The sequence below is a fragment of the Bradyrhizobium sp. LM2.9 genome (assembly GCF_054056555.1).
In genome coordinates this window covers 2168591-2224918 of sequence record NZ_JBSRYJ010000002.1, presented here as the reverse complement: position 1 = coordinate 2224918, position 56328 = coordinate 2168591, and the positions used below count along the sequence as shown (strand labels likewise).

The window sequence follows — 56328 nt, the reverse complement described above, 5'->3', positions numbered from 1 at the left end:
CTCGACGAGCCGAAAAAGCAGCGCGGCGGCATGATGACGGTCGCGGCGATCCTGGCGCTTGCCGTGGTCGGGACCGGCGCTGCCTTCGCCTACAAGACCTATGTGGGCTCGCCCCGCAGCGGGGAGCCGCCGATCATCAGGGCCGACAACACGCCGACCAAGGTCGTGCCGGCGCCGTCGGATTCTTCGGCGAAAGTGCCGGACCGCATGGTCACCGGCGATGGCACCGAGAAGATCGTGCCGCGCGAGGAAGCGCCTGTTGACGTCAACGCCAAGGCGGGAGGTCCCCGTGTGGTGTTCCCGCCGCTGAACCAGAACGCGAACCCGCCTCCGGTCGCGAGCGTGTCGCCGTCTAGTATTCCGCCGTCGAGTGCGGGTCCGAACCCGAGCAACGGGACGCTGCCGAACAATTCGCCGCGCCCGATCAGGACTGTGGCCGTGAAGGGCGATCAGAACGATAGCGCGGCGCCGCAATCGGCTGCGGCCAGGACGGCAACTGCGCCGAAGACGCTCGCGGCACCAGCTGCGCCGATCGCCCCGCACACGCCCCCGACCTCGGCCAATGCCAGCGCCAACCAGCCGATGTCGCTGGCGCCGCAGGCGCCGCCAGCCGAGCCGCCGCAGCGGATGGCTGCGAGCAACCCGACGCAACTCGCGCCCACCAGCAGTGGCGGCGGCTACATCGTACAGGTCTCGTCGCAACAGAACGAGGACAGCGCCGCCGCATCCTACCGGGTCCTTCAGGGCAAGTATGGTAGCATCCTTGGATCGCGCTCGGCGGTGATCAAGCGGACCGATCTGACTGACAAGGGCAAGGGTATCGTCTACCGCGCCTTCGCCGGGCCCTATGGTTCGGCCGCGGAAGCGACGCAGGTCTGCAACAGCCTGAAGGCTGCCGGTGGACCACAGTGTCTCATCCAGAGGAATTAACGGCCGTTTCCTTGACCCCCTCGCGGGTCAGGGTTAATCGGCCGTTATGAGCACGCGGGCCTTCATTACGGGCGTATCCGGAACGGAACTGACCGCCGTAGAGCGGGAGTTTATCCGCAGCGAACGCCCATGGGGCTTCATCCTCTTCAAGCGCAATATTGAGACGCCGGCTCAAGTTGCTGCACTCGTTGCGGAATTGCGAGCGGCTGCGGGTTCTGCTGATGCCCCTGTCCTGATCGACCAGGAGGGCGGACGGGTGCAACGGCTGGGACCGCCGCATTGGCCGGTCTATCCGCCGGGCGCCATTTTCGCAGGCCTCTACGACGCTGATTCGGCGCTCGGGCTGACCGCGGCGCGCCTCAGCGCTCGACTGATCGCGGCCGATCTCGCCGATCTCGGCATTACCGTGGATTGTTTGCCCCTGGCCGACGTTCCCGTGGCCGGCGCCGATGCAGTCATCGGAAATCGAGCCTATGGCACTGAGCCGGGCAAGGTCGCGGCGATTGCCCGGGCCGTCACCGAGGGCTTGGAACAGGGAGGCGTGCTGCCGGTCCTCAAGCACATTCCCGGCCATGGGCGAGCCACCGCCGATACTCATTTCAAGCTGCCGACGGTCGATACATCCAGGGACGAACTGGAGCGGACCGACTTCGCGGCATTCAAGCCGCTGGCGGATTTGCCGATGGCCATGACTGCACATGTTGTGTTTAGCGCGGTAGACCCCGCCCATCCGGCGACGACATCTGCGACAATGATCGCTGAAGTGATTCGCGGCGTGATTGGGTTCCAGGGTTTGTTAATGAGTGATGACGTGTCGATGAACGCGCTGTCGGGGAATATCGCCGAACGGACCCGCGCCATCTTCGCGGCCGGCTGCGACGTGGCCCTGCATTGCAACGGCAACATCAAGGAGATGCGCGAGGTCGCCGGCCAGACACCTGAATTGGCGGGCAGGGCGCTGGAGCGGGCAAACGCCGCGCTCGCGGCGCGTAAAGCACCGCAGCCGCTCGACCGCGCGGCCGCACGCGCCGAACTGGACGCATTGATCGCACGGGCAAACACGGCATCGGCATGACCGCAGAAATCCTATCGTTTGAAACCGGGCGGCCCGCAGAACTCGCCGAGGGTGAGCCGGCGTTGGTGGTGGACGTCGAGGGCTATGAGGGGCCGCTCGACCTGCTGCTCGCACTGGCGCGGCAGCAGAAGGTCGATCTCGCCAAGATCTCGATCCTGGCGCTCGCCGACCAGTATCTCCACTTCATCGAAGCCGCGCGAAAGATCCGGCTCGAGCTTGCCGCCGATTATCTCGTGATGGCGGCCTGGCTCGCCTTCCTGAAATCGCGCCTGCTGCTGCCGGAGCCGCCGAGTGCGGACGGCCCGAGCGCGGAGCAGATGGCGACGGCGCTCGCCAACCGCCCTGCGCCGGCTGGAAGCCATTCGCGAAGCCGCCAACCGGCTAATGAACAGGCAGCAATTGCTTCGCGACATCTTCCCGCGTGGTGAGCCCGAGCAGATCGCCGAGATCAAGCATCCGAAATATACCGCGACGCTCTACGACCTGCTCACCGCCTATGCCTCGCAGCGTCAGTCGCGCGTGCTGGCGAGCGTGCATCTGGCCAAGCGCACGGTGTGGTCGCTCGCCGAGGCGCGCGCCACGCTGGAGCGGCTGGTCGGCAGCATCAGCGAACAGGACGACTGGGGCGTTCTCGACGACTATTTGCTCCGGCACGTCGCCGATCCGACGCAGCGCGCGACGGTGCTGGCTTCGAGTTTTGCGGCTGCGCTCGAACTGGTGCGCGAAGGTCAGCTCGAGCTGAACCAGAAAGAGGCGTTTTCGCCCATCTATTTCCGGAAGGGGCGCCCTCGGCCGATCGTGGACGCAGCTCCTGCGCCCGATGCGCCGGTCGCTTAAGTGCAACAAGGAGAATCTGCCATGGCAAGCCTGGCTGAAGTGCGGGTAGATGAGGCCGAGCCGATGGAGAACGAGTCCCAGGCACGTCCCGAAGAATTGCGGCTGCTGGAAGCGCTGCTGTTCGCTTCGAATGAACCGCTGGACACTGCGACGCTGGCCAAGCGCATGCCCGAGGGTGTGGACGTGAAGGCCGCGCTCGAGCAGTTGCAGGCCGACTATTCCTTGCGCGGCGTGAACCTCGTGCGGGTCGCCAACAAATGGACCTTCCGCACCGCGGGCGATCTCGCCTGGCTGATGACCCGTGAGAGCACCGAGACCCGCCGCCTGTCGCGCGCCGCGATCGAGGTGCTCGCGATCATCGCCTATCACCAGCCCGTGACGCGCGCCGAGATCGAGGAGATCCGCGGCGTCGTCACCTCGAAGGGCACACTGGACGTGCTGCTGGAAACCGGCTGGATCAAGCCGCGCGGCCGTCGCAAGACACCGGGGCGTCCCTTGACCTTCGGAACCACCGAGGACTTCCTGTCGCAGTTCACTCTGGAACAGCTCGGCGATCTGCCGGGCTTGGAGGAGTTGAAGGGCACGGGCCTGCTGGATTCGCGTCTGCCGACCGGATTCAGCGTGCCGACGCCGTCGGACGACCCGCAACTGCGTGAGGACGAGGATCCGCTGGAACCGGGCGAGGACCTCGATCTGGCGCTGGCGCCTGCGGTCGAGCCCGAGACGCCGCCGGAAGACGGCAATGAGGGTGGCGAGGGCGGCGACGCGGACTGACGTCCCGGCCTTTTACCGGCCCCCTGCGACCAGTTAACACTAGCAAGATTACGTAGCGCCAACAGCGAATTGGCGCTGCCTTGGTCCTTGTTTTTGACACCTGCCAAGCCTAGGTTTCTGTGAAGATCGGCCGGTCCCCGGCCATACGCGTTTGGAGGATTGCAGGATGGGTTCACTTAGCATTTGGCACTGGATCCTGGTGATCGCAGTCGTCCTGCTGCTGTTCGGCCGCGGCAAGATTTCGGATCTGATGGGCGACGTGGCGCAGGGCATCAAGGCGTTCAAGAAGGGCATGCAGGACGACGACAAGGTCGCCGACAAGCCCGAGCCGGCCAAGTCCCTCGAGCACAATGGCGCGCCGACCGCGGCCCGGTCCGACGTCGGCAGCAAGGCCGTCTGAGCAGAGTACGCGAGACGCGGGTAGCGCCCGATCCTGCGCGCAAGGGGATTGGGCCGGTTGCGGCTGGCGTGAACGGAAGGCCTCATGTTCGACATCGGGTGGAGTGAACTGGTCCTGATCGGGGTCGTGGCCCTGGTGGCCATCGGCCCGAAAGAGCTGCCGGGCGTGCTGCGCATGGTCGGGCAGTGGATGGGCAAGGCCCGCAAGATGGCCGCCGAATTCCAGGGCCAATTCCAGGAAGCGATGCGCGAGGCCGAAATGGCCGACCTCAAGAAGAGCTTCGATGAGGTCAAGGAAGCGGCTTCCGGTTTTGCCGGCAACAATCTGATGACCTCGCTGCAGAAGGACGTCAGCGACGCACTCCGCGTCGATGCGCTGGACAAGCCGGCCGAGACGACCACCACGGCGGTCGAACCGCCGGCGAGTTCGATTGAAGCGCCGACGACGTCAAGTGACGCGTCGACGACGTCAAGTGACGCGCCGGTCACCCCGACCGCTCCGGAAGCGCCGACGCCGGAGACCTTCGTGGAGGCCGAAGCGCATGCGGCCGTGAACGAGCCGCTCGCCATCACCCGTGAGGTTGAGCAGGCGCAGGTCGCACAGGACACCGCACCATCCGAAGCGATCAAGGACGCCAAAGCGTCATGAGCGACGCCGATATCGAGGCCAGCAAAGCCCCATTGATGGACCATCTGATCGAGCTGCGGTCGCGGCTGATCAAGGCGCTGCTCGGCTTCGGCGTGGCCTTCATCTTGTGCTTCTTCTTCGCCAAGCAGATCTACAACGTGCTGGTCTGGCCGTTCGTGTGGGTCGCGGGTCCCGAGAACTCCAAATTCATCTACACGGCGCTGCTGGAATATTTCATCACCCAGCTCAAGCTTGCACTGTTCGGCGCCGGCTTCATCTCGTTCCCGATCGTCGCGACCCAGATCTACAAATTCGTCGCGCCTGGCCTATACAAGCACGAGAAGAATGCCTTCGTCCCGTATCTGGTCGCGACCCCGTTCTTCTTCGTGCTGGGCGCGGCCCTGGTCTATTTCGTCGTGCTGCCGATGCTGGTCCGCTTCTCGCTCGGCATGCAGCAGGCCGGCAGCGACGAGACCGCGCAGATCCAGCTGCTGCCCAAGGTCGGCGAATATCTGTCGCTGATGATGTCGCTGATCTTTGCCTTCGGCATCGCTTTCCAGCTCCCGGTGATCCTGACGCTCTTGGGCCGGATCGGCATCGTCTCGGCAAAAATGCTGCGCGAGAAGCGCCGCTATTTCATCGTCATCGCCTTCGTGATCGCGGCCGTGCTGACGCCCCCCGACGTGCTCAGCCAGTGCTCGCTCGCGATCCCCTTGCTCGCGCTCTACGAGGGCTCGATCATCGCGGTGAGCATTGTGGAGAAGAAGGCGGCAGCTTCAAAGGCGGCCACCGGCACTGACGTATCGACCCCGGCTAATCCGGCGGAGTAGGGACGAGATGTCATTCCCCGCGAAGGCGGGGAATCCAGTACGCCGCGGCCTCTCGGGGAATCATTGACCTCTCTGGAATACTGGATCATCCGCCTTCGCGGATGATGATAGCCATGCTAGGAGACGCGCTGACTTACAACGTTCGCCGTTGTATGTTTGCGCGCTGATCCAGGACCACGGCCATGCACGACATCAAATCGATCCGCGACAATCCGCAAGCCTTCGACGCCGGCCTCGCCCGGCGTGGCCTGAAGCCGTTGTCGGCGTCGCTGCTCGCGATCGACGAGAAGCGGCGGGCGGCGATCCTGGCCTCGGAGCAGGCGCAGGCGCGGCGCAATGCGGCCTCCAAGGAGATCGGCGATGCCAAGAAGGCCAAGGACGAGACGCGCGCGGCCAAGCTGATGGCGGAGGTCGCCGAGCTGAAGACAACGATGCCGGAGCTCGAGGCGGCCGCGAAGGCTGCCGACGAGTTGCTGACAATGGAGCTGTCCGCGATCCCGAACATTCCGTTCGATGAAGTGCCCGATGGCGTCGACGAGCACGGCAACGTGCAGCGCCACGTGTTCGGCAACAAGCGCAACTACGGCTTCGCGCCGAAGCTGCATGACGATCTCGGCACCGCGCTCGGCTATATGGATTTCGAGGCGGCGGCAAAACTTTCCGGCGCGCGCTTCGTCGTGCTGAAAAACGGGTTGGCGAGGCTGGAGCGCGCGCTCGGCCAGTTCATGCTCGACCTGCATACCAACGAGCACGGCTACACCGAGATCAACCCGCCGCTGCTGGTGCGCGATGAAGTGATGTACGGTACTGCACAGCTACCTAAGTTCAGTGCAGATCAATTCCGAGTAGAAACTGAGGATGACCAAATACGGAAATGCCTACGTAAATTTTGACCTCGCCAAGCAGCACATTTTGGATTTTGCCGAAGAGAATGGCGCCCAGGCTGCACGCGAAGCAAAGCACGCAGTATTGGGCTTCGAATACAAGCAGAATCCTGACCGTCGCTGGCTTATTCCGACCGCTGAGGTAGCGCTCACCAATCTCGTTCGCGAATCCATTCTCGACGAAAAGCAGTTGCCGATGCGGCTGACTGCGCTGACGCCGTGTTTTCGCGCGGAGGCGGGCGCCGCAGGGCGCGACACCCGAGGCATGATCCGACAGCACCAGTTCACCAAGGTGGAACTGGTCTCGATCACGACGCCGGAGACGAGCAAGGACGAGCACGAGCGCATGCTCGCCTGTGCCGAGGAAGTGCTGCGGCGGCTCGACCTGCATTACCGCGTGATGACGCTGTGCACCGGGGATATGGGTTTCTCGTCGCAAAAAACCTATGACATCGAGGTCTGGATGCCAGGCCAGGGCGACGGCGGGGCATTCCGCGAGATCTCGAGTTGCTCGGTGTGCGGCGATTTCCAGGCCCGCCGCATGGATGCGCGCTCGCGTGGGCCGGACGGGAAGCCCCGCTTTGTGCACACGCTGAACGGCTCCGGGACCGCAGTCGGCCGCGCGCTGATCGCCGTGATGGAGACCTATCAGCAGGAGAACGGCTCGATCGCGGTCCCCAGCGTGCTCCAGCCCTATATGGGCGGGATCAAGGTGGTCGCGCGCGAGTAGGCGTGTTGCCAATCTGAAACTCAGAAACGTTTGGTTGCGAAGATCGGGCGGCCGGTTATCCTGCCGGCCACCCGACAACGCGAACCCCTCGTTCATGGCCTTGCACCGCGACATCTTCTGGGTGGGCAGACAATGGGCGGTGACAGGTGCCGGCATCCAGGCTGTCGATCAGCGGCTGCGTGGCGTGCTCGACATCGCGATCGCGCGGCTATGGGACGACGATCTGGTCCAGAGCCGGCGGGCCAAGCCCGGCGTGAATGCCGCGGATTTCGACAACGCGCTGACGATGGCACGGGAACGCTTTCCGCAGGCGCCGGTGGCGGACCCGTTCGTTGAACAGCTGGAGGCGCTCGGCGTGATCGAGGCTCCAATCGTGAGCCCGGTCGTGCCGGCGATGAAGCTGCACGCGGAGGGCCGGCTGGCGCGCTTCCTGCCGCAATGGCGCGTTCGCCGCTAACAGAACCGGGAACGGCCGCCGGCCCCGATCGGCCGGTTTGCCTGATCGGCCCCAGCCGGATAAGACGGCTCAGACCCGTTTCAGGAATCGACCTTTCGCATGCGCATTCTCTGCACCAATGACGACGGCATCCACGCCCCCGGCCTCAAGGTGCTGGAGGAGATCGCACGCGCATTGTCCGATGACGTCTGGGTGGTCGCGCCTGAGCTCGACCAGTCCGGCGTGTCGCATTCGCTGTCGCTGAACGATCCCCTGCGCCTGCGCGAAGTCGGCCCGCGGCACTTCGCCGTGCGCGGTACGCCGACCGACTGCGTCATCATGGGCGCGCGCCATATCCTCGGCGCCAAGCTGCCCGACGTCGTGCTGTCGGGCGTCAACAAGGGCCGCAACGTCGCCGAGGACGTGGTCTATTCCGGCACCATCGCCGGTGCGCTGGAAGGCACCATCCTGGGGCTGCCGTCGTTCGCGCTGTCGCAGGAATTCAGCGTCGAGACCCGCGACCGGCCGCTGTGGGACACTGCGCGCAAATTCGGCCCCGACATCCTGCGCAAGGTGATCGCCGCCGGCATCCCGAAGGACACGGTCATCAACGTCAACTTCCCGGCTTGCGCGCCGGAAGATGTGCTGGGCATCCGCGTGACGCGGCAGGGCAAGCGCAATCTCGGCTTCCTCAGGATCGACGAGCGCAAGGACGGCCGCGGCAATCCCTATTTCTGGATCGGCTTCGAGCGCGCGGCGATGATTGATACGCCCGCCGAAGGCACTGATCTCGCGGCGCTGCGCGGACGCTACGTCTCCGTCACGCCGCTCAGGCTCGACCGCACCAACGAAGCGTTTTCCGAGGCGCTGAGTGCGACGCTGAAGTGAGTCCGCTGGAACTTAAGGCCTAGCCGCCGCGAAGCGCGGCTTCGATGGTCTTGCCGAGCGCGTCGAGCTGAAACGGCTTCTGAAGCGCCGGCCGATCGCGGTACTGCTCGGGGAGCCCGGAGGAGCCGTAGCCGGTGGCGAAGATGAACGGGCAGCCTTTCGCCTTGATGACATCGGCGACCGGCGAGATGACCTTGCCGTTGACGTTGACGTCGAGAATGGCGATGTCGAACTCGGTTGCCTGGGCGAGCCGCATGGCTTCGGTGATGTCGCCCGCCTCAGCCGCGACCTTGTAGCCCAGCTCTTCGAGCATATCCGCGACCATCATCCTGATCATCACCTCGTCTTCGACGAGGAATACAGAGCGGCCTGAAAGCCCCGTCGCGGTCATGGTAGAGTCCTTGCCCATTGCTAAAAACGTTCGCAGATAACATGAATCGACGCAATGCGCGTTTCGACGATCGGATGTCTGAAATGGCCATCGAGGCTCGCCCGTTGCAAGCCGATTTGTGGTCAGATACGCCAGCAGAAGCGTATCACGGGTTCCTGAAGCGGAACAGGATTCTCGCGCTCCGGGTTGGCATCCCGGACCCCCAAAACAGCATAAGCAGGCAATGACCTCCCATCAGCACCCGCCGGAAAAGATGATGTTTCAGCTCACGCTGAGGCGCCGGGGTATCAGCGACCAGGCGATCCTGCGGACCATGGAGGAGGTGCCACGCGAGCAGTTCGTGGACGAAGCCGATCGCGACGGGGCCTATCGCGATACCGCGCTGCCGATCGCCTGCGGGCAGACCATCAGCCAGCCCTTCGTCGTCGCGTACATGACCGAGCAGCTCCAGCTCCAGAAGAAGCACCGTGTGCTCGAGATCGGCGCCGGCTCGGGCTACCAGGCCGCGGTGCTGTCGCGGCTCGCCGGCCAGGTGTTGACCGTCGAGCGCTACCGCAAGCTCGCGGACGCCGCACGTATCAGGCTTGAAAAGCTCAACTGTCATAATGTCGAGGTGATGCTGGGCGACGGACTCAATCTGCCTCCCAATATCGGCCCGTTCGACCGCATCATCGTCACGGCCGCGATGGAGCAGATTCCGGACAACCTGATCGAGCGGCTGGAGGTGGGCGGCATCCTGATCGCGCCCGTCGGCCCGCATCAGGGCGTGCAGACGCTGATCCGCCTGAGCCGGACCGAGGCCGGGATCGAGCGCAAGGAACTCGTCGACGTCCGCTTCGTGCCGGCGCTGCCCGGCGTGGCGCGGGAGCTGTAGAATTCCGGATTGGCTGTGCGGCCAACATCTTATTGGGAGGGTTAAGCCGTTATTTACTCGGCGCGTGTTTACTTAAAAGACCAGTTCTGTTGCGTACGAGTGAGTAACCATGTCCGCTGTCGCCGAGTTGCTTTACTCGCGCCGCGTACCGCAGGTCGCGGTGCTGGCGCTGTATCTCCTTCAGCTTCGCAGGGTGCAGCGCCGACATGTCGTCGCGCATGTCCCAGTCGAACTTCTCCAACCCCTTCGCGCAGGAATCGACCGGTTCGGTGCAGCAGGCACCGCCGCCGCAGCGCGAGCTGCCGCAATATTCGCGGCCACAGACCCAGTCCGGCTACTACCAGTCGCAGCCCTTGTCGCCGCCGGCGGTGTCCGCGCCGCAATCCTATCCGGTTGCGGCAGGTGGCGGTGTGTCTGGAGGCGGACGTGGCATGGGGTCCTACGCAGCCCCGGCGCAGCCGCATCTGGAGACCACGGCCACCGTGCCGCCGCGCTCGGTTGCAGCCGCCCAGCCGGTCGGTGGAACCAAGATCATCGTCGGCACCAGCGATACGCTTGAGTTGCTCGCCAAACGCTATCGTGTCACGCCGCAGGCGATCCTCGCGGCCAACGGTTATAAGGGCCCGCGCTCGCTCTCGCCCGGCCAGCAGCTGATCATCCCGCACCAGGCCACAGCCGCTGCGCCCGCGCCGCTCATGGCTCCCGTTGCGGCGGCGCCTGCTGCGAAGCCGGTTGCTGCCGTTGCCGTGCCGCCGAGCACGCACTTCGTGAACCACGGCGACACGCTCGTCAGCATCGCCCGCAAGAACCACATCTCGGCGGCTGAACTGGCCCGCGCCAACGGCCTCAATCCGTCTGCAAAGCTCAAGCTCGGCACCCGGCTGGCCGTGCCCGGTGCCAGGACTGCCGCCCTCGCGGCGCCGGTTGCCGCGGCTCCGGTCGGATCCGCCCCCGTCGTGGGTACGCTACAGCCCGTCGCGGTCGCTCCTGCGCCTGCGACCAAGATGGCGGCCGTCGCCGCGCCGGTGCAGAGCGCGCGCCTGGCGCAGGCCACGGCCAATGTCGAAGAGAAGACCGCGGAAGCTCCGGCGAAAGCTGCGGAGACCACCAGCGCGCTGCCGACCTTCCGCTGGCCGGTGCGCGGAAAAGTGGTCACGACTTACGGCGCCAAGACCAATGGCAAGTCCAATGACGGCATCAATCTCGCCGTGCCCGAGGGGACGCCCATCAAAGCGGCCGAAGACGGCGTCGTTGCCTATTCCGGCAACGAGCTGAAAGGTTATGGCAATCTAGTCCTGGTTCGGCACTCCAACGGCTACGTCACCGCATATGCCCATGCGAGCGAGCTGATGGTGAAGCGCGGAGATACCATCAAGCGCGGCCAGGTCATCGCCAAGTCGGGTCAATCCGGAGAGGTGGCGTCGCCGCAGCTCCACTTCGAGATCCGTAAGGGATCGAGCCCGGTTGACCCGCTTCAATTCCTGAATGGGGCGTGAGGCCTGCGTTGCCTCGACACTGAATCCGTCCAGTACGCCGCAGCCTCTCGATTGATCACAACTGTCTCTGGAATACTGGATTCCCCGCCTGCGCGGGGAATGACAGCGATGGGCCGGGCGACAGTTTCCGACTGATTACTTCGACGTCAGCTTCACGCCGAGCCGTCCCGCAAGCTCCTGCACGAACTGCCAGGCGACGCGGCCCGAGCGCGAGCCGCGCGTCGTGGACCATTCCAGTGCCTCGCGTTCCAGCGCCTCGCCGTCGACCTTGACGCCGAAATGGCTGCAATAGCCGCGCACCATGGCGAGATATTCGTCCTGGCTGCAGCGGTGGAAGCCGAGCCAGAGGCCGAACCGATCCGACAGCGAGACCTTCTCCTCCACGGCTTCGCCGGGATTGATCGCGGTCGAGCGCTCGTTCTCGATCATCTCGCGCGCCAGCAGATGGCGGCGGTTGGAGGTGGCGTAGAGGATGACGTTCTCGGGCCGGCCCTCGATGCCGCCTTCGAGCACCGCCTTGAGCGACTTGTAGGACGCATCATTGCCGTCGAAGGAGAGGTCGTCGCAGAACACGATGAAGCGGAAGGACGAGGCGCGGAGCTGCTCCATGAGTGCGGGCAGGCTCTCGATGTCCTCGCGATGAATCTCGATCAGCTTCAGTCTGTCGGCCGGTTTGCGCTCCGCGTTGATGCTGGCATGCGCCGCCTTCACCAGCGATGACTTGCCCATGCCGCGCGCGCCCCAGAGCAGCGCGTTGTTGGCGGGCAGGCCATTGGTGAAGCGCTCGGTGTTCTCGATCAGGATGTCGCGCACCCGATCGACGCCTTTGAGCAGGAACAGCTCGACGCGGCTGACCCGTGGCACCGCCGCGAGGCGGCCGTCCGGGTGCCAGACGAAAGCATCCGCCTGCTTGAACGATTCGCGTTCGACGGCGAGCTTGCCTTGGGCGGAGAGGTGCGCCGCGATCGTCTCCAGCGCGCGAACGACGCGCTCCTGGGAGAGGTCAGGGGTCGCCTTGGAAGCTGCCTTGGCAGTTGCCTTGGAGGCCGCCTTGGGACGTTTTGCCGCGACGCGGGCAGGCCTCCTGGCAGCGGTGCGGGGGCCTTTGCCGGCCGGGCTTTTGCTTGGTTTTTGGGGCATGTCCGAAGTTCCTGAGAATGCAGCCTTATCGGGCCTGAGCGCGCTCCGCAAGGTGGCCAAATCGACGGTCTGGCAGCGTTGCAATTGGGGCAATGACCGCTATAGTCCGCGCGAATTTGACCGAACCGGTCGCCATTTGGGCCTGACCGGTTTTCCCCCGTTCTCTCGAGGATCGTCCGAATGCTGATTACCCCTGCGTATGCCCAGGCTGCGGGCGCCGGCGACACCAGCGGCATGTTGATGTCGCTACTGCCGTTCGCTCTGATCTTCGTGATCATGTACTTCCTGATTCTGCGTCCGCAGCAGAAGAAGGTCCGTGACCACGCCGATCTCGTGAAGAACATCCGTCGCGGCGACACCGTCGTGACCACGGGCGGCCTCGTCGGCAAGGTCACCAAGGTCGTCGACGACGACCAGATCGAGTTCGAAATTGCTGACGGCGTGCGCGTGCGGCAGATGCGCTCGATGGTCTCCGGCGTGCGCGCCAAGGGCGAGCCGGCCAAAGAATCCAAGGAAAGCGCCAAGGACGACGCCGCGGCGAAGTAAGCGCTTCCGCGAGTCCCTCAAATCTCCTGATCTGACAGGTCCAGTCGATGTTGTATTTCACGCGGTGGAAGGCGCTCGGGATTATCCTGACGGCGCTGATCGTGTGCCTCTGCGCGGTCCCGAACTTCTTTCCCGAAGCGCAGGTCAAGACCTGGCCCGCCTGGGCGCAGCGCCGACTCGTGCTCGGCCTCGATCTTCAAGGCGGCTCCTATCTGCTGCTCGAGGTCGACGGCAACTATGTGAAGAAGGAGCGGCTCGATCAGGTCCGCGACGACGTTCGCCGGACGCTGCGCGATGCCAAGATCGGCTTCACCGGCGGCGTCACCGTGCGCAACGACGCGGCCGAGGTTCGGATCACCAAGGAATCCGACCAGCAGGCCGCGCTCGCCAAGCTGCGCGAGCTGGCCCAGCCGCTGGGCGGACTGGTCGGATCCAGCGGTCAGCGCGACCTCGAGGTGACGGATGCTGGCGGCGGCCTGATCCGGCTCGCCATCCCGCAGGCCGCGATGATCGAACGCATGCGCAAGACCATCGAGCAGTCGATCCAGATCGTCGAACGTCGCGTCAACGAGCTCGGGACCGTCGAGCCCGTCATCCAGCGCCAGGGCAACGATCGCATCCTGGTGCAGGTCCCCGGTCTCCAGGACCCGACCCGTCTGAAGGAATTGCTGGGCAAGACCGCGAAGATGGAATTCCGCATGGTCGATCCCTCGGTGCCGCCGGACCAAGCGCAGCAGGGCGCGTTGCCGCCGGACTCCGAGTTCCTGCCGAGCGCCACGCCGCCGCCGCCCGGCTACGTGGTCAAGAAGCAGGTGCTGGTTGCGGGCGGCGACCTAACCGACGCCCAGGCGACCTTCGACCAGCGCACCAGTGAACCCGTCGTCAGCTTCAAGTTCAATACGTCAGGCGCGCGCAAATTCTCGCAGGCCACGCAAGAGAACGTCGGGCTGCCCTTCGCGATCGTGCTCGACAACAAGGTGATCTCCGCGCGGCTGTGATCCGCGAGCCGATCACCGGCGGCCAGGGCCAGATCTCCGGCAGCTTCACCGTGCAATCGGCCAACGATCTCGCGATCCTGTTGCGTGCAGGCGCGCTGCCGGCTCCGCTCACCGTGGTCGAGGAACGTACCGTCGGTCCGGGCCTCGGCCAGGACTCGATCGAGAAGGGCGAGCTTGCGGCCTATGTCGGTTCGATCCTGGTCATCATCTTCATGCTCCTGACCTACCGGCTGTTCGGCGTGTTCGCGAACATCGCGGTGGCCATCAACGTCGCCATGATCTTCGGCTTGCTGTCGCTGCTCAACGCGACGCTGACGCTGCCCGGAATCGCCGGCATCGTGCTCACCGTCGGCATCGCGGTCGATTCCAACGTGCTGATCTACGAGCGCATCCGCGAGGAATTGCGTGGCGGCCGCAACGCGATCTCGGCGATCGACGCCGGCTTCAAGCGGGCGCTCGCGACCATCCTCGATTCCAACATCACTACCTTCATTGCCGCCGCGGTGCTGTTCTACATCGGCACCGGTCCGGTGCGCGGCTTCGCCGTGACGCTCGGCATCGGCATCATCACCACGGTGTTTACCGCCTTCACCCTGACCCGGCTGATCGTCGCCGGGTGGGTGCGGTGGAAGCGGCCGCAGAGCGTGCCGATCTAGGAGCCTGATCGTGAATCATACCATTCTCATCGGGCTCGGCGTCCTCATTGCCATTCTCACTGTGGTTGCGGCGTTCGGCTGGCTGCCGTCGCTGCGCATCGTCCCCGACAATACCCATTTCGACTTCACGCGCTTCCGCCGCATCAGCTTCCCGATCTCGGCAGCGCTGTCGATCGTCGCGATCACGCTGTTCTTCACCCACGGGCTGAATTTCGGCATCGACTTCCGCGGCGGCACGCTGCTCGAAGTGCAGGCCAAGTCCGGCACCGCCGATATCGCGGCTATGCGTACAACGCTGGATGGTTTGCGCCTCGGCGAAGTCCAGCTGCAGCAGTTCGGCGGTCCGGCCGACGTCCTGATCCGCGTCGCGGAGCAGCCGGGCGGTGACGCCGCGCAGCAGGAGGCCGTGCAGAAGGTTCGTTCCGCGCTCGGCGATTCCGTCGACTATCGCCGCGTCGAGGTGGTGGGACCGCGCGTCTCCGGCGAGCTGCTGGCCTACGGCATGCTCGGCCTGATGCTCGCGATCGTCTCGATCCTGGTCTACCTCTGGTTCCGCTTCGAGTGGCAGTTCGCGCTCGGCGCCATGATCGCCAACGTGCACGACATCGTGCTGACGATCGGATTCATGTCGATCAGCCAGGTCGATTTCGACCTGACCAGCATCGCGGCACTTCTGACCATTCTCGGCTATTCGCTGAACGACACCGTCGTCATCTACGACCGCATCCGTGAAATGCTGCGGCGCTACAAGAAGATGCCGATGCCGCAGCTCCTCAACGAGTCCATTAACTCGACGCTGTCGCGCTCGATCATCACCCACTTCACGGTGACGCTGGCGCTGCTGGCCCTGCTCCTGTTCGGCGGTCATGCCATCCACAGCTTCACCGCGGTGATGATGTTCGGCGTGGTGCTGGTCGGCACCTACACCTCGATCTTCATCGCGGCGCCGATCCTGATCTATCTCGGCGTCGGCGAGCATCGCGAAGATGCGCGCGATACGGCTGCGCCGGCGAAGAAAAACAAGGCATGATCCGAACCGCATGCACTCGCAGGCGTTTGCGAGGGCGATAAGCCTATTCGGACGAAGCTCATGGCCGGCGATTCCAACGCACCGCATTTCCCGCGCTCGGCGCCGATCGAAGCCTATGGCAAGGGCGGCTTCGCCTTTGCCGGGATGTCGCATCGGGGCTCGCTGCTCTGCCTGCCTGACGCGATCTGGGCCTGGAACGTGACCGACCCGGCGCGGATCGACCGCTATTCGCTGGAGCGGGTGTTCATCTCCGCCAATAGTATCGACACGCTTCTGATCGGGACGGGAACCGGTGTCTGGCTGCCGCCGCCGGAGCTGCGCCAGGCGCTGAAAGCGGTGAGGGTGGTGCTGGACACGATGCAGACCGGACCTGCCGTGCGCACCTACAACATCATGATGGGCGAACGGCGCCGCGTCGCGGCCGCGCTGATCGCCGTGCCATGAGCAGTTCCGCGCCGCCGCCGGATTCCGCTGTCTTCTGCGCTGACCTCGTGCGCAGCCACGACTTTTCCCGTTATGCCGCGACCCTGTTCGCGCCTGCCCCCGAGCGCCGCGCGCTGCTGGCGCTCTATGCCTTCAATGTCGAGATCGTCCGCGTTCGCGATCAGGTGAGCCAGCCCTTGCCGGGCGAAATCCGCCTGCAATGGTGGACCGACATGCTTTCGGGCCAGGTCCACGGCAGCGCCGAGGGCAATCCGGTGGCGGCGGAACTGCTCCGCGCGATCCGCGATTTCGACCTGCCGGTCGAGGCGCTGTCGCTGCTCGCCGACGAGCACCAGTTCGACCTCTACAACGATCCGATGCCGACCATGACGGCGCTCGAAGGCTATCTGGCCGCGACTTGCTCGGCGCTGTTTGCCCTCGCGGCACGGATCATGGCGTCACCTTTGGACGCAGCGGAGCATCTCGCGCGGCATGCCGGGCTGGCCCAGGGCATCGCTCAGGTCATCGCGAACTTGCCGCGCGATGCGGCGCACCGGCGATTGTTCTTGCCGCAGCAGGTTCTGGCGAGCCATGGCTGCAACATGGAGGATGTGTTCGCCGGCAAGGAGACGCCGAATTTGCGCGCCGTCCTGAACCAACTCGCGGGCGAGGCCGGGCAGCATTTGACCACGGCCTTGTCGCTGTTGGCGGAGGTGCCGCCGTCGGCACGGCCGGCATTTCTGCCGCTGAGCCAGGTGCGGGCCGACCTCGAGCGCCTGTCGCAGCCCGCGCGTAATCCGTTTACGCCGCAGCAGTCGTCGCGGCTGCGCACGCTGTGGACGCTGTGGCGGGCTTCACGATCGCGGGAATTTACCAAATAGAAGCTGGCTTATCGCCTCATTTTGCCAAATGCTCTATGCTGTCCCATGGCTGAATTGTCCCAAAGCGTGTCCTCTGATCTCAGCGGCCTTCCGGTCGCGCCCGATGATATTCATGCCGCCGCCAAGACCATCCGCGGCGCCGTCGTCGAGACGCCCTGTAGCTACAGCCGCACGCTGAGCAACATCTGCGGCTGCGACATCTGGCTGAAATTCGAGAACCTCCAGTTCACCTCCTCGTTCAAGGAGCGCGGCGCGCTCAACCGCCTCGCTGCGCTGACACCGGAGGAGCGCGCGCGCGGCGTCGTCGCGATGTCGGCTGGTAACCACGCGCAGGGCGTTGCCTATCACGCCAGGCGGCTCGGCATTCCCGCCACCATCGTCATGCCGGTCGGCACGCCCATGGTGAAGGTCGAGAACACCAAGCACCACGGCGCCGAGCTGGTGGTCACGGGCGCGACGCTGGAGGAATCCGCCGCGTATGCACGCAGCCACGGCGAAGCTCGCGGCATGATCTTCGTCCATCCTTACGACGATCCGCTTGTCATCGCGGGGCAGGGCACGGTCGGGCTGGAGATGATGAAGGCGGTACCGGAGCTTGACACGCTGGTCGTTCCGATCGGCGGCGGCGGCCTGATCAGCGGGATCGGCATTGCCACGAAATCGATCAAGCCATCGCTGCGGATCCTCGGCGTCGAGGCCTGGCTCTATCCCTCGATGTACAACGCCATCCATGACGGCAATCTGCCGGCGCGCGGCGACACGCTCGCCGAAGGCATCGCGGTGAAATCGCCTGGCAAGATCACGACCGAAATCGTCCGCCGCCTCGTCGACGACATTGCGCTGGTCAACGAAGCCGAACTCGAGCGTGCGGTCGCCACCCTGATCTCGATCGAGAAGACGGTCGTCGAGGGCGCCGGCGCCGCTGGCCTCGCTGCGCTGATGTCCGATCCCTCCCGCTTTGCCGGCCAGAAGGTCGGGCTGGTGCTGAGCGGCGGCAATATCGACACACGGCTGATCGCGTCGGTGCTTACCCGCGAGTTGGCGCGCGAGGGGCGGCTGACCCAGTTGTCGCTCGACATCCCCGACAGGCCCGGTCAACTGGCTGCGGTCGCGGCACTGCTGGCCGAGGCCGGCGCCAACATCATCGAAGTCTCGCACCAGCGCACGTTCTCGGACCTGCCGGCGAAGGCGACGCTGCTGCAACTCGTCATCGAGACCCGCGACAGCGCCCATCTCGACGAGGTCATGGCCAAGCTTGGCGCATCCGGATTGAGTGCGCGCTGCACGTGATTGGCGCGACCGTCATTCCGGCAGGCCGGCGGCACGAAGCGCCCCGCCAAGGGACGACGCAAGCGCCGGGGAACAGTTGACGCCTGAGAACTGCCGACTGTAGCGGAACGTCGGATGCAACTCGAGCACCCGGGCGGCCGCCGCCTTCGCTTCTTCCAGACGTCCGAGCTTTGCGAGCGCCGCGGCCAATTGCACATAGGTAATGCTATCGAGGATTGGCCTGAACCGACCGGTAGGCCGCACGACAGGCTTCTTCATATCGACCGCGGTGGAAGTGACCCATGGCCTGCGCGTCGAACGCAGCAAAAGCCCAGGGATCGAACGGACTGAGCCGCACGCCGCTTTCGCTCCACTCGATGGCGCGGTCGGCTTCGCCGCCCCAACCGAGCATGACGCTGCCGAGGATGTAGGTCAGCGCCGATGATGGGCTGATGGCGAGTGCGGCGTCGAGTGCAGTGAATGCTGCGGAACGTTCGTGCCCATCCATGCCGATCGAAAAAGCCGCAAGGGTGAGAGCAAGCGCGTCATCCTGTCCGTAGATCAGGGCCGACCGAGCATGATGGATCGACGCGACCCGATTGACCTCCTGCAAACCGGCTCGAAGGAACAGGCAATGGTGGCACATTGCGGCATTGCCGTGCGCTAGCGCATAAGTAGGCTCCAGCGCGATCGAACGCGCGAGCAGCACAAGGGCCTGCGTGACCTGTTCAGGCATTCCGGAATCGACATCCGGCTGGGCCCGCAGGACAAGATCATAAGCATCGAGGCTGTCGGGCCGTTGGCGCTTGACCCTGTTGAATTCTGCGCGCCGCAGGCTCGGCGCAATGGCGCCGACGACCGATAGGGCGATGTCATCCTGGAGGGCGAAAACGTCCTCGGACCGGCGGTCGTAGCGCTCGGCCCACACATGCCCGCCGGTCGACGTATCGATCAACTGGCCTGTGATACGGACCGTTGTGCCGGTCTTCCGGACGCTGCCTTCCAGCACATACCGGACGCCAAGCTCGCGGCCGACCTGTTTCAAGTCCACCGCACGGCCCTTGTAAATGAACGTCGAATTCCGCGCGATCACGAACAGCCAGTTGATGCGCGACAGTCCGGTGATGATGTCGTCGACCATCCCGTCGGCAAAGTAGTCCTGCTCTGCATCACCGCTCAGGTTCGCGAAGGGCAAGACCGCGATTGACGGCCTATCAGGCAACATCAGCGATGGCGCTGCGGATGCGGCGGATGCGTGATCCCGCTGGGACGTCGCAACGGAGGGACCCACATAGCGATAGCCGTGCCGCGGCAGGGTCTCGATCCAGCGGGCCTCTCCAGAGATATCCGCCAAAATGCGCCGCACAGCAGCGATTTGGACGGTTAAATTACTGTCCTCGATTGCCTGGGCGGGCCACGCCGCCTCGATCAAGTCTTCCTTGGACACCGGCGCGCCGGCCCGTCGCACGAGCAGGGCCAAGAGCAGGACGGCTCGCTGGCCGAGGGGGTCGGCTCGGCACCGTGGAAAAGGATTCTTGCATCGGCGTCCAGACGGAATGGACCAAATTCAAGGATCATGGCCATTGCCAAAGAAGGGCACATTTCGGAGGTTTTTTGCAATGTTTTCCGAACGGCTTCACCACTTTCAGGAGCCGCTGGATCACAATGGCGCAGTTTTCAGGCAGAGCCGCACCAAGCCATGGAGGGTCACATGAACGCCAAACCGCTCATCCGCAGGCCCGGCGAGACCAAGGGAATCATGCTGCGCGGTCAACCGATGGCCTTCCTGGTAACCGGCGAACATACAAAGCACACCAGCATGTTCGACTGGACGATACCGGCGGGGTTCGCCACAGGCCGGCACGTTCATCGCGTGCAGGAAGAGACCTTCTACATGCTGGAGGGCGAGTGCGAATGGCATGTCGGTGACGAAGTCGTCCGAGCGGCACCGGGGACCTATCTCTTCATCCCGCCCGGCGTCCCGCACAACATCACCAACGTCAGCGAGAAGCCCGCGCGCGTGCTCATGACGGTCTCTCCACCGGGACACGAACGCTACTTCGAAGAATTGGCCAAGCTGACCGCAAACGGAGCCCCGGACGCGAAAGCCATCAGTGAATTGCGCGCCCGCTTCGACACCGATCAGCTGTCGGCGCTGACAACGAAAGGTTGAAGGCCATGTGCTGGGGCGACGGCGGATCGGCTTCGAACTCGATTCGGTCGCGCAGGTTCTTGCGCCTTGCTATCGCGGCACCAAACCCGCCAAATGGGCGATCAGCCGATCGATCTCGGCTTCCGTGTTGTAGTAATGCGGGGATGCCCGCACCACCGGCGGCAGCGAACGAATTTCGGCATCGATGCGCGTGCTCGACGGATCTGAGGCACCGATCGTGATGCCGGCTGCGGCCGCATCACTGACGACCGCTTCCGCCTCGTACCCTTCCATCGTGAAGCTGACGATGGCTCCCGGAGCGCGTCCGAGGTCGCGAATTCTGATGCCGCGAACGGACGCGAGGCCGCCCCGGAGACGGTCCGACAGCACGCGGCAGCGCTGCTCGATGGGGCCTATTCCGATGTCGAGGGCATAATCGACAGACGCGCCCAGTCCCAGACGCGCCGCGTAATTGTTCTCCCAGGTCTCGAACCGGCGCGCATCGTCACGCAGCCGGTAAGCGTCCCGGGAGACCCAGGGCGCGGCGAAGTGGTCAATCATCGTCGGTTCGAGCTGTTGCAGCATCTCCCGGCGGGCGTAGAGAAAGCCGGTGCCGCGCGGGCCGCGCAGGAATTTGCGGCCGGTCGCCGACAACATGTCACAGCCGATGGCCTCGACATCGACCGCCATCTGTCCGACGGCCTGGCAGGCGTCGAGCAGATAGGGAATGCCTCGCGCTCGCGCGGTTTTGCCGACGGCTGCAGCCGGATTGACCAGTCCGCCATTGGTCGGAACCCAGGTGATCGCAATCAGTTTCACGCGCTCGTCGATCATGCGTTCGAGCGCGTGGACGTCGAGCTCGCCGCTGGCGTCGCTCGGCACGACTTCGATGACGGCGCCTGTACGCTTGGCGACCTGAAGAAAGGCGACATAATTGGCAGCGTATTCCGCCTCGGCGGTCAGGATCCGGTCGCCCTCGCGAAACCGAAATGCGTAGAACGCCATCTGCCAGGCCACCGTCGCGTTCTCCATGAGCGCGATCTCATCCGGCGCGGCATTCAGCAGGCGCGCGACCGAGCCGTAGACCGCTTCCAGCCGATCGAACGCCCGGTCGGCCGCAGCGTAACCTCCGATCTCGCTCTCCAGATCGATATGCCGCTTCATGGCCTCCACAACGGGAGCCGGCATGAGAGCCGCCCCTGCGTTGTGAAGGTACGCAAGCCGGGAGGTAGCTGGCGTATCGGCACGTATTCGCTCGATGTCGATCAATTGCGCCTCCGCTTCTCGCGATCTCAATGCATGAATTAGGCGCGTGGAGGAGTGCGAGCAAGATGGCCGCCGGCAATGCCTGAGTTCGCCTCAGATACAGAGCCCGAGCAGCTTGATGTGACAGCCGCCGGATTTGGGCTTGCTTGCAGGAGCGGCCTCACGTTTCACGGCGACCAGCGGCTCCTTGTCCTTCTTGCGTTTGCCCTTCGGCTCGTAGTCGCCGGCGATCACCATCGCCCAATAGGTGCGCTTGCCGCTGGCGGTTTTCGCGTTCGCGATTCCGACGCGGGAGGCGTTGTGCAGCAGCAGGTTCTTGCGGTGTCCGGACGAGTCGATCCACTGGCCCAGCGTCTTCTCGAAATTGTCGTAGCCGTAGGCGATGTTCTCGGCGGCGCGGCCTGCGCCGGCCGGCGCGACGCGGCGATTGAACGGACCGAGGGCGTCGTGACTGAGGTCGTCTTTCGCCGCCATCGCGCGCGCCTGGTCCATGGCGATGCGGTCGAGGGTCGAATCCCGCACGACGCGGACCTCACCATGCTTGAGGCGGAAGCTCGAGATTTGATCGGTTGGGGATTCGGCCATTGCGGGCGTGGTGGCGAGCAGCAGAAGGCCAGCGATCAGGCTGCCAACCACACGATGCATCATCGTTCCCCGAGTACCCATGACCCCGTCAGCCCCTCCCGCAAAGCCCAAATTCTCCGATCGCTTCTCTATCGCCAATGTGGGCGCTTCAAGGCGGGTCCACTGTGCTAGCCCGCCGGCAGGTCCGCCTCGAAATTGAAGCGATCGCGCAGGTTCTTGCGCTGCTCCAGGATGTCCTTGAGGAAAGCGCGGTCCTGGTCGTTCTTCATCATCGGCTCGATCAGGTCGAGCTGGTTCATGGCGACCAGTTGCAGGATCTCGGTGCGCGGCTTGCCGCCGGCATCGCGGGGCAGTGCGTGCACGATTTGGATGTGTTCCGGCGGCTTTGGACCCTTGGCCGCGGCGAGCTCGTCCCGCAATTGGCCTTCAAGGTTGGACTGATCAGCTTCAACGAAGGCATAGAGCCCGACACCGGAGCGGCGGTCGGCAAAGGCGACGATGGCGGTGTCGCGCACGGCGGGATTCTTGCGGATCAGCTCTGCCAGCAGCGGCGCATCGTTGACGAGCCGGCGGCCGCCGCCTTCGCGGTCGGTGAAGTTGAAGAGGCCGCGTGTGATTGCCCGATAGACCTTCTTGCCGGTGGCGAGCCAGAGGCTGGCGGCGAACGACTTCTTCGCCAGGATTTTTCGCTCCCGCGGCGTCAGCGCGTCAGGTGCATAGGAGCGCTTGTGCATTGAGCAGATGCCGCAGGTCTTCATAGGCCAGGACGCGATAGAGCCGGCCGCGTCGGTTGAAGCAGGCCGCAAGCTGGAAGTCGGTCACGTAGGCAAGCCCGTCGCGGCCGACCAGCCAGTTCTGTTCCTTGGCAAGGTCGTTGTGGCAGATGCCGGCGCGGCGCAGCCGGCGCAGCGCTGCTTTGGCCGAGCGGAAATAGGCGAGGTCGCCGTGCGGTTTGGCCAGATGCAGCGCAACGCCGTCGACGAAGCTGCGCGCCAGCGCGCGGCGTCCGGCCCACAATAGCTCGGGCCCGACGTTCAGCCCCTTGGCGAGCACCAGCGCATGCTTCTCTCGGGCGAACAGATGGCGCGCCAGCAAGAACGACCACCACGGTACTTCATCCAGCCGGCGCAGCACCGCGTCGACTTCACTGTTATCGCCACGGAAGCGCCCGCGCTCGACGGTCGAGAACACGTCGCGCTTGAGCAGGACGCCCTCGGTCCAGCGCGCCGAGAGTGTTGCGGCGTCGTCTTTGGGAAGTTTCATCCAAAACTCACGCCGCAGCGGCAATGCGCAGGTGATCGGCGATCCAGCGATCGAGATCGGCGAGCGCCAGCGCGCTCATCGCCTGCTTCTTGGCCACGGTCTTTTCGTTCCCGCGCAGCCGGCTTCCGTCTGGCTTCTTCGTCGGTGCGCTGGCGAGCGGGGGGAATAGGCCGAAATTGATGTTCATCGGCTGGAACGAGCGCGTGCCGGGCTCGATGGTCTCGATATGGCCGCCCGTGATGTGGCCGAGCAGGGATCCAAGCGCGGTGGTGCCCGGCGGGCTCGCAAGTGTCTCGCCGCGCGCATCCGCGGCCGCATAGAGGCCGGCGATCAGGCCGACGCTGGCGGATTCCACATAGCCCTCGCAGCCCGTCATCTGACCGGCAAAACGCAGCCGCGGCTGTGCGCGCAGGCGCAACTGGCCGTCGAGCAGCTTTGGCGAGTTGAGGAAGGTGTTGCGATGCAGGCCGCCGAGGCGGGCGAATTCGGCCTTTTCCAGCCCCGGAATGGTGCGGAAGATGCGCTGCTGCTCCCCGTATTTCAGCTTCGTCTGAAAGCCGACGATGTTGTAGAGCGTGCCGAGCTTGTTGTCCTGGCGCAGCTGCACGATTGCGTAGGCTTTGGTGGTGGGATCGTGCGGATTGGTGAGACCGACCGGCTTCATCGGCCCGTGGCGCAAGGTTTCGGGGCCGCGTTCCGCCATCACCTCGATCGGCAGGCAGCCGTCGAAATAGGGCGTGTTGGTTTCCCATTCCTTGAACTCGGTCTTCTCGCCGGCGACCAGCGCGGCGACGAAGCCGTCATACTGCTCCTTGGTCATCGGGCAGTTGATGTAGTCGGCACCGGTGCCGCCGGGACCGACCTTGTCGTAGCGCGACTGGAACCATGCTGCCGACATGTCGATGGATTCGCGGTGCACGATCGGCGCGATCGCGTCGAAGAAGGCGAGCGCGTTCTCGTCGGTCAGCTCGCGGATGGCGTCGGCCAGCGGCGCCGAGGTGAGGGGACCAGTCGCAACGATGACGTTGCTCCACTCGGCCGGCGGCAGGCCTGCAACCTCGTCGCGGGCGATCTCGATCAGGGGGTGGTCGTTGAGCGCCTTGGTGACGGCCGCGGAGAAGCCGTCGCGATCGACCGCCAGCGCACCGCCGGCGGGCACCTGGTTGGCGTCGGCCGCACGCATGATCAGCGAGTCGAGGCGGCGCATCTCGGCATGCAGCAGGCCGACGGCGTTGTTGGCGGCATCATCCGAGCGGAACGAGTTGGAGCAGACGAGCTCCGCAAGCCCGTCGGTGCGGTGTGCCTCGGTCATGCGGGTCGGCCGCATCTCGTGCAGCACCACGGGCACGCCGGATTTGGCCACCTGCCAGGCGGCTTCGGAGCCGGCAAGGCCTGCGCCGATGACGTGCACGGAATTGGATTGGGGTCCTGTCATGGGGCGGACAGGTAGCGCTTTTCGGCGACGAGTGGAATCGCCGAGATCGAGTTTTCTGCCACTGGATGCGACAACGCCCGCACGAGGCGGGCGCTATCGGTTTGTCCGGTGAAGGGCTGAACGATATCAGCCCTGATACTGACCGGCGGCAACGCGCGCGATGTCCGAGCGATCGAGGCCGATATCGGCCAATTCGCGATCGCTGAGCTGGGACAGCTCGGCAACATTGCGCTGATAGTCCCGGAAAGCCTGGATCATGCGGATGAGCGAGAGCAGCATTGGTAGTCTCCTGTAGTTTGATTCAGCCCTTGCCCGGGCGTCATCGTTGAAATGAATATAAGTGAGAGTGGTGCAGTGCAAAAGTTCCGATGTTGCGATGCAGCTAAGCGATATGTGCATGGCTCTGGTAACGGACGATTAACCCGGAGGCACTGCCGCCCAAAGGGTAGGCGCAACGGGGGCGTGCGCGCTATAAATGGCCGTGAATTCACGGAGTTACTGTGGATATCCAGGTTCCAATTGGAGACGAAATAAGGTTCGTTCCATTCGTTTACAAGGCGATTGTCTAGCTCTTGCACCCAAGTCTCGCATGCGCGAACCGCATGAGAGCAAAAGAATAAAAATGAATTGAAATTCAATTTTAGCCGCGAGCGGCCACGTTTCGACGGGCGCGGGGTTAGCGATTCGCTTGGTTCCGAGCTTGGCGGATCGACGTGACGGGCGGCTGCAAGGCAGACGATCCAATCCAGCCTCGGTTCACAGCTCCAACCGCTCCCATGGTGCAATGCACACACGCTGAACGTGTGGCCTTCATTACGAGGGTGTAATGAAAATCAGAAGTTTCGCATGCGGCTCTGCGTGGTGCGCAACATCACGCAATTCTCGCGAGGAATTTATTGCGTCATGTTGCCGCGCCCGGAGGAAAGTCATGTCGCAGATTCCGGCAATGTCGCTGGGGCTGTGCCAAGAACAAGAGAAGGAAAGTAACATCATGACGAAGTTACTCGGGGTTATCGCAATCGCCGCCGTCGCATTCGCCGTCGCGCCGGCCCAGGCCGCCAAGCACGCCATGGGCGGCTGCAGCTCGGCCAATCTGGAGAAGACCGAGACCGCGATCGAGGCCATGCCCGATGGCGACGGCAAGATGGTCGCGCAGAAGGAGATCGCGGCCGCGCAGGACTCGCTGCTCAACAGCAAAATGGGTGCGTGCGGCGCCCATCTGAACAAGGCGATGCACGCCACCATGGGCAAATAAGAAACTTCGAAAACGCACCAGGAGAGGGCCGGTCGCCGGGCGATCGGCCCTACGCTTTTGGCCAGCAAACATTTAAGGGGCGCGTGCCAGCTGGGTGGCGAAATGGGCGACGGTCTTGGAATAGACCTCGCTCTTATTCCACTGCTGGAGCACCGCAAAATTCGGGGCGCCAGGCTGCCAGTCCTTGCCGCGCTGCCAGCCATAACCAGCGAGATAGTTCGCGGTGGAGGCGAGCACGTCGGGGGCGTTGTGCAGGAGATCGCGCTTGCCGTTGCCGTCGAAATCGACGGCATATTTCATCCAGGAGGACGGCATGAACTGGGTCTGGCCGAGCTCGCCGGCCCAGGCGCCCTTCATGTCGGCCGGTGCCAGGTCGCCGCGCTGGACGATGCGCAGCGCATCCAGCAGCTCGGCGCGAAACTGCTCGGCGCGCCGGCAGTCATAGGCCAGCGTCGCCAGTGAGCGGATGGTCGCGAACTTGCCGGTGTTGACGCCGAAATCGGTCTCGAGACCCCAGATCGCGACCAGCACCTCGCCGGGCACGCCGTAGGTCTGCTCGATGCGCGACAGCACCGAGCCGTATTGCTTCATCATGTTGGAGCCGCGCGTCATGCGCGGCGGCACCATGCGGCCGGAAAACTCCTCGAAGGTCTGGGTGAAGACCTTTTGCGAGCGGTCGCGGTTGAGCACGCTCTGATCGAGCGTCACGCCGGTGAGGCCGGCGGAAATGGCCTGTTGCGAGACGCCTTTGGCCGCGGCGTCGGTTTTGAAGTCCGCAAGCCAGGCGTCGAAATTGCCAGAGCCGCAGGCAACAGCGGCGAGCGCTGGCTGGGCGGATAGGATTGACGCGGAGATGAGGAAGGCTGCGAGGGCGAGACGAGAAATCGTCGGGGTCATTCGAGTCAATTAATTCCGTGAAGTGATCTGACCGGCGGGCACAATTTCGGTGGTAACCGCGGCCAAAGCAAGGCGTATGACCAAGGCGTATGACAGTGTGCGATCCTGCCCGGACCGGGGCAGGATCGCATGTCACGACATCGTCAGGCGTCGGTCCGATTGCGCCAGGGGAAGAGGTTGGCGGGGAAGTCGGCGGCCGGCTTGCGCGGACGATGCGGCGGAGGCGGCGCCGGACGCGCGCCCGGATCCGACACGATCACCTTCCGGTAGAGATGCCACGTGGCATGGCCGAGCAGGGGGATCACCACGGCAAGGCCGAGGAAGGCTGGAATAGTGCCCAGCGCCAGCAGGACCGCCACGATCAGGCCCCAGGCCGCCATCGGCACCGGGTTCTTCGCGACCACGCGCAGCGACGTCACCATCGCCTCGAACGCGCCGGCATGGCGGTCGAGCATCAACGGGAACGACACGGCGCTGATGCAGAGCGCGGCAAGCGCGAACAGGAAGCCGGTGCCGCAGCCGACCACGATCAGCCACCAGCCTTGCGGGCTCGTAAGAACACGCGTCAGAAAATCCGAGATCCCGGATGCGCCTTCATAGCCGAACGCCGCGACGTAGATCGCCTGCGCGGTCGCAACCCAGGTCACGAACAGGGCGAGCAGCAGCGCGCCGAGACCGAGCATGGCGCCGAAGGAGGGCGAACGCAGCACCTCCATGGCGTCCCAGGCGCTGGCCTCCTCATAGCGTTCGCGCCGGCTGGAGAGCTCGTAGAGACCGAGCGCGGCGAACGGGCCGATCAGGGCGAAGCCCGCGGCCAGCGGGAACAACAGCGGCAGCACCGAATAACCCATCACCACGCGGGCGAGCACGAGGCCCAGCACAGGATAGATCACGCAGAGGATGATGGCGTGGCTCGGGACCGCCTTGAAATCTTCCCAGCCGCGCTTGAGCGCATCGTGCAGATCGGAGAGTTGGATGGTTCGGATCGCCGGTCCAGCCGCTTCCGCGGGCTGGGCCATGGTGGGGACATTGCCCCGGTAAAGTGTGGCCATGGTCGCTTGCTCCTTAGGCAGCCGAATCCGGCGCCGGCAAACGGCGCAAGCGGCCGCTCTTCTCTGAGTTTCGCGATCCCGACCAGACGCGAATTCCGGATGGCACCGCGAGCTGAACGTCAAGGCTACGCCCATTTGCGAGTCCTGTCCCTCACGCTTGGGTGAGATTCGATGTCGCAGTGCAACCTCGACAATGTCATACGGTCGTCATTTCGCCGCAGATAAGCTGATGCTGCGTGTTGGTTCGCCGAACTTCGCGGGCGCAACGACGTAACTTGGTCTATAAGTGCCACTCAAGGCCCTTCCAACGGATCCTTTTCGGGGAGCAGACATGAGCATTTTCGGGAAAATCATGGGCGCGATCTTCGGCAGCAGTCATGCTTCCGCCGCGCCCGCAGGCAGCGCACCGTCGGGCACCGCGCCCGCTAGCGCCGCGCCTGGCGGATCGGCGCCTGCTGCCTCGCCCGGGGCGACAGTGGACGTCGCTTCGATCGTCGATGCGGCGGTCGCCGCGCACAAGGGCGAGAAGCTGGAATGGCGCACCTCGATCGTCGACCTGATGAAGGCGCTCGATATCGATTCCAGCCTCGCTGCGCGCAAGGACCTCGCCAAGGAGCTCGGCTACAGCGGCGACACCAATGATTCCGCGAGCATGAACGTCTGGCTGCACAAGCAGGTGATGTCCAAGCTCGCCGCCAATGGCGGCAAGCTGCCGCCTGAAATCAAGCACTGACCGACCCTCGGTCGTCAGCCAAGGGCCCGCGATCTCGCGGGCCCTTTTGCCGATTCAGGCGACGAGATCGGCATCCTCCGGATGCCTCTCGAGATAATCGACGACGAAGCCGCAACCGGCGATCACCTTGTTGCCGTCGCGGCGGATCAATTCCAGCGTGCCCTTGACCAGCTCGGACGCGATGCCGCGGCCGCGCAACGCGAGCGGCGTCTCGGTGTGGGTGATGATCACCGCCGATGGCGTCAGCCGGTAATTGGCGAAGGCGATTTCGCTGCCGACATCGAGTTCGAAGCGGCTTCTGTCCTTGTTGTCGCGTACCGATGACGCCATGCAAAATCCTTCCGACATGCTGCTTGCCTCTGATCTAGGCGCCTGAACCGGCCCTTGCCAAGGTGCGACCAAGAGAGGTTGCCGCAGGGGAGATATCCGGAAAATGCGTGTCCCGCTCAGCCTGATGGCGCTGCTCGCCGCGCTGATCTCGACGGCGCCGGTGCCGGCTTCGGCCGAAGGCGGTCCGGCCTGGGAGGCCTGCGTGGGATTGACCGGCACGCCGGACCAACGGGTCAAGGCCTGCTCGACCGTGATCGACACGAAGAGCGAGAGCGGATCTCGGCTCGCCGGCGCCTATTGCAACCGCGGCCACGGGCTCACCGAGAAGCGCGAGCTCGAGGCCGCGCTGTCCGATCTCGACGAGGCGGTCAGGCTCGACCCCGGCTACGCCTGCGCCTACAACAACCGCGGCCGCGTCTACAGTTTCAAGCGCGACCATGATCGCGCCATCGCCGATTACGATCAGGCCATCAAGCTCGATCCGTCGCTGGCGCTGGCCTACAGCAATCGCGGCGAGTCGCGTTTCAACAAGGGTGACCTCGATGGTGCCTTCGCCGACTTCGACGCCGCGATCAAGCGTGATCCCAATTACGCAATGGCCTACGCCAATCGCGCGCTGGCGTATTACCGCAAGCACGACATGGCGCATGCGCTCGCCGACTACACCACGCGGATCAAGCTCGCACCCGATCTGCTTGCCTATATCGACCGGGGCAACGTCTATCGTGACAGCGAGCAGCTCGATCGTGCCGCCGCCGACTATGGCGAGGCGATCCGTGTTGCGCCGACCGACGCGCGCGGCTGGCGCAATCGCGGCATGATCCGGCTCTATCAGGGTGACAGCAAGGGCGGCCTTTCCGACTACGACAAGGCGCTGCAATACGATCCCTCCGACGTGTTCTCGTGGAGCAATCGCGGACAGGCCAAGCTGCGCCTCGGCGACAAGCAGGGCGCGATCGCCGATTTCAGGAAGGCGCTGGAGTTGAAGCCGGGCCTGCCGACGGCGCAGGAACAGCTGAGGAAGCTCGGGGCGTTGTAGCTCTCCGTCATTGCGCGCGATGACGATGCTAGACCTTTACCAGGCCCCGATTGTCCGGATGCTTCACTCGGTCGCTTTGGCGAGCCTGGTATCCTCGGGCTGCGGCTGCGGGCGCAGGCATCCCTGGCAGATGACAAGGGAACGGTTGACCCTGGCGTCCTGCTCGGCCTCGATGCCGTCCTGCGCCTGCCACCATTCTTTCGAATAGGGCTGAAGCTCGGCTTGCGATCTGTTGCGCTCGGACCGGGCGGCGGTCCGGGTTGATTCTGAGGCAGTACGCGGCCGATTGGGATTCTCGCCCGCGCCATCCCAGGCATAGCGCGCAGGCTTGAAGGCGGGATCGGAGGCCAGATGCGCCTGCGGGCCCACGGCACATCCGGCAAGCGCCAGCGACAACAGGAGGAGGGCGGGCGCTTTGACCATGATGCGGCACTCTGTACGCGAGAACTGACGGAGGTTGCGCCGATCATGTTTAAAATTTCCTGAACGGTTGGATGGGCTGCGCTGCGACTCGCGGCCTTGCAGGGGCACTGGCTATGGCGATAAATGGGCTGCAATGAGCGGGAGGCTTGCGCGCCGTCCGCTATCGAAGAGGAAGCCCGATGCAGCCCCTGCGCATGTCCCGCCGCGTCATGAATCTCGCTCACATGCTGACCCAGAATGCGCGGCGGCATGGATCGCGTCCCGGGTTCGTCTGGGGTGACAGATCCTGGACCTGGCGCGAGATCGATGCGCAGGTCTCGGCGCTCGCCGCAGCACTCGCCGCGCGCGGCATCGCCAAGGGCGACCGCATCCTGGTTCATTCCAAGAACGGCGACGAGATGTTCTTTTCGATGTTCGCGGCGTTTCGGCTTGGCGCCGTCTGGGTGCCCACCAATTTCCGCCTGATGCCGGACGAGGTCACCTACCTCGCGCAGGCCTCCGGCGCGAAGGCGTTTCTGTGCCACGTCGATTTTCCCGAGCACGCCGCGGCCGTGAAGGGCGGGGCGCTCGAATTCACCTGGAGCATTGACGGCAAGGCCACGTTCGGTGAGCGCTCGGTTGCCGACGCCATCGCCTCGCAGGCAAGTCACCTCGTCGAGAACGCTGCCGTCGAGCATGACGATCCCTGCTGGTTCTTCTTCACATCGGGGACCACCGGCCGCTCCAAGGCGGCGGTGCTGACTCATGGCCAGATGGGCTTTGTCGTCACCAACCATCTCGCCGATCTCACGCCCGGCGTCACCGAAGCGGACGCCTCGCTGGTGGTGGCGCCGCTGTCGCATGGCGCTGGCGTGCATCAGCTGGTTCAGACCGCGCGCGGCGTATGCACTGTGCTGCTGCCTACGGAGAAATTCGACATCGACGAGGCGTTTCGCCTGATCGAGGCGCATCACGTCAGCAATCTCTTTGTCGTTCCGACCATTCTGAAGATGATGGTCGAGCATCCCGCCGCCGACAAATACGATCATTCCTCGCTGCGCCAGGTGATCTATGCCGGTGCGCCGATGTATCGCGAGGACCAGAAGGCTGCGCTGAAGAAGCTTGGCAAGGTCATCGTGCAGTATTTTGGTCTGGGCGAGGTCACCGGCAACATCACGGTGCTGCCGGCGGCGCTGCATGATCCCGAGGACGGCCCGCACGCGAAGATCGGCACCTGCGGCTTCGAACGCACCGGCATGCAGGTCTCGATCCAGGACGACGAGGGCCGCGAGCTCGGCGCCAACCAGAGCGGCGAGATCTGCGTGATCGGCCCTGCGGTGCTTGCCGGCTATTATGACAACCCCGAGGCCAACGCGAAGGCGTTTCGCAACGGATGGTTCCGCACCGGCGATCTCGGTCACATGGACGAGGAGGGGTTCGTCTACATCACGGGACGCGCCTCCGACATGTACATCTCCGGCGGTTCCAACATCTATCCGCGCGAGATCGAGGAGAAGATCTTGACCCATCCTTGCGTCGGCGAGGTTGCAGTGCTCGGCGTGCCCGATGCGACCTGGGGCGAGGTCGGCGTTGCCGTCTGCGTGGCGCGCGAAGGCGAGAAGCCGGTCAGCGAAGCGGAGATGGCGGCGTTCCTTTCGCCAAAAGTGCCGCGCTACAAGATGCCGAAGCGGTTCTTCTTCTGGGAGGCCTTGCCGAAATCCGGCTATGGCAAGATTCCGAAACGCATGGTGCGCGACGAGCTCGAGGCGCGCGGGCTGCTCGATCTCGACAAGACACAGGCGGGCTGAGCGTACGCGATGCGGAGTATCAAGCAGCCAGGCGCACCCGTCGCAGAGCGTATCCAATGGGTCGAGGCGAGGGGACGCGCTTTCTCCTTCACGATACAAGCAGGTCTGCCGCTGCTGGAAGCCGCGCGCCGCGGTTTTGCCGCAGAGGGATTTGCCGGCGGCGTGCTGAATTTTGGCAGCGGCGCGCTCGGGCCGTTCGCCTATGTCATGCCGGCGCTGTCGAAGACCAGCGAGAACGCCGCGTTCTACAGCGAGACCTTCAGGCCCAGCGGCGTGACGCGCACGAAGCTCGGCAGCATGACGTTGGGCCTGCGCGACGGCGCGCCGTTCTTTCATTGTCACGGGCTGTGGACGGAGGGCAATAGTCGCGCCAGTGGCGGCCACATGCTGCCGGACGGGACTGATGTCGCCGAGCCGTTTGAGGTCGAGGCCTTCGGTGTCGATGGTGCAATGTTCACCGCCGCGCCCGATCCCGAGACCAACTTCAAGCTGTTCGGGCCGGTCGTAGCCGCGAGCCACCGGCGCGCGCACGATCAGCCGCGCTTTCGCGATGCGGCTGCGCCCCAATCAGGATTTTGCGGGCTGTCTCGAAGACTTCTGCCGTGCGCACGGCATCGTGCGTGCGAAGCTCCATGGCGGCGTCGGCTCGACCATCGGCGCGCACTTCACCCATGGCGGCGTGACCGAGCCGTTCGCGACCGAGCTTGCGATAACGGCCGGTGCGATTGCGCCCGGCTCCACCGGCGCGCTCGAAGCTGCGCTCGATGTCGCCCTGATCGACTACACCGGCGGCATCGCCGAGGGCCGCCTGGTCCGCGGCGACAATCCGGTGCTGATGACGATGGAGCTGGTGCTGGAAGCGCTGGAGTAATGAGCGACCGGCGCCTGAGCTCGCAATGACGGAGTGGAGGCAACTGCATTCTCCACTCTCGTGTCCCGGACGCGACGCAGCGCGTAGCGGTGCGGTGCTGAGCCGGGACCCAGTAAGCCGCACGGACGGATTGCTGATGCATGGGCCCCGGCTCTGCAGCGCACCGCTGAAGTAGCGCTGCGCCGCGTCCGGGGCACGGGAGCAAAATCCATCTTCGTATTTCAATCCACATAGTCCGCGCGGTTTCCCGTTCTCGCGGCACATCGTGTCCGAGCTTTGCGGCAGTTGCCGCCCCCAAAAGTGCCGAGGGCGCAGGGAAGGCCGGGCGCCGGCTGGCACCCGCGGTCCACTGTGCGAAAGTTGCGTTACGAAAGCTGCACAGCGGCATACAGGTGAAGCCAAACGACCGGCCTTCCCTGCGCAGTGGTTTTACGGCTTATGTCGTGATCTCCCCGGGGAGCGATGCACTATTGCCCCCGTCGCCTTGCAGATGGCTGATGTTGCAGACCCGGTCGGGCCGTCACATCACCACAAGATTTGGCGCACAGACCCCGGGCGCCAGGACCACACGATTTTGCCGTACGCGGGCTGCACCGGTCGTGTGCGCGCGGATCGCTGCTCACGGAGTGATCCGCCCTGCAACCACCCTCGCGCCGACGCCGCCCGCGTCCACCACGTCCCATCCCGCGTTCGTGACGATCGCGATCCGCCCCTCGGCCGGGTTGGGATGGCTCTCTATACGATAATCCGAAATACGGATAAAGAGAAATATTTTGACGCGATAGCGTTGACCTTGCGGTGGGATGTTTTGCCTGCCGGGCGGCGCAAGAGGTTGTGGGTTGCGTATATCTTCGCCGCAACGGCGCCATGTACCGGTCTCCCCACGGCCCCAAAATGAGCTAGGATGATCGCAGCGCGCCTCAAGTCGCGCACGATCAACGAGACGTATGAGGGAACGAGATGAGGGTGACGATTGGACGGCGCACGCTGTTGGTGGCGGCGCTGACGGCGGCGGGAGCAGCGGCTTTGACGGCGGCGTTTGCGCCGGCCTGGGCCCACGGTCCGACCCGGCAGAAGGTGCGCGAATCCATCGAGATCAACGCCGCCCCGGCCAAGGTCTGGGCCGCGATGGGCAATTTCCAGGACATGAGCTGGCTGCCGCCGGTCACCAAGACCGAGGGCGAGAAGGGCAACGAGATCGGCGCCACCCGGAAGCTGTCGCTGACGGGAGGAGCGACCGTCGACGAGGAGCTCTACAAGTTCGACGCCGCCGCCATGACCTATTCCTACCGGATCACCAATGTGGACGTGAAGGTGCTGCCGGTGACCAATTATTCCTCGACGCTGACGGTGACGCCGAGCGCCGACGGCAAGGGCTCGACGCTGGAATGGGCCGGCGCGTTCTACCGCGGCTTCCCCAACAACGAGCCGCCGCCGGAGCTGAGTGACGCGGCCGCGGTCAAGGCGGTGAAGGGGCTGTATCAGGCCGGCCTCGAGGCGCTGAAGAAGAAGATCGAGAGCGGAAGCTGACCGTGCGGGCGCTGGTCCTGGCGGCGCTGGCCGCCGGCCTCTGTCTTGCGCACGCATCCGCCGAAGAGGCGTTCGTCACCAACCAGCTCAGCGACGATCTGATGGTCGTGGACCTCGCCACGGCGCGCGCGGTAGCGACCATCCCGATCGGCGGCAAGCCGGCCGGCGTCGCGGTCAGCGCGGACGGACGCTTTGCCTATGTGACGAGCCCGGATGCCAAGGCCGTGACGGTGGTGGACGCAGCAACGCGGCAGGTTGCGGGGCGGATCGAGGTCGGCGGTGGGCCGCTCGGCATTGCCGTCGCGCCTGATGGTCGGACCGTCTATGTCGCGGACTGGTATGCGGCGGCGGTGCGGGTGATCGACGCAGCAACGCGCAGCGTCACGGCCAGCATTGCGGTCGGCGCCTCGCCCTCGGGGCTCGCGGTGACGCCGGATGGCAAGCTGCTGCTCTCGGCCGACCGCGACGACGACAGCGTCTCGGTGGTGGACACCGCGACGCGCCAGCGCAAGGCAACCATCAAGGTCGGCACGCGTCCGTTCGGCGTCAGCATCGATGCCGAGGGCAAGCGCGCCTACACCGCCAATGTCGGCTCCAACGACGTCTCCGTGATCGATATCGCAGAAGCGCGCGAAATCGGGCGCGTGCCGGTCGGGATGCGACCCTATGCGGTGGCGCTGACGCTGGGCCGCGGCTTCGTCACCGACCAATATGGCGGCACGGTCAGCGTGTTCGATGTTGCGACGCTGAAGCCGGTGAAGCGCATCAATGTCGGCGACTACCCCGAAGGCATCGCCGCGACCGCGGACGGCAAGCGCATCATCGTCGCCTGCTGGGAGAGCAACACGCTCAGCATCATCGACGCGGCCGAGCTGAAGGTGATCGGCGAGGTGAAGACCGGCGACGGCCCGCGCGCGTTCGGGGCGTTCTTGCGCAGGACGGAGTAGGCTGGTTTCGGTGTGTAGGGCGAGTTAGTTAGCAAAGCTAACCCGCCATCTTCAAGTCGGGGCAGGATTGGCGGATTACGCTTCGCTAATCCGCCCCACAAGACGATGCGAGCACAACACGAGCGTGATGTCGTCGATGCGCGCGAACACATGATCTGGTCCCAGCGCCCGCAGCGCTGCCGGCGCCGCATAACCCCAACTGACCGCACCGCAGGCAATCCCCACGGTCCGCGCCGCCTCGATGTCACGTACCTCGTCGCCGATCGAGATGACCTTGCCCGGCTCCACGCCGGCGCGGCGGATGACCCGGCGGAATTTCGCGGCCTTGCCGAACAGCGACGCCGCGCAGTCGAAATGCGCGAACAGCGCGGCGGAATCGCCAAGTTTCTCGCGCGCATTGGCCTCGCTGTCCGACGTCACCAGCGCCAGCTGCACACCGTTTTCGGCGAGCGTTCGCAGCATCGCCTCGACGCCCGCAAACAGAAAGATCTCCGCCGCCGCCTCCGCCTTCAGCCGCCGCGCATGCCGCGCGATCGCCGGCAGCTTCCACAGTGGTACCTCGAGCCGAGCCAGAATCTCGCGGCTCGAAGCATGCCGCAGAGCCTCGATATCCTCATCCGCGACACGGCGAAATTTGAAGCGATCGGCGACATCGTTAATGACGCGCAGGAACCACGGAAAGCTGTCGGCCAGCGTGCCGTCGAGATCGAATATGGCGAGGGAGTAGGGCAGCTGCAATAGGTTAATCAGCCCCTTTTTGTTCCCGCGCCCTGCGAGCTTCCATTTCGTTGGTTTCGACGGCTAGATCTTTTTGAAATCTGCGAAGCGAGACCTGTCGTGAATCGCGCTCGATTTGGAATTCAACCATTCCAGATCCATTGTACCAGTAGATGAAGTCGACCGAATTCATGTCCCGATCTTGTTCGTAAAAGTCGCGAAAGCCGTCGACCACGAGATCTCGCATGTCATCGTCAGGGAATTTGAACCACTCGCCTTTATGCCAACAATTCGCGAGGCCCTCGTGGATCATGCGTTCTAAATGGCTCATATTCCAGAAGGGCTTCATCGCGATCACGTCAATATCTGGGCTCCAAGTCAGAGCGTCTCTGACACGGCGTTTTGGATCTCTGGTCTTACCGACCTTGTAAAGGTCGCCGGCCCGCATCAGGTACAGCCACCCTGGATCAAGCTTCGGTACACCGAAGATCTTCAAGTTGGGACGAAATTCGCTCCAATCATCGGTCATGGAAGCTCTCTACTCTGCCGCCTCGCTCGACGCGCGTCTCCGCTTCGGCTTCCGTGCCTTCGCCAACACCGGCGCCAAAAACTTCCCCGTGTAGCTCCTTGGCGCCTTGGCGATATCCTCCGGCGGGCCCCAGGCGACGATTTCTCCGCCGCCGTCGCCGCCTTCGGGGCCTAAGTCGATGACCCAGTCCGCGGTCTTGATCACTTCGAGATTGTGCTCGATGACGACGACCGTGTTGCCCTGCGCGACCAGCTCGTGCAGCACCTCCAGCAGCTTCTTGACGTCGTGGAAGTGCAGGCCGGTGGTCGGCTCGTCCAGGATGTAGAGCGTGCGGCCGGTGGCGCGCTTTGACAGCTCCTTTGCGAGCTTGACGCGCTGGGCTTCCCCGCCGGAGAGCGTTGTGGCCTGCTGGCCGACGTGGAATGTAGTCAAGGCCGACGCGATGCAGGGTCTGGAACGTCTCGCGCACGCGCGGGACCGCCTTGAAGAACTCGGCCGCTTCCTCGACGGTCATGTCGAGCACGTCGGCGATGCTCTTGCCCTTGAACAGGACTTCGAGCGTCTCGCGGTTGTAGCGCTTGCCCTTGCAGACGTCGCAGGTGACGTAGACGTCCGGCAAAAAGTGCATCTCGATCTTGATGACGCCGTCGCCCTGGCAGGCCTCGCAGCGGCCGCCCTTGACGTTGAAGGAGAAGCGGCCGGGCTCGTAGCCGCGCGCTTTCGACTCGGGCAGGCCGGCGAACCATTCGCGGATCGGCGTGAAGGCACCGGTATAGGTCGCGGGGTTCGAGCGGGGCGTGCGGCCGATCGGCGACTGGTCGATGTCGATGATCTTGTCGATGTGCTCGAGGCCCTCGATGCGGTCGTGCGGCGCGGCGCCCTCGCTGGCATTGTTCAGCTTGCGGGCGATCGCCTTGTAGAGCGTGTCGATGAGCAGCGTCGACTTGCCGCCGCCGGAAACGCCGGTGACGCAGGTGAACAGGCCGAGCGGAATTTCGGCGGTGACGTTCTTGAGATTGTTGCCGCGCGCGTTCACCACCTTGATGGTGCGGCGATGGTTCGGCGGGCGCCGCTCCGGCACCTCGACCTCGAGCTCGCCGGTGAGATATTTGCCGGTGAGCGATTTCGGGTTGCGCATGATCTCGGCGGGCGTGCCTTCGGCGATGATGTTGCCGCCATGCATGCCGGCGCCGGGGCCGATGTCGAGCACGTAATCGGCCAGCAGGATCGCGTCCTCGTCATGCTCGACCACGATCACGGTATTGCCGAGGTCGCGAAGCCGCTTCAGCGTGTCGAGCAGGCGCGCGTTGTCGCGCTGGTGCAGGCCGATCGAGGGCTCGTCCAGCACGTAGAGCACGCCGGTCAGTCCCGAGCCGATCTGCGAGGCCAGGCGGATGCGCTGGCTCTCGCCGCCGGACAGCGTTACCGGAGGAGCGGGACAGCGTGAGATAGTTCAGGCCGACGTCGAGCAGGAAGGTCAGGCGCTCGCGAATCTCTTTCAGGATGCGGCCGGCGATCTCGTTCTGCTGCGCGTTCAACGCCTCCGGCACGGTCTCGAACCACGCGCCGGCGCCCTTGACCGACATCTCCGAGATGTCACCGATGTGCTTGCCGCCGATCTTGACGCAGAGCGCCTCGGGCTTGAGCCGAAAGCCGTTGCAGCCTCCGCAGGGCACATCGTGGAAATATTTCGACAGCTCCTCGCGCGCCCACTCGCTCTCGGTCTCGCGATAGCGGCGGTTGATGTTGGTGATGACGCCCTCGAACGGTTTCTTGGTGTCGTAGGAGCGGACGCCGTCTTCATACGAGAACTTGATCTCGTCCTCGCCGGAGCCGTGGAGGATCGCGTTCTGCGTCTTCTTCGGCAGATCCTTCCATTTGGTGGTCAGCGTGAACTTGTAGTGCTTGCCGAGCGCAGTCAGCGGTCTGAATGTAATAGGGCGACGAGGACTTGGCCCAGGGCGCGATCGCGCCCTTGCCAATGGGGAGCTCCTTGTCGGGGATGACGAGGTCTTCATCGACATGCTGCTCGACGCCAAGGCCGCCACAGGCGGGGCAGGCGCCATAGGGATTGTTGAAGGAGAAAAGCCTGGGCTCGATCTCGGGGATGGTGAAGCCGGAGACCGGGCAGGCGAACTTTTCCGAGAACAGCATGCGCTCGGGTCCGCTCTTGTCGTGGATCTTCGCGGTCTTCTTTTTCTCTTTCTCTTTCTCTTCCGCGGGCGCGGTCGCCGGCGCGTCGGCGAACTCGATGACGGCGAGGCCCTCGGCGAGTTTCAGCGCGGTCTCAAAGCTTTCGGCGAGGCGCTGGCCGATGTCGGCCCGCACCACGATGCGGTCGACGACGACGTCGATGTCATGCGGGAATTTCTTGTCGAGGGTCGGCGCCTCGCTGAGCTCATGGAAGGTGCCGTCGATCTTGACGCGCTGAAAGCCCTTCTTGAGCCATTCGGCGAGCTCCTTCCGGTACTCACCCTTGCGGCCGCGCACGACCGGCGCGAGCAGATAGAGGCGCGTGCCCTCGGGCAGCACCAAGACGCGATCGACCATCTGCGAGACGGTCTGGCTCTCGATCGGAAGGCCTGTGGCCGGCGAATAGGGCACGCCGACGCGCGCCCATAACAGGCGCATGTAGTCGTAGATTTCGGTGACGGTGCCGACGGTGGAGCGCGGGTTCTTCGACGTCGTCTTCTGCTCGATCGAGATCGCCGGCGACAATCCGTCGATCTGGTCGACGTCGGGCTTCTGCATCATCTCCAGGAACTGGCGCGCATAGGCCGACAGCGATTCGACGTAGCGACGCTGGCCCTCGGCATAGATGGTGTCGAAGGCGAGCGAGGATTTGCCGGAGCCTGACAGCCCCGTGAACACCACCAGCTTGTCGCGGGGAATCTCGACGTCGACGTTCTTGAGGTTGTGCTCGCGCGCGCCACGGATCGTAATTGCGCGCAGGTTTGATCCCACGTTCGGCTGTTGGCGCTTCGCCTTGATCACTTCATCCATCCTGGTGGTCCTCAAGAATCCCAAAGGCGCGCGATCGCGCCAACGCTGGAAGGCGCGCTTCGCCCGGAACCGGGATCGGCGCCGATGGGTATGTCAGCGAACGTAGGAAGAACGAGGAGGGATTTCCAGTGGCTCTTGCGAATCGTCAACGGATTGTTGGCGCGCTGGCGGCATCTGGCAGCAGGAGGGCCAGCGGAACTACGCTGCAGGAGACCGCGCAAACAAAAAGGCCGGCGCAAGGCCGGCCTTTCGTAACGATGTGACGTCGGTCGTGCAGATCAGTACTTCGCGACGATCGGACCGCCGAAGCGATAGTTCAAGCGAACCGTGGCCATATCCACGTCCTGCTTGATGCTGTCGCTGCGGGTGTTCACACCGAGGAAGGTGAAGCTGTCGGTGTGCTTGCCCATGAACAGATGGTTATATTCGACGGCGACCGACCAGTTCGGAGCGAAGCCGAACTCGATGCCGGTGCCGACCGTGCCACCCCAACGGGTTTCGTTGGCGGTATCGAGGGTGACGCCACCCAGAGTGCCGCTGAACTTGTTGTGGGTGACGGCCGCGCCGCCCTTCACGTACCAGAGCACGTTGTTCCAGGCATAACCCACCTGACCGGTGAAGAGGCCGATGGCGTCGATCTTGGTGTTGTTCACCAGCGGGAAGAACGCGGCGGGCGAGCTGGTGTTCGAGCCCTTCAAGTCAGCCCAATCGCCCTGGGCTTCGAGGCCGAACACCCAATTGCTGGACTGCCAGCGATAGCCGATCTGGCCGCCGACGATGGCGCCGGTTGCATTGTGGCAGCCTTCAGCCGTGACGGGGACTGGTGCGCCAAGCACCGAGGTCGTATCCCAGCAATTGTGGCTCGAGCCGCCACCGGCGTTGGCGCCGATGTAGAAGCCGGTCCAGTTGTAGACCGAAGCCATAGCCACCGGAGCCTTGGTGTAGGGGCGCGCCGCGAGATCAGCGGCCGAAGCCGGGGCAGCGAGAGCGAACAAACAGGCCGAAGCCAACAAAATCTTTTTCATTTTCAACTATCCCAGTCCCAGTTTCTGTTGCCCTCCCTATTCGGGAAAGGCATCGGACACTCTCGTCCAACTGATGTCACTCTTACACCACTAAAGCCGCAAGTTGTGTGTCCCACCGGCCACAGCAGCCTGAAAATGGAGCACTTGTTGACCTGTTATTCCCGTCGGGGAACGGAAACGAAAAGGCCGGCGCGAAGGCCGGCCTTGGAGTTCTTGAATGATGTCAGTTGGATCAGTACTTCGCGAGGACCGGACCGCCCCAGCGATAGTTCAAGCGGACAAGCCCCATATCGACATCCTGGCTAATTCGGTCGCTTCCGAATGTTGCGCCCGCGGGCGTTGTGAAGCCGATCGTGCGATTGCCAAGGAAGATGTGGTCGTACTCAAAGCCCAGCGACCAGTTTGGTGCGAAGCCGAACTCCAAACCGGCTCCGACCGTCCCACCCCAGCGAGTTTCACGCGCCGAAGCCAGCAACGTACCCGCGCCGGGCGTACCTGCGGCGGCATAGACGTCGTACTTGTCACCGACCACGGCGCCGCCGCCCTTCACATAGAGCAGCACGTTATTCCAGGCGTAACCGACCTGACCGGTGATGAGCCCGAAAGAATCGATGCGAGAACGGTTGCGGTCACCGGTCACCAAAGCGGTGCCCGGAAACAGTGTGCTCACGTTGTCGCCCCGGAAGTCGGCCCAGTTGCCCTGGCCTTCAAAGCCGAACACCCAACTGGCCGTCTGCCAGCGATAGCCGATCTGGCCGCCGACGGTGCCGCCTGTCGCATTGTGACAGCCTTCGCCGACCAATGTACCGGTCACCGGCGTAACGAAGTCCCAGCACTTGTGGCTCGACCCGCCGCCGCCGTTGATGCCGATGTAGAAGCCGCTCCAGTCATAGATGGGTCGCAACCATCGGCGCCGGAGCCTTGGTGTAGGGACGCGCCGCCAGATCTGCCGCGCTCGCGGGAGCCGATACGCCCAACGCCACGGCACCGATTGCGCCAAACACAAGCTTATTCATTGCCAGTCTCCCCAGGTTCGTCGCTTCTTGGTTGTTCCGAAGCGGCTGATCAGGCGTGACGCCCATATGAACTAAGTCCGAGGCGACGGTAGCTCCATCGAGCGGCAGAGTCCGTCGCCCGGATGCAACAATGGCAGGCGGTGAAAGCGCCAATAACTTGCTGAATGTTAAGTTGTTCTGCTCTTCGGACGGGAACCTACAAAGGTTCCATCCAACGCTTCTGCAGATGAAGCATCCGCGAGCGACCGAATGTCGGGTTTGCAGGAACAAATCTGGAACGAGATCCAAATAGATGCTATATTTGGGGATAACCGGAGGGATCATGGGCTGAGCGTCCCTTGCGAGCGTATAGGGTCCTCAGCAGGGTGGCAGAGGCCGCGGGCGCGGCCCCGCCTCGTGAAATTCAGTGGCATTCAAATTCAGTGGCATTCGGAGTGGAGAGCGGCGATGGCGGGAAGCGTCAACAAGGTCATTCTGGTTGGAAATCTCGGTAAGGATCCCGAAATCCGCCGCACCCAGGACGGGCGGCCGATCGCCAATCTGAGCGTCGCCACCTCGGAGACGTGGCGCGACAAGGCGACCGGCGAGCGCAAGGAAAAGACCGAGTGGCACCGCGTCGTGATCTTCAATGAAGGGCTCTGCAAGGTCGCCGAGCAGTATCTGAAGAAGGGCGCCAAGATTTACGTCGAGGGTGCGCTCCAGACCCGCAAATGGACCGACCAGAGTGGCGTCGAGAAGTACTCGACCGAGGTCGTGCTGCAGGGCTTCAACTCGACGCTGACGATGCTGGACGGTCGCAGCGGCGGCGGCGGAGCCGGCAGCTTCGGCGACGAGCCGGGCGGCGATTTCGGCTCATCGGGTCCGGTCAGCAGCGCGCCGCGCCGTCCCGTTGCCGCCGGCGGCGGTGGCCGCAACAACGACATGGACGACGATATCCCGTTCTGAGCGATCCCGTTCCAAGAACGTGGCGTATCGCACGATGCCGACGCGCCGGCCGGATGGGGCGGCGCTTCTCGTGTCGTGTCAGCAAATCTCGCTAATCGGCAGGACGGGCTCGGGATTTCCGGGCCCGCTTCATGTTTGGGTTGAGCTCGGATTGCGTCTCGGCAGGCGCGCTGACGGGCACGTTCGCCGCACGGTTTTCCAGGTGTTCCAGGCGATTTTGCAAGGTCGATGTGGCGGCTGTCCGAGACATGGCTCGCAAGGGCTTAAGTTATTGGAAAAATAGGCGGAAAAAGCGCTTGCCCAAGCCTCGCAAGGGTGGTTATCCGAGCCTCGATGCGCTATATGATTCCCAGATAAAACCTCACCGGATTTCCCCTTGGCTGACGACGACGACAAGCCCGGCGACCAGCCGGCGCAACCCTCGGATATTCGCCCTGTCTCCATCTTCGAGGAGATGAAGAAGTCCTATCTCGATTACGCCATGAGCGTGATCGTGGCGCGGGCGCTGCCTGACGCCCGCGACGGCCTCAAGCCGGTGCATCGCCGCATCCTGTACTCGATGAACGAGCAGGGGCACACGCCCGACAAGAAGTACGTCAAGTCCGCTCGCGTGGTCGGCGACGTCATCGGTAAATATCATCCGCATGGCGACCAGTCGATCTACGACGCCATGGTCCGGATGGCGCAGAACTTCTCCATGCGCGTGCCGTTGATCGATGGCCAGGGCAATTTCGGCTCGGTCGACGGCGATCCCCCGGCTGCCTATCGTTACACGGAAGCCCGGTTGACGAAGGTGGCGCTGGCTCTGCTGGCCGATATCGACAAGGACACCGTCGACTTCCAGCCGAACTACGACAACAACGAGACCGAGCCGTCGGTCCTGCCGGCCAAGTTCCCGAACTTGCTCGTCAACGGCGCCGGCGGCATCGCGGTCGGCCATGGCCACCAACATCCCGCCGCACAATCTCGGCGAGGTCATCGACGCCTGCGTCGCGTTGATCGACAACCCCGCGCTCACCATCGACGAGCTCATCAACATCGTGCCGGGGCCGGATTTTCCGACCGGCGGCGTCATCCTCGGACGGCAGGGCATCCGCGCCGCCTATCACCTCGGCCGCGGCTCGGTCATGATGCGCGGCAAGGTCGCAATCGAGACCATCCGCAAGGAGCGCGAGGCGATCATCATCACCGAGATTCCGTACCAGGTGAACAAGGCGACGATGGTCGAGCGCATCGCCGAGCTGGTGAAGGAAAAGAAGATCGAGGGCATCGGCGACCTGCGCGATGAATCGGATCGCGATGGCTACCGCGTCGTCATCGAATTGAAGCGCGACGCCGTGCCGGATGTGGTGCTGAATCAGCTGTACAGGTTCACCCCGCTGCAGACGAGCTTCGGCGTCAACATGGTTGCGCTCGACAGCGGCCGTCCGCGGATCATGCATCTGAAGGACCTGCTGGCCATCTTCGTCGACTTCCGTGAGCGGGTCGTCACGCGGCGCACCAAGTTCCTGCTCGCCAAGGCGCGCGATCGCGCCCATATCCTGGTCGGTCTGGCGATCGCGGTCGCCAATATCGACGAAATGATCCGCGTCATCCGGACTTCGCCCGACCCGACCACCGCCCGCGACACCCTGATGTCGCGCGACTGGCCGGCCCGGGACGTCGAGGACATGCTGACGCTGATCGACGATCCGCGCCACCGCATCAGTGAGAACGGCACGATCCGGTTGTCGATGGAGCAGGCGAGGGCCATTCTCGACCTGCGCCTGCAGCGCCTCACCGCACTCGGCCGTGACGAAATCCGCGAGGAGCTCGATAAGCTCGCCGGTGAGATCGCCGACTATCTCGACATCCTGCGCTCGCGCGACCGCGTGCTGGGCATCATCAAGACCGAGCTCGCCGAAGTGAAGGCCGAGTTCGCGACCCCGCGCCGCACCGTCATCATCGAGCAGGAAGGCGAGGTCGAGGACGAGGACCTGATCCAGCGCGAGGACATGGTCGTCACCGTCTCCCACGCCGGCTATGTCAAGCGCGTGCCGCTGTCGGCCTATCGCGCGCAGCGCCGCGGCGGCAAGGGCCGCGCCGGCATGCAGACCCGCGACGAGGATTTCGTCAGCCGTCTGTTCGTGGCCTCCACGCACACGCCGATGCTGTTCTTCTCCTCGCGCGGCCAGGTCTACAAGATAAAGGTCTGGCGCCTGCCGATGGCCGCGCCGAACGCGCGCGGCAAGGCGCTGATCAACATCCTGCCGCTGGAGCAGGGCGAGCGCATCACCACCATCATGCCGCTACCGGAGGATGAATCCACCTGGGGCAACCTCGACGTGATGTTCGCCACGACAGGCGGCAACGTCCGGCGCAACAAGCTGTCCGATTTCGTCGACGTCCGCCGCTCCGGCATCATCGCGATGAAGCTCGACGAAAACGAAGCGATCGTCGACGTGCAGATCTGCACCGAGCACGACGACGTGCTTTTGACCGGCGCCGGCGGCCAGTGCATCCGTTTTCCCGTCACTGACGTGCGCGTGTTCACCGGGCGTACCTCGATGGGCGTGCGCGGCATTGCGCTTGGCCAGGGCGACAAGGTGATCTCGCTGGCGATTCTGCGCCATGTCGAGACCTCATCGGACGAGCGCTCGGCGTACCTGAAGATGCGCCGTGCAGTCGTCGGCGAAGCCGCGACTGAGGAAGCAGCAGTGGATGCCGAGGCCGAGGAGACCTCGGGCAGCTACCAGCTCGCCCAGGAGCGCTACATCGAGATGTCGGCGGCCGAGCAGGTCGTGCTGACCGTCTCCGTTAATGGCTACGGCAAGCGGACCTCGTCCTACGAGTACCGCACCACGGGCCGCGGCGGCAAAGGCATCGTCGCCATGAGCGTCAACAACCGCAACGGCAACCTCGTGGCCTCCTTCCCGGTGGAAGACGCCGACCAGATCATTGCTGGTCACCGACAAGGGCCAGCTGATCCGCTGCCCGGTCGAAGGCATCCGCGTCGCCGGCCGCTCGACCCAGGGCGTGATCGTGTTCGACACCGCCGAGGACGAGCATGTGGTGTCGGTCGAGCACATCACGGAAGAGGCCGAGAGCGGGAATGGGGCGAATGGGGAGTCAAACGGGGAGTGATGCGTCACCCCTCGTAGGCTCGGATGGAGCGAAGCGAAATTCGGGCTACGAACCGCCCTATATCTCCAGCTCCGTCCCGAACTCCACCACCTGCTTGGTCGGCACGCCGAAGAATGCGGCCGAGCGTTCGGCGTTGCGCTGGAGGAAGGCGAACAGGGTTTCTCTCCAGACCCACATGCCCGGGACGTCCTCGCGCGGGATGATGGTCTCGCGCCCGACATAATAGGTGATGTCGGAGAGGTCGATGCCGGACAGCTTGCCGTGGCGGCAAGCGAGGGTCAGTCCTTCGTAGATCGTCGGGTTCTGCATGAAGCCGTAATGCAGGATGACGCGGGTGATGCCGGGGATGATCTCGATCACCTCGATACGGTCCTCGTCAGTGATATGCGGAAGCTCCTCGATCAGCACGGTGACGAGGACGATACGCTCGTGCAGCACGTGGTTGTGCTTGACGAACTGGGTCAGCGCCAGCGGTACGCCGCGCGGCGCCGACGCCAGGAACACAGCCGTCCCGGGCAGTCTGGCGCTGCATTTGTTGACCGCCGTCTCGATCAGATCCTCCTCGGGCTGGCGCAGTTTTCCGCGCGCGGCCTCGACCAGCTTCACGCCGGCGCGCCATGTCAGCATCAGGAAGGCGACGAGGGCCGCGAGCAGCAGCGGAAACCAGCCGCCTTCGAACAGCTTGATCGAGTTGGCCGAGAAGAAGATCAGGTCGATCACGAAGAAGAAGCCGTTCACAGGCAGCACCAGCCACGGCGAATAGCCCCACTGGATCGCGACCAGGGCGGCGAGCAGCGTGGTGATCGCCATCAGGAGCGACACCGCGATGCCGTAGGCGCCGGCGAGCGCCTCCGAGGTGCCGAAGCTCAGGACCGCGCCCAGCGTTGCGGCGGCGAGCAGCCAGTTCACCAGGGGCACGTAGATCTGGCCGATCGCGTCACTCGTGGTGTGGCGAATCTGCATGCGCGGAAGGAAGCCGAGCTGGATCGACTGCTGGGTCAGCGAGAACACGCCGGAGATGATCGCCTGCGAGGCGATCACGGTCGCAACCGCCGAGAACGCCACCAGCGGATAGTGCAGGGCGTCGGGGCAGAGCTGGAAGAACGGATTTTCGATCATCGTGGGGTCGGTGATCAAGAGCGCGGCCTGGCCGAAATAGTTCAGCACCAGCGCGGGCAGGCAGATCGCGAACCAGGCCAGCCGGATCGGCAGGCGGCCGAAATGCCCCATGTCGGCATACATGGCCTCGCCGCCGGTCACCGCGAGGAAGGCCGCGCCGAGGATCGCGAAGGAGACATGGAAATCCTGGTGGATCAGGAATTCGAACGCATAGAGCGGGCTGAGCGCCGCCAGCACCGCCGGCGCCTTGACGATGCCGTGGATGCCGAGCGCGGCCAGCACGAAGAACCAGGCCAGCATCACCGGTCCGAAGATGCGGCCAATGAAGCCGGTGCCCTGCTTCTGCATTATGAACAGGCCGACCAGGATGACGATGGTGACGGGCACCACGACGGGCGCCAGCGAGGGGGCGTCGACCTTGAGGCCCTCGATGGCGCTGAGCACTGAGATCGCGGGCGTGATCGCGCCGTCGCCGTAGAGCAGCGCAGCGCCGACGAGGCCGACGACCAGCAGATGGGCGCGCCAGGTGCCGGGTTGGGCGTTGCGCGCGTGCAGCAGCGCCAGCAGCGCGACGATGCCGCCTTCGCCGCGGTTGTCCGCACGCAGGATCAGCAGCGCATATTTCAGCGAGATGATGAGCAGCAGTGCCCAGAGGATCAGCGAGGCAACGCCCAGAACAGCATCGTTGGTCACTGCGCCGCCGTGGGCGGCGGCCTTGGCGGCTTCCTTCAGGGCGTAGAGGGGACTGGTGCCGATATCGCCATAGACCACCCCGAGGGCCCCCATGGTCATGGCGATCGGGACAGAGTCAGGATGATGGCCGGAGGCGACTGCGGGCGTACTGGACAAGATCGACCCCCGATGGGATCGCGCCCGTCAGACCATTCCGACGGGCGCGAGCATCAGGCAGTCTGCGACGGGATGTCGCAAATATCCATCTTCATTATCTTGGGCTTTAGATCGGGGTTTGTGACGCGAAGCTGACAGACCCGACTACGGGGTACGGTCGGCGGTCACGAGGCGAGCCTCGCGGATGTTGGCTTTGGTACCGACCCGGCGGAGGCAGGAGGCCTCGAAATTCGGCCAGGCCTGCTGCGAGCAGTCCTTGCCGATGGCGCGGATGTCGAGCCGGTCGCTCTTGGCGAGCGGCTGCGGCACGCTGGCCTCGACGGTCGGGGCGAAGCCGGGCAGGAGGGTGAGAGCGGCAGCGACACACGCAGAGATGGCGATCGCTGAAAGAGCCTTGATCATTGACAGTCCCCTGTGCTGCGGCCGCTACGCCCAGTGTGCGGCCCGTCATTTCGTTGGCTGGATTGGTAACCATGACCAGTTTCCGGACGTCTTCGCGGCTGTGGGAAATGGTTTCGTTCGCGCGTCCTTTGGTTTCGTGGCCGCCCTCAGGACGAAACAAACCGGCCATCGTCGACATGGCCGGAGGGACATTTTGCGGAAAATGGGCAGGAAATGGCCAGGGAACCCGCCCGGCTTGCCGGCCCGGGCCGGGCGCGGTAGGACGTGACCATGCCGCGCATTGCCTACTACCCAGGTTCCTTCGACCCCATCACCAACGGCCATCTGGACGTGGTCCGGCACAGCGTGTCGCTGTGCGACAGGCTCGTTGTCGCGATCGGGGTGCATCCCGGCAAGAAGCCGCTGTTCTCGACCGAGGAGCGGCTAAAGATGCTCCATGACGTCTGCGGGCCGGTGGCGGCCCAGGCCGGCTGCGTGCTCGAGGCTGTGACGTTTGACGATCTGTCGGTGGTCTCGGCGCGCAAGCACGGTGCGACCATCATGATTCGGGGCCTGCGCGACGGCACCGACCTCGACTACGAGATGCAGCTCGCCGGCATGAACGGCGCCATGGCGCCCGAGGTGCATACGGTCTTCCTGCCGGCCTCTCCCATGGTCCGCCCGATCACCGCCACTTTGGTGCGCCAGATCGCCGCCATGGGCGGGGACGTCTCGGCCTTCGTCCCGCCGCTGGTTGCGGCACAGCTCAAGGCAAAATTCGCCTGATAACGGCGCGTTTCCTCTCTCATCTCTGATCCGGAGTTATCATGATCCGAATTCTCGCAGTTCTTGCCGCGGTTCTGTTCGCGGCGCCGGCCTTCGCGCAAGCCTTGCCGGCGGGCCTCGACAAGGCCAACGCCGTCGTCATCGACACCACCAAGGGCCGCATCGTCATCAAGCTGCGGACGGATCTGGCGCCCCAGCACGCCGAGCGCATCAAGCAGCTCGCGCGCGAGGGCTATTACAACAACGTGCCGTTCCACCGCGTCATGGACGGCTTCATGGCGCAGACCGGCGACGGCGAGAAATTCAACGGCACCGGCGGCTCGAAATATCCGAATCTGAAACAGGAATTCTCCAAGGTGCATTTTGCCCGCGGCACCGTCGGGATGGCGCGGCGTGGCGACAGCGTCGACACTGCCAACTCGCAGTTCTTCATCATGTTCGCGGACGGCGGCAGCCTCGACAACCAGTACACAGTGATCGGCGAGGTCGTGCAGGGCATGGACGTCGTCGACAAGCTGAAGAAGGCGCCTCCCGGATCAAGCGGCGGCACCGTCACCGACCCCGACAAGATGGTGAAGGTGCAGGTCGCTTCCGACATCAAGTAGGAGAGACGATGGCGCGCTGTGGTGGCAAGCCCCTGCTGGTTGCCGCGGTGCTGCTGCTCGGCGTCTCCGGAGCGGCCGCCGGGGACGCCGAGGTCAACACCATCCAGGACATCTTCCGGCATCTGCGCACCTGCTGGAAGCCGCCGCCTGTCGCCAAGGCCCGTCCCATCGACATCACCGTCGTCGTGAGTTTTAACCGGGCTGGAAACATTCTGGGCCATCCGAGGATTACCTATGAATCCGCGGAGGCCTCCGACGATGACCGGCTGCAATACCGGGTCGCGGTGATGGAGGCATTGCAACGCTGCACGCCGATGCCATTTACCGATGCGATGGCCGGCGCCGCTGCGGGGCGTCCATTCGCGATCCAGTTTCGCAACCGGAAGACTTCACCCCCAACCCAAGAGAGACGAGCATGAGTGCGACCGAAAACACCCTGATCCTCGAGACCACCCAGGGCCCCGTCACCATCGAGATGCGGCCTGATCTGGCGCCCGGCCACGTCGCGCGTATCAAGGAGCTCGTGCGCGAAGGCTTCTACGACGGCATCGTGTTCCATCGCGTGATCGACGGCTTCATGGCGCAGACCGGCTGCCCGCAGGGCACCGGCACCGGTGGCTCCGGCCAGAAGCTGAAGGCCGAGTTCAGCAAGGAGCCGCATGTGCGCGGCGTCACCTCGATGGCCCGTGCAGCGAGCCCCGATTCCGGGGACAGCCAGTTCTTCATCGTGTTCGACGACGCCCGCTTCCTCGACAACCAGTACACGGTGTGGGGCAAGGTCACCGAGGGCATGGATAACGTCGACAAGATCAAGCGCGGCGAGCCCGTGCAGAACCCCGACAAGATCGTCAAGGCGCGGATGGCGGCTGACGCGGCGTAGCCGCTCGATCCTCATGGTGAGGAGGCGCGCAGCGCCGTCGCGAACCATGAAGGCCGAGCTCGAGCAGCGGGCCTTCATCCTTCGAGACGCGCGTTCCGCGCTCCTCAGGATGAGGAGTGACCATGTGGCGCTGAACCCGACATGCGGACCGATCTCTTCGATTTCGACCTGCCCGCCGAGCGCATCGCATTGCGCCCGGCGAGCCCGCGCGACTCCGCGAAGATGCTGGTTGTCGATCACGGCACGCTGCGCGACCGTGTCATCGCCGACCTGCCGCAATGGCTGAAGCCGGGCGACCAGCTGGTCGTCAACGACACCAAGGTGATCGCGGCGCAATTGAAGGGCCGCCGCATCGGCCGCGAGACCGAGCCGAAGATCGAGGCGACGCTGATCAAGCGCGTCGACGGTTCGCGCTGGCAGGCACTGGTGAAGCCCGCCAAGAAACTCACCCCCGGCGACCGCATCCGCTTCGGCAATGAGGGCAAGGTCTGCCTGCTCGGCCATCTCGACGCCGAGGTCGAGGCCAAGGGCACTGAGGGTGAGGTGACGCTGTCATTCTCGTTCCACGGCCCGATACTGGATCAGGCCATCGCCGATCTCGGCAGCCCGCCGCTGCCGCCCTACATCGCCTCCAAACGCACGCCGGATGATCAGGACCTCGCCGACTACCAGACTATGTTCGCGGCGAATGAAGGCGCCGTTGCCGCGCCGACAGCAGGCCTGCATTTCACGCCGGCGCTGGAGCAGGCGCTGCACGCGCGCGGCGTCGACATCAACCGCGTCACGCTGCATGTCGGAGCAGGGACGTTCCTGCCGGTGAAGGTGGACGACACCGAAGGCCACAAGATGCATGCCGAGTGGGGCACGATCTCGGCCGAGACGGCGGGAAATCTCAACACCGCGCGGAGCAATGGCGGCCGTATCATCGCGGTCGGCACCACGTCATTGCGGCTGCTCGAAAGCGCAGCCAGCGCGGATGGCGTCATTCAGCCATTCGCCGCCGAGACGTCGATCTTCATCATCCCCGGCTATCGCTTCCGCGCCGTCGATATCATGCTGACCAATTTCCATCTGCCGAAGTCGACGCTGTTCATGCTGGTGTCGGCATTCTCGGGGCTTGAGGCGATGCAGCAGGCCTATGCGCATGCGATCGCGAATGGCTACCGGTTCTATTCGTATGGGGATGCGTGTTTGTTGTTTCGGGCAGAGCCGTAAGGTGGGCAAAGGCGCGTAGCGCCGTGCCCACCCGACGTACCCGTTACGCCATCACGCGCAGCGGCAACAGCTCCGCGATCTGCACCGCGTTCAACGCGGCGCCCTTGAGCAGCTGATCCGCCGCCACGAACATCGAGATCGAATGCCCAGAGGGGTCGCTGAGATCCTTGCGGATGCGGCCGACCAGGACGTCGTCCTGGCCCGAGGCGTCGATCGGCATCGGGAAGTAGTTCTTCACGCGGTCGTCGACCAGCTTCACGCCGGGCGCCTGCGCCATGATGGCGCGGACCTGGTCTTCGCTGATCGGCTTCTCGCATTCGAAGGTGATGGCCTCGCAATGAGCCCGCAGCACTGGCACGCGCACGCAGGTGACGCCGATCGCGATGTTGTCGTCCTCGAAGATCTTGCGGGTTTCCTTGATCACCTTGGTCTCTTCGTCGTTGTAGCCGGTGTCAGGATCGATCGCCGTGTTGTGGTTGAAGAGGTTGAAGGCGTAGGGATGCGGCATCACCTTGGGCGCGTAGGCCTGCCCGTTGAGATTGGCGCGGGTGGACTCGACGAGCTCCTCCATCGCGGCGGCACCGGCGCCGCTTGCCGCCTGGTAGGTCGAGATGATCACGCGCTTGATGCGGTTGCTCTGGTGGATCGGCCACAGCGGCACCAGCGCGGTGATTGCGGCACAGTTCGGGTTGGCGATGATGCCCTTGTGGTCGCGGATGCGGTTGCCGTTGACCTCCGGAATCACCAGCGGCACGTTCGGGTCCATGCGGAAGGCGGAGGAGTTGTCGACCACGACGGCGCCTGCCTTGACAGCGATGGGAGCGAACTTCTTCGAGATGCTGCCGCCGGCGGAAAACAGGGCGATGTCGACGCCTTCGAAGGCGCGCTCGGTCAGCTCCTCGATGAGGATTGTTTGCCCGCGGAACGACACCGTCTTGCCGGCCGAGCGGGCGCTTGCCAGCGCCTTGAGCTTGCCGACGCGAAAGCCGCGCTTGTCCATGGTGGCGATGAATTCGGCGCCCACCGCACCAGTGACGCCGACAATCGCGACGACGGGATCGTTACTCACTTTGTCCTCCATTGAATTGAGAATTTAGACAACAAAAAAGCCCCGGACCAACGAGGGCGGGGCTTCGGTAGAGTGGATTGCGTTCTAGTCGACGACTACACGCGCACGCCTCCCCGGGCCCCGAAGGCCGTGGTGGTTTTAGTCGTGCGTTTGGTGGTCGTGAACATGGCGGCGACTTATGGGGGAGAGTCTTGCGGCCGTCAATGGCTTTTCGGCGGGATTGGGGCCGCCGCTATCTCGTCCGGGCGCCCGGCGGTTCGAGGATGACCTCCTTGAGGTTGTCGCCACTGATGACGACGATCGCAAAATTCAGCCGGCCGCCTTCGCGCACCAGCCCGCCGCTGATCGCCTTGCCGGAGGCCGCACGTTCGGCGACGTGCACGGCATCCGCAAGGCGGTGTTTGATGGCACCGAGCGCTGCGAGGTTGCTGCGGTCGTCGAGATCGAGCTCGGCGAGGGGGAGGGCAGCTTCGCCGCCGACGAGTCCGCCGGTCGCGGCATTGATGGTGTGGCGCCAGATCCGGTCGTTGTGCAGGGTCTTCACGCGGTAGACCGGCACGCCGGAGGCTCCGTCGAAGCTCACATCCGCCGTGGTGGCACCGGCGTGGCGGGATTCCGCAATCGCCATGGCCTGGCTGATCGAGATTGACGAGCTGCGGAAGCGCTCGATCTCGCGGCTGACCGCTTGGCGATCGGCCTCGGCGTCACCATCTGTCTCGCCGTGAAGCGCGGTCGGCGTGCCCGTGCTTACGATCGCCCGCGCCGGCGCTGCAAGGAGGAGTGCGGACAGGGCGATCCCAAGCAATCCCGAGGTCCATGGTTTGGCTGTCGTCATGCTCGAAACCCTCGGCCAGCGAGTGTGCCGGATGATCGTAAAGAATTTGCGGCCGACCTTGGGCATCGGTCGGCCGCTGAGCGTCGTGACGGGCTGTACCCGCCGCGGCGATCGAAGCGGTGCGGACCTCTTTGGGGCTGGTGAAAAAGCGATCCGCATCGCCCTATAATTAAACCATACCGTATCGTTTTGTTTTGGTCAACGGCGCGTGCGCGGGTCCACTCGGAAAAGATCGCAACCTCACGGAATTGTCAGCGGGACGGACGCCGCCGCTGCTGCGTGCTCTTGGCGGCGCTCTGGACGCGGTCCGCCGGTCCGAGCGCACCGGCCAAAAACAGCTTGATCGCAGCGCGCATTCGTTTTTCCGCGACCTTCATCTCCGGCGGCGTTCCAAACGTCGCCAGGCGATGATTGTGACCGACGACGACGTCGAGGAACACCTCGGCCGCGATGGTCGTGTCGTCGACGTCGAGCGCACTTTGCGCCATCAGATGGTCGAAGAAGCGCGCCGTGGTGGCGACGGCCTTGAGCCACCCTTCCTCTTTGCCGAGCTTGGCGACATCGGGAAAGTTGATGGCCTGTGACGTCATCATGCGGCTGAAGGCGACGGCGTCGGGACCGCAGGTGAATGTCAGCATCTCGCGCCCGATCGCGACCAGCCGCTGCTCGACCGAAATGTCCGAGGCGCTGCTGATCTGCGTTTCCGCGGCTGCCGACAGCGGCGCAAGCCAGCGCGCGATTTCGCGCCTCAGCACGGCCGCGAACAGGCCGCGCTTGTCGCCGTAACGGGAATAAACCGTGGGTTTGCTGACGCGTGCTGCTTCCGCGACCGCATCGAGCGAGGTCGCGTCAAAGCCGCGATCCAGGAACAGCCGGGTGGCGACCTCGATCAGCCGTTGATCCCGCTCGATCGCTGCACTTTTGGTCGGCCGGCCGCCACGCGATTTCGGTACCTCGCGCCGGGGCGCCGCCGGTCTTGTCTTGGTCGCAGTCAATCCCATGCCCGATGATTCCTGCGCGTTCCTGACATCGATCATTGCTCTATAGCGCGCAGCAGCCGGGGCGTCATCGCCAATCTGGCCGAATTGGTCGTATCGTCAACGGTCTCGGTAAGACCTCGTTCCTCCGTTGAGGGCCTTACGGAAGCGTCGAAGTCCAGGCCTGCCCGGCCGCCGCCTTCTCATATCCGTACTGGTACAGCGCCCGCATATAGGCGGTGTCGAACCCTTCCGAGACCGGCGCGGGATAGTCGCGCGCGATGTAGGAGAGATGGAACCCCAGGCGGTTGCGCTTGGCGAAGTCATAGGTCGAGAAGATGATCGAACGGGTCTGGGACTGGGTGATCGACGACAGGCTGCGTGAGGCGACGTCGATGGTGCTGTTGGAGACGAGCTCGAAGTTGCGTTCGATCTTCTTGTTGACGAGGATGTAGATGTCCAATTTCGCAGTGCCGGGCAGGCGACTGCCCTGGAAAAGCAGGGCTTCCGGCAGCGTCAGCACCGGGGCCGTCACGCCGCCGTCGACATGCATCTCCTGAAACCTGCGGCCTTGGCCTTCCGCGTCGATCATGATCGGCGGAAACACCAGGGGGATGCTGGCGGAGGCCGCCATCACGTCGCGAAAAAGCTTTAGCGCCTCGGGCGTGCCGACCGCGGCGATCTTGCCCATGTCCCAGATGGCGGTGCGCTGGGTGTCGAGATCGGTCGTCACGATCAGCAGCCTGCGGCCCTTGGCGTTTTCGCGCGCGACCTGCGCCATGATCTCCGGCCCGACATAGCGGGCGACGAGCTCGCGCAGCCGCGTGTTGCCGAACAGGCCGGATCCGAACAGCACGCGCATGATGCTGGGATCGCTCAACAGGCTCTCCGCGATACCGCTGGTGTAGACCTCCTTCAGCGTCTCGTCATATTGCGAGCCGAGATACGCAAAGGGCGCAATCAGGCCGCCGGTGCTCACACCCGAGACGACCGAGAAGGCGGGACGGGTTCTGGCCGCGGTCCAGCCGTTGAGCACGCCGACGCCGTAGGCGCCATCGGCGCCGCCGCCTGACAGAGCCAGGTAAGACTTCGTCGCGGTGCCGGTGTCCTTCTCGAAGCTGAATTTCGCGATGGGTTCGTCGGCGTAGCGCCGGAGGCCGTCGATATCGAGCACCCGCGAGGTGCTGGCTTCAGCGGCGGTATAGGGCGTGCGGGGCAGGGAGGTGCAGGCGCCGAGCGCCAGGCTGCACACCAGGAATCCGATCAGGCGGGCGCCTGTCTGCCTCGTCCAGCCATGCGAACGGCCGGACATCTCACTCGAATTTGAAGGGAGGGCCATTGTCGGTGGCTGGCGATCACGCATCTACCGCCGCCGGCAACATCGCCGCGGCAGCTCGTCCAACCCCGAGATAAAACTATACTGTATCGTTTTGTTTAACAAGGGAAGCGGGTGCAAATATCCGTGTCCCAAATATCCGTGCCCGGCGTGTCCCAGTCTGATGCACAAGCCGGCGCAAGCAACGCCTGAGCGGGTTGATCGGCCTGCCCCGACACGCAATAAGCACCCTCATGAA

At 64.4% G+C, this 56328-nt stretch carries 48 protein-coding genes and 10 pseudogenes (2 of these 58 only partly in view); 35 read left to right on the top strand and 23 right to left on the bottom strand.

The window, feature by feature from the left end; genetic code table 11:
- The 10 genes and pseudogenes from ACVWW3_RS12130 to surE form a co-directional block, all read left to right on the top strand.
- On the top strand, positions 1 to 930 hold the 3' portion of the coding sequence (locus ACVWW3_RS12130; RefSeq protein WP_456649916.1) for an SPOR domain-containing protein. It extends 639 nt beyond the left edge of the window; the window shows 930 of its 1569 coding nt (coding positions 640–1569); its start codon lies off the left edge, out of view; it ends in the stop codon at positions 928 to 930.
- 46 nt (positions 931 to 976) lie between these two features.
- Positions 977 to 2005: a beta-N-acetylhexosaminidase gene (gene nagZ, locus ACVWW3_RS12125; RefSeq protein WP_456649917.1), complete on the top strand. Its 1029-nt coding sequence runs from the start codon at positions 977 to 979 to the stop codon at positions 2003 to 2005.
- Positions 2002 to 2842, top strand: a pseudogene (locus tag ACVWW3_RS12120) (segregation and condensation protein A). Before nagZ ends, ACVWW3_RS12120 begins: the two are co-directional and overlap by 4 nt.
- Before the next feature lie 21 nt (positions 2843 to 2863).
- Positions 2864 to 3616, top strand: coding sequence for an SMC-Scp complex subunit ScpB (gene scpB / locus ACVWW3_RS12115; protein WP_456649919.1), 753 nt, complete (start codon positions 2864 to 2866; stop codon positions 3614 to 3616).
- A 166-nt stretch (positions 3617 to 3782) separates the two neighbouring features.
- Positions 3783 to 4016 (top strand): twin-arginine translocase TatA/TatE family subunit, encoded by a 234-nt coding sequence (locus ACVWW3_RS12110; RefSeq protein ID WP_456649920.1) that lies wholly within the window; start codon positions 3783 to 3785, stop codon positions 4014 to 4016.
- Between the two features lie 84 nt (positions 4017 to 4100).
- The gene (tatB, locus tag ACVWW3_RS12105) at positions 4101 to 4664 is read left to right on the top strand and encodes a Sec-independent protein translocase protein TatB (RefSeq protein ID WP_456649921.1); all 564 of its coding nucleotides are present in this window, start codon (positions 4101 to 4103) and stop codon (positions 4662 to 4664) included.
- Entirely contained in the window at positions 4661 to 5473 is an 813-nt protein-coding gene (tatC, locus tag ACVWW3_RS12100) for a twin-arginine translocase subunit TatC (protein ID WP_354106499.1), read from the top strand. The genes tatB and tatC overlap by 4 nt, the downstream gene beginning before the upstream one ends.
- A gap of 182 nt (positions 5474 to 5655) precedes the next feature.
- A pseudogene (gene serS, locus ACVWW3_RS12095) lies at positions 5656 to 7087 on the top strand (serine--tRNA ligase).
- Positions 7088 to 7181: 94 nt separating this feature from the next.
- Positions 7182 to 7544: a hypothetical protein gene (locus ACVWW3_RS12090; RefSeq protein WP_247349160.1), complete on the top strand. Its 363-nt coding sequence runs from the start codon at positions 7182 to 7184 to the stop codon at positions 7542 to 7544.
- A 99-nt stretch (positions 7545 to 7643) separates the two neighbouring features.
- Complete coding sequence (surE, locus tag ACVWW3_RS12085) at positions 7644 to 8411, top strand: 5'/3'-nucleotidase SurE (RefSeq protein ID WP_247349159.1); 768 nt, start codon at positions 7644 to 7646, stop codon at positions 8409 to 8411.
- 19 nt (positions 8412 to 8430) lie between these two features.
- Here surE and ACVWW3_RS12080 read toward each other — a convergent pair whose 3' ends face one another.
- Positions 8431 to 8802, bottom strand: a complete 372-nt coding sequence (locus tag ACVWW3_RS12080; RefSeq protein WP_008547195.1) for a response regulator — start codon at positions 8800 to 8802, stop codon at positions 8431 to 8433.
- A gap of 223 nt (positions 8803 to 9025) precedes the next feature.
- Between ACVWW3_RS12080 and ACVWW3_RS12075 the strand changes: the two genes are divergently transcribed.
- Together ACVWW3_RS12075 and ACVWW3_RS12070 are read left to right on the top strand one after the other, a co-directional pair.
- Positions 9026 to 9676 (top strand): protein-L-isoaspartate(D-aspartate) O-methyltransferase, encoded by a 651-nt coding sequence (locus ACVWW3_RS12075; RefSeq protein ID WP_247349468.1) that lies wholly within the window; start codon positions 9026 to 9028, stop codon positions 9674 to 9676.
- A gap of 109 nt (positions 9677 to 9785) precedes the next feature.
- Positions 9786 to 11172: pseudogene (locus ACVWW3_RS12070) on the top strand (peptidoglycan DD-metalloendopeptidase family protein).
- 135 nt (positions 11173 to 11307) lie between these two features.
- On the opposite strand, the gene ACVWW3_RS12065 reads toward ACVWW3_RS12070, so the two are convergent.
- Positions 11308 to 12312: an ATP-binding protein gene (locus ACVWW3_RS12065; protein ID WP_456649924.1), complete on the bottom strand. Its 1005-nt coding sequence runs from the start codon at positions 12310 to 12312 to the stop codon at positions 11308 to 11310.
- Between the two features lie 180 nt (positions 12313 to 12492).
- On the opposite strand from ACVWW3_RS12065, the gene yajC reads away from it, so the two are divergent.
- The 6 genes and pseudogenes from yajC (at position 12493) to ACVWW3_RS12035 (ending at position 18136) form a co-directional block, all read left to right on the top strand.
- The gene (yajC, locus tag ACVWW3_RS12060; protein WP_247349156.1) at positions 12493 to 12858 is read left to right on the top strand and encodes a preprotein translocase subunit YajC; all 366 of its coding nucleotides are present in this window, start codon (positions 12493 to 12495) and stop codon (positions 12856 to 12858) included.
- Positions 12859 to 12905: 47 nt separating this feature from the next.
- Positions 12906 to 14512: pseudogene (gene secD / locus ACVWW3_RS12055) on the top strand (protein translocase subunit SecD).
- Positions 14513 to 14522: 10 nt separating this feature from the next.
- Positions 14523 to 15542, top strand: a complete 1020-nt coding sequence (secF, locus tag ACVWW3_RS12050; protein ID WP_247349153.1) for a protein translocase subunit SecF — start codon at positions 14523 to 14525, stop codon at positions 15540 to 15542.
- Positions 15543 to 15602: 60 nt separating this feature from the next.
- Positions 15603 to 15986, top strand: coding sequence for an Mth938-like domain-containing protein (locus ACVWW3_RS12045; protein ID WP_456649925.1), 384 nt, complete (start codon positions 15603 to 15605; stop codon positions 15984 to 15986).
- Positions 15983 to 16846, top strand: coding sequence for a phytoene/squalene synthase family protein (locus tag ACVWW3_RS12040; RefSeq protein WP_456649926.1), 864 nt, complete (start codon positions 15983 to 15985; stop codon positions 16844 to 16846). Before ACVWW3_RS12045 ends, ACVWW3_RS12040 begins: the two co-directional genes overlap by 4 nt.
- 45 nt (positions 16847 to 16891) lie before the next feature.
- Positions 16892 to 18136 (top strand): threonine ammonia-lyase, encoded by a 1245-nt coding sequence (locus tag ACVWW3_RS12035; RefSeq protein ID WP_456649927.1) that lies wholly within the window; start codon positions 16892 to 16894, stop codon positions 18134 to 18136.
- Between the two features lie 12 nt (positions 18137 to 18148).
- Here ACVWW3_RS12035 and ACVWW3_RS12030 read toward each other — a convergent pair.
- Positions 18149 to 19699 (bottom strand): annotated as a pseudogene (locus ACVWW3_RS12030) (winged helix-turn-helix domain-containing protein).
- 127 nt (positions 19700 to 19826) lie between these two features.
- Between ACVWW3_RS12030 and ACVWW3_RS12025 the strand changes: the two are divergent.
- Entirely contained in the window at positions 19827 to 20288 is a 462-nt protein-coding gene (locus ACVWW3_RS12025) for a cupin domain-containing protein (RefSeq protein WP_247349148.1), read from the top strand.
- Positions 20289 to 20357: 69 nt separating this feature from the next.
- Here the strand turns inward: ACVWW3_RS12025 and ACVWW3_RS12020 are convergent, their stop codons facing one another.
- From ACVWW3_RS12020 to ACVWW3_RS12000, 5 genes and pseudogenes are all read right to left on the bottom strand, one after another.
- On the bottom strand, positions 20358 to 21536 hold the full coding sequence (locus ACVWW3_RS12020; protein ID WP_456649928.1) for an aminotransferase class V-fold PLP-dependent enzyme: 1179 nt from the start codon (positions 21534 to 21536) through the stop codon (positions 20358 to 20360).
- Positions 21537 to 21626: 90 nt separating this feature from the next.
- Positions 21627 to 22178, bottom strand: a complete 552-nt coding sequence (locus ACVWW3_RS12015; RefSeq protein ID WP_354047917.1) for a CAP domain-containing protein — start codon at positions 22176 to 22178, stop codon at positions 21627 to 21629.
- Between the two features lie 107 nt (positions 22179 to 22285).
- A pseudogene (locus tag ACVWW3_RS12010) lies at positions 22286 to 23381 on the bottom strand (serine/threonine protein kinase).
- A 7-nt stretch (positions 23382 to 23388) separates the two neighbouring features.
- Entirely contained in the window at positions 23389 to 24816 is a 1428-nt protein-coding gene (gene trmFO / locus ACVWW3_RS12005) for a methylenetetrahydrofolate--tRNA-(uracil(54)-C(5))-methyltransferase (FADH(2)-oxidizing) TrmFO (RefSeq protein WP_456649930.1), read from the bottom strand.
- Between the two features lie 126 nt (positions 24817 to 24942).
- Entirely contained in the window at positions 24943 to 25095 is a 153-nt protein-coding gene (locus tag ACVWW3_RS12000; protein ID WP_247349143.1) for a DUF1127 domain-containing protein, read from the bottom strand.
- 649 nt (positions 25096 to 25744) lie between these two features.
- Between ACVWW3_RS12000 and ACVWW3_RS11995 the strand changes: the two genes are divergently transcribed.
- Positions 25745 to 26071, top strand: coding sequence for a hypothetical protein (locus tag ACVWW3_RS11995; RefSeq protein WP_247349142.1), 327 nt, complete (start codon positions 25745 to 25747; stop codon positions 26069 to 26071).
- Between the two features lie 72 nt (positions 26072 to 26143).
- On the opposite strand, the gene ACVWW3_RS11990 is transcribed toward ACVWW3_RS11995, so the two are convergent.
- Entirely contained in the window at positions 26144 to 26968 is an 825-nt protein-coding gene (locus ACVWW3_RS11990; protein ID WP_247446624.1) for a lytic murein transglycosylase, read from the bottom strand.
- A gap of 143 nt (positions 26969 to 27111) precedes the next feature.
- The gene (locus ACVWW3_RS11985; protein WP_247349139.1) at positions 27112 to 28020 is read right to left on the bottom strand and encodes a DUF2189 domain-containing protein; all 909 of its coding nucleotides are present in this window, start codon (positions 28018 to 28020) and stop codon (positions 27112 to 27114) included.
- 331 nt (positions 28021 to 28351) lie between these two features.
- Between ACVWW3_RS11985 and ACVWW3_RS11980 the strand changes: the two genes are divergently transcribed.
- A complete protein-coding gene (locus ACVWW3_RS11980; protein ID WP_247349138.1) occupies positions 28352 to 28753 on the top strand; it encodes a DUF3597 domain-containing protein in 402 nt (133 codons plus the stop codon).
- A 54-nt stretch (positions 28754 to 28807) separates the two neighbouring features.
- Here ACVWW3_RS11980 and ACVWW3_RS11975 read toward each other — a convergent pair whose 3' ends face one another.
- Positions 28808 to 29083, bottom strand: coding sequence for a GNAT family N-acetyltransferase (locus tag ACVWW3_RS11975; protein ID WP_354106487.1), 276 nt, complete (start codon positions 29081 to 29083; stop codon positions 28808 to 28810).
- 103 nt (positions 29084 to 29186) lie between these two features.
- On the opposite strand from ACVWW3_RS11975, the gene ACVWW3_RS11970 reads away from it, so the two are divergent.
- Entirely contained in the window at positions 29187 to 30122 is a 936-nt protein-coding gene (locus ACVWW3_RS11970) for a tetratricopeptide repeat protein (RefSeq protein WP_456649931.1), read from the top strand.
- 63 nt (positions 30123 to 30185) lie between these two features.
- On the opposite strand, the gene ACVWW3_RS11965 is transcribed toward ACVWW3_RS11970, so the two are convergent.
- A complete protein-coding gene (locus tag ACVWW3_RS11965; protein ID WP_456649932.1) occupies positions 30186 to 30545 on the bottom strand; it encodes a hypothetical protein in 360 nt (119 codons plus the stop codon).
- 179 nt (positions 30546 to 30724) lie between these two features.
- Here ACVWW3_RS11965 and ACVWW3_RS11960 point away from each other — a divergent pair, with 179 nt between their 5' ends.
- The 4 genes and pseudogenes from ACVWW3_RS11960 to ACVWW3_RS11945 all read left to right on the top strand — a co-directional run bounded on the left by ACVWW3_RS11960 (position 30725) and on the right by ACVWW3_RS11945 (position 35680).
- The gene (locus tag ACVWW3_RS11960; protein WP_354106484.1) at positions 30725 to 32332 is read left to right on the top strand and encodes an acyl-CoA synthetase; all 1608 of its coding nucleotides are present in this window, start codon (positions 30725 to 30727) and stop codon (positions 32330 to 32332) included.
- 9 nt (positions 32333 to 32341) lie between these two features.
- Positions 32342 to 33203: pseudogene (locus ACVWW3_RS11955) on the top strand (PCC domain-containing protein).
- 960 nt (positions 33204 to 34163) lie between these two features.
- Positions 34164 to 34733 (top strand): SRPBCC family protein, encoded by a 570-nt coding sequence (locus tag ACVWW3_RS11950; RefSeq protein ID WP_456649934.1) that lies wholly within the window; start codon positions 34164 to 34166, stop codon positions 34731 to 34733.
- Between the two features lie 2 nt (positions 34734 to 34735).
- Positions 34736 to 35680, top strand: a complete 945-nt coding sequence (locus ACVWW3_RS11945; RefSeq protein ID WP_456671971.1) for a YVTN family beta-propeller repeat protein — start codon at positions 34736 to 34738, stop codon at positions 35678 to 35680.
- A 75-nt stretch (positions 35681 to 35755) separates the two neighbouring features.
- Here ACVWW3_RS11945 and ACVWW3_RS11940 read toward each other — a convergent pair whose 3' ends face one another.
- The 5 genes and pseudogenes from ACVWW3_RS11940 to ACVWW3_RS11920 all read right to left on the bottom strand — a co-directional run bounded on the left by ACVWW3_RS11940 (position 35756) and on the right by ACVWW3_RS11920 (position 41970).
- Positions 35756 to 36412: an HAD-IA family hydrolase gene (locus tag ACVWW3_RS11940; protein ID WP_456652019.1), complete on the bottom strand. Its 657-nt coding sequence runs from the start codon at positions 36410 to 36412 to the stop codon at positions 35756 to 35758.
- A 10-nt stretch (positions 36413 to 36422) separates the two neighbouring features.
- Entirely contained in the window at positions 36423 to 36926 is a 504-nt protein-coding gene (locus tag ACVWW3_RS11935; RefSeq protein ID WP_354047897.1) for a GIY-YIG nuclease family protein, read from the bottom strand.
- A gap of 9 nt (positions 36927 to 36935) precedes the next feature.
- A pseudogene (gene uvrA, locus ACVWW3_RS11930) lies at positions 36936 to 39929 on the bottom strand (excinuclease ABC subunit UvrA).
- Between the two features lie 278 nt (positions 39930 to 40207).
- The gene (locus ACVWW3_RS11925; RefSeq protein WP_247446635.1) at positions 40208 to 40954 is read right to left on the bottom strand and encodes an outer membrane protein; all 747 of its coding nucleotides are present in this window, start codon (positions 40952 to 40954) and stop codon (positions 40208 to 40210) included.
- 232 nt (positions 40955 to 41186) lie between these two features.
- Positions 41187 to 41970: pseudogene (locus ACVWW3_RS11920) on the bottom strand (outer membrane protein).
- 447 nt (positions 41971 to 42417) lie between these two features.
- Here ACVWW3_RS11920 and ACVWW3_RS11915 point away from each other — a divergent pair.
- A complete protein-coding gene (locus ACVWW3_RS11915) occupies positions 42418 to 42915 on the top strand; it encodes a single-stranded DNA-binding protein (protein ID WP_247349121.1) in 498 nt (165 codons plus the stop codon).
- A gap of 376 nt (positions 42916 to 43291) precedes the next feature.
- Positions 43292 to 46038: pseudogene (gyrA, locus tag ACVWW3_RS11910) on the top strand (DNA gyrase subunit A).
- A 57-nt stretch (positions 46039 to 46095) separates the two neighbouring features.
- Here gyrA and ACVWW3_RS11905 read toward each other — a convergent pair.
- Positions 46096 to 47949, bottom strand: a complete 1854-nt coding sequence (locus tag ACVWW3_RS11905) for a potassium transporter Kup (protein ID WP_456652020.1) — start codon at positions 47947 to 47949, stop codon at positions 46096 to 46098.
- 201 nt (positions 47950 to 48150) lie between these two features.
- The gene (locus tag ACVWW3_RS11900; protein WP_456649936.1) at positions 48151 to 48408 is read right to left on the bottom strand and encodes a hypothetical protein; all 258 of its coding nucleotides are present in this window, start codon (positions 48406 to 48408) and stop codon (positions 48151 to 48153) included.
- A 270-nt stretch (positions 48409 to 48678) separates the two neighbouring features.
- Between ACVWW3_RS11900 and coaD the strand changes: the two genes are divergently transcribed.
- From coaD to queA, 5 genes are all read left to right on the top strand, one after another.
- The gene (gene coaD, locus ACVWW3_RS11895; protein WP_354047891.1) at positions 48679 to 49173 is read left to right on the top strand and encodes a pantetheine-phosphate adenylyltransferase; all 495 of its coding nucleotides are present in this window, start codon (positions 48679 to 48681) and stop codon (positions 49171 to 49173) included.
- Between the two features lie 41 nt (positions 49174 to 49214).
- Positions 49215 to 49778, top strand: coding sequence for a peptidylprolyl isomerase (locus ACVWW3_RS11890; protein WP_456649937.1), 564 nt, complete (start codon positions 49215 to 49217; stop codon positions 49776 to 49778).
- A gap of 8 nt (positions 49779 to 49786) precedes the next feature.
- Entirely contained in the window at positions 49787 to 50197 is a 411-nt protein-coding gene (locus ACVWW3_RS11885) for a hypothetical protein (protein WP_456649938.1), read from the top strand.
- The gene (locus ACVWW3_RS11880; protein ID WP_354047887.1) at positions 50194 to 50658 is read left to right on the top strand and encodes a peptidylprolyl isomerase; all 465 of its coding nucleotides are present in this window, start codon (positions 50194 to 50196) and stop codon (positions 50656 to 50658) included. The genes ACVWW3_RS11885 and ACVWW3_RS11880 overlap by 4 nt, the downstream gene beginning before the upstream one ends.
- Before the next feature lie 141 nt (positions 50659 to 50799).
- Positions 50800 to 51873: a tRNA preQ1(34) S-adenosylmethionine ribosyltransferase-isomerase QueA gene (queA, locus tag ACVWW3_RS11875; RefSeq protein WP_456649939.1), complete on the top strand. Its 1074-nt coding sequence runs from the start codon at positions 50800 to 50802 to the stop codon at positions 51871 to 51873.
- Positions 51874 to 51916: 43 nt separating this feature from the next.
- Here queA and ACVWW3_RS11870 read toward each other — a convergent pair whose 3' ends face one another.
- Together ACVWW3_RS11870 and ACVWW3_RS11865 are read right to left on the bottom strand one after the other, a co-directional pair.
- The gene (locus tag ACVWW3_RS11870) at positions 51917 to 52954 is read right to left on the bottom strand and encodes an aspartate-semialdehyde dehydrogenase (RefSeq protein ID WP_456649940.1); all 1038 of its coding nucleotides are present in this window, start codon (positions 52952 to 52954) and stop codon (positions 51917 to 51919) included.
- A 220-nt stretch (positions 52955 to 53174) separates the two neighbouring features.
- Positions 53175 to 53777, bottom strand: a complete 603-nt coding sequence (locus tag ACVWW3_RS11865) for a PepSY domain-containing protein (protein ID WP_456649941.1) — start codon at positions 53775 to 53777, stop codon at positions 53175 to 53177.
- On the opposite strand from ACVWW3_RS11865, the gene ACVWW3_RS11860 reads away from it, so the two are divergent.
- Positions 53776 to 53946, top strand: coding sequence for a hypothetical protein (locus tag ACVWW3_RS11860; protein WP_247446644.1), 171 nt, complete (start codon positions 53776 to 53778; stop codon positions 53944 to 53946). The genes ACVWW3_RS11865 and ACVWW3_RS11860 overlap by 2 nt on opposite strands.
- A gap of 82 nt (positions 53947 to 54028) precedes the next feature.
- Here ACVWW3_RS11860 and ACVWW3_RS11855 read toward each other — a convergent pair whose 3' ends face one another.
- Positions 54029 to 54778 carry a TetR/AcrR family transcriptional regulator gene (locus ACVWW3_RS11855; protein WP_456649942.1) on the bottom strand — a complete coding sequence of 250 codons (750 nt, stop codon included), beginning with the start codon at positions 54776 to 54778 and terminating at the stop codon, positions 54029 to 54031.
- Positions 54779 to 54914: 136 nt separating this feature from the next.
- Positions 54915 to 56066 carry a patatin-like phospholipase family protein gene (locus tag ACVWW3_RS11850; RefSeq protein WP_456671970.1) on the bottom strand — a complete coding sequence of 384 codons (1152 nt, stop codon included), beginning with the start codon at positions 56064 to 56066 and terminating at the stop codon, positions 54915 to 54917.
- 257 nt (positions 56067 to 56323) lie between these two features.
- Here ACVWW3_RS11850 and tgt point away from each other — a divergent pair, with 257 nt between their 5' ends.
- On the top strand, positions 56324 to 56328 hold the start of the coding sequence (gene tgt, locus ACVWW3_RS11845; protein WP_456649943.1) for a tRNA guanosine(34) transglycosylase Tgt. It continues 1144 nt past the right edge of the window; 5 of the gene's 1149 nt are visible here — the first part of the coding sequence; its start codon is at positions 56324 to 56326; its stop codon lies beyond the right edge, outside the window.

What these genes read in the sequence shown, in the direction of transcription:
- nagZ (WP_456649917.1), top strand. Translation starts at nt 977, where the DNA reads ATGAGCACGCGGGCCTTCATTACGGGCGTATCCGGAACGGAACTGACC.
- scpB (WP_456649919.1), top strand. Translation starts at nt 2,864, where the DNA reads ATGGCAAGCCTGGCTGAAGTGCGGGTAGATGAGGCCGAGCCGATGGAG.
- ACVWW3_RS12110 (WP_456649920.1), top strand. Translation starts at nt 3,783, where the DNA reads ATGGGTTCACTTAGCATTTGGCACTGGATCCTGGTGATCGCAGTCGTC.
- tatB (WP_456649921.1), top strand. Translation starts at nt 4,101, where the DNA reads ATGTTCGACATCGGGTGGAGTGAACTGGTCCTGATCGGGGTCGTGGCC.
- tatC (WP_354106499.1), top strand. Translation starts at nt 4,661, where the DNA reads ATGAGCGACGCCGATATCGAGGCCAGCAAAGCCCCATTGATGGACCAT.
- ACVWW3_RS12090 (WP_247349160.1), top strand. Translation starts at nt 7,182, where the DNA reads ATGGCCTTGCACCGCGACATCTTCTGGGTGGGCAGACAATGGGCGGTG.
- surE (WP_247349159.1), top strand. Translation starts at nt 7,644, where the DNA reads ATGCGCATTCTCTGCACCAATGACGACGGCATCCACGCCCCCGGCCTC.
- ACVWW3_RS12080 (WP_008547195.1), bottom strand. Translation starts at nt 8,802, where the DNA reads ATGACCGCGACGGGGCTTTCAGGCCGCTCTGTATTCCTCGTCGAAGAC.
- ACVWW3_RS12075 (WP_247349468.1), top strand. Translation starts at nt 9,026, where the DNA reads ATGACCTCCCATCAGCACCCGCCGGAAAAGATGATGTTTCAGCTCACG.
- ACVWW3_RS12065 (WP_456649924.1), bottom strand. Translation starts at nt 12,312, where the DNA reads ATGCCCCAAAAACCAAGCAAAAGCCCGGCCGGCAAAGGCCCCCGCACC.
- yajC (WP_247349156.1), top strand. Translation starts at nt 12,493, where the DNA reads ATGCTGATTACCCCTGCGTATGCCCAGGCTGCGGGCGCCGGCGACACC.
- ACVWW3_RS12045 (WP_456649925.1), top strand. Translation starts at nt 15,603, where the DNA reads ATGGCCGGCGATTCCAACGCACCGCATTTCCCGCGCTCGGCGCCGATC.
- ACVWW3_RS12040 (WP_456649926.1), top strand. Translation starts at nt 15,983, where the DNA reads ATGAGCAGTTCCGCGCCGCCGCCGGATTCCGCTGTCTTCTGCGCTGAC.
- ACVWW3_RS12035 (WP_456649927.1), top strand. Translation starts at nt 16,892, where the DNA reads ATGGCTGAATTGTCCCAAAGCGTGTCCTCTGATCTCAGCGGCCTTCCG.
- ACVWW3_RS12025 (WP_247349148.1), top strand. Translation starts at nt 19,827, where the DNA reads ATGAACGCCAAACCGCTCATCCGCAGGCCCGGCGAGACCAAGGGAATC.
- ACVWW3_RS12015 (WP_354047917.1), bottom strand. Translation starts at nt 22,178, where the DNA reads ATGCATCGTGTGGTTGGCAGCCTGATCGCTGGCCTTCTGCTGCTCGCC.
- trmFO (WP_456649930.1), bottom strand. Translation starts at nt 24,816, where the DNA reads ATGACAGGACCCCAATCCAATTCCGTGCACGTCATCGGCGCAGGCCTT.
- ACVWW3_RS12000 (WP_247349143.1), bottom strand. Translation starts at nt 25,095, where the DNA reads ATGCTGCTCTCGCTCATCCGCATGATCCAGGCTTTCCGGGACTATCAG.
- ACVWW3_RS11995 (WP_247349142.1), top strand. Translation starts at nt 25,745, where the DNA reads ATGTCGCAGATTCCGGCAATGTCGCTGGGGCTGTGCCAAGAACAAGAG.
- ACVWW3_RS11990 (WP_247446624.1), bottom strand. Translation starts at nt 26,968, where the DNA reads ATGACCCCGACGATTTCTCGTCTCGCCCTCGCAGCCTTCCTCATCTCC.
- ACVWW3_RS11985 (WP_247349139.1), bottom strand. Translation starts at nt 28,020, where the DNA reads ATGGCCACACTTTACCGGGGCAATGTCCCCACCATGGCCCAGCCCGCG.
- ACVWW3_RS11980 (WP_247349138.1), top strand. Translation starts at nt 28,352, where the DNA reads ATGAGCATTTTCGGGAAAATCATGGGCGCGATCTTCGGCAGCAGTCAT.
- ACVWW3_RS11975 (WP_354106487.1), bottom strand. Translation starts at nt 29,083, where the DNA reads ATGGCGTCATCGGTACGCGACAACAAGGACAGAAGCCGCTTCGAACTC.
- ACVWW3_RS11970 (WP_456649931.1), top strand. Translation starts at nt 29,187, where the DNA reads ATGCGTGTCCCGCTCAGCCTGATGGCGCTGCTCGCCGCGCTGATCTCG.
- ACVWW3_RS11965 (WP_456649932.1), bottom strand. Translation starts at nt 30,545, where the DNA reads ATGGTCAAAGCGCCCGCCCTCCTCCTGTTGTCGCTGGCGCTTGCCGGA.
- ACVWW3_RS11960 (WP_354106484.1), top strand. Translation starts at nt 30,725, where the DNA reads ATGCAGCCCCTGCGCATGTCCCGCCGCGTCATGAATCTCGCTCACATG.
- ACVWW3_RS11950 (WP_456649934.1), top strand. Translation starts at nt 34,164, where the DNA reads ATGAGGGTGACGATTGGACGGCGCACGCTGTTGGTGGCGGCGCTGACG.
- ACVWW3_RS11935 (WP_354047897.1), bottom strand. Translation starts at nt 36,926, where the DNA reads ATGACCGATGATTGGAGCGAATTTCGTCCCAACTTGAAGATCTTCGGT.
- ACVWW3_RS11925 (WP_247446635.1), bottom strand. Translation starts at nt 40,954, where the DNA reads ATGAAAAAGATTTTGTTGGCTTCGGCCTGTTTGTTCGCTCTCGCTGCC.
- ACVWW3_RS11915 (WP_247349121.1), top strand. Translation starts at nt 42,418, where the DNA reads ATGGCGGGAAGCGTCAACAAGGTCATTCTGGTTGGAAATCTCGGTAAG.
- ACVWW3_RS11905 (WP_456652020.1), bottom strand. Translation starts at nt 47,949, where the DNA reads ATGACCATGGGGGCCCTCGGGGTGGTCTATGGCGATATCGGCACCAGT.
- ACVWW3_RS11900 (WP_456649936.1), bottom strand. Translation starts at nt 48,408, where the DNA reads ATGATCAAGGCTCTTTCAGCGATCGCCATCTCTGCGTGTGTCGCTGCC.
- coaD (WP_354047891.1), top strand. Translation starts at nt 48,679, where the DNA reads ATGCCGCGCATTGCCTACTACCCAGGTTCCTTCGACCCCATCACCAAC.
- ACVWW3_RS11890 (WP_456649937.1), top strand. Translation starts at nt 49,215, where the DNA reads ATGATCCGAATTCTCGCAGTTCTTGCCGCGGTTCTGTTCGCGGCGCCG.
- ACVWW3_RS11885 (WP_456649938.1), top strand. Translation starts at nt 49,787, where the DNA reads ATGGCGCGCTGTGGTGGCAAGCCCCTGCTGGTTGCCGCGGTGCTGCTG.
- ACVWW3_RS11880 (WP_354047887.1), top strand. Translation starts at nt 50,194, where the DNA reads ATGAGTGCGACCGAAAACACCCTGATCCTCGAGACCACCCAGGGCCCC.
- queA (WP_456649939.1), top strand. Translation starts at nt 50,800, where the DNA reads ATGCGGACCGATCTCTTCGATTTCGACCTGCCCGCCGAGCGCATCGCA.
- ACVWW3_RS11870 (WP_456649940.1), bottom strand. Translation starts at nt 52,954, where the DNA reads ATGGAGGACAAAGTGAGTAACGATCCCGTCGTCGCGATTGTCGGCGTC.
- ACVWW3_RS11860 (WP_247446644.1), top strand. Translation starts at nt 53,776, where the DNA reads ATGCTCGAAACCCTCGGCCAGCGAGTGTGCCGGATGATCGTAAAGAAT.
- ACVWW3_RS11865 (WP_456649941.1), bottom strand. Translation starts at nt 53,777, where the DNA reads ATGACGACAGCCAAACCATGGACCTCGGGATTGCTTGGGATCGCCCTG.
- ACVWW3_RS11855 (WP_456649942.1), bottom strand. Translation starts at nt 54,778, where the DNA reads ATGGGATTGACTGCGACCAAGACAAGACCGGCGGCGCCCCGGCGCGAG.
- ACVWW3_RS11850 (WP_456671970.1), bottom strand. Translation starts at nt 56,066, where the DNA reads ATGTCCGGCCGTTCGCATGGCTGGACGAGGCAGACAGGCGCCCGCCTG.